Below are 48,624 nucleotides of genomic sequence, written 5' to 3' on the forward strand. Positions count from 1 at the left end.
CTCCAAGGAAAACACCACGATCATCGATGGCGCCGGCGAGAAGGCCAACATCGAATCGCGTGTCACCCAGATCAAGACCCAGATCGAAGACACCTCGTCGGATTACGACCGCGAGAAGCTGCAGGAGCGCGTTGCCAAGCTGGCCGGCGGCGTGGCGGTGATCAAGGTCGGTGCGTCGACCGAGATCGAGATGAAGGCAAAGAAGGCCCGCGTCGAAGACGCCCTGCACGCCACGCGTGCGGCGGTGGAAGAAGGCATCGTCCCGGGCGGCGGCGTCGCGCTGCTGCGCGCCAAGGCCGCGATTGCAGGCCTGAAGGGCGCCAACGAAGACCAGAACCACGGCATCCAGATCGCCCTGCGCGCGATGGAAGCACCGCTGCGCGAGATCGTCGCCAACGCCGGTGAAGAGCCATCGGTCGTGGTCAACAAAGTCAAGGAAGGCAGCGGCAATTTCGGCTACAACGCCCAGACCGGCGAATACGGCGACATGGTCGCGTTCGGCATCCTCGATCCGACCAAGGTCACCCGCTTGGCCTTGGAGAATGCGGCCGCTGCTGCCCGCATGTTCCTCAGCAGCGGCGTCGCGATTGCCGAAGCAGAACCGCCGGGCGCGGTGCAATCGGAAGACGGCTGATGTCCCGCCTCAACACGATCCTGCGCCTACCGGTCATCCATCGGGCTGATGCGACCGAGCTCGGCCCGTATTGCCTGGAACAGGTGCATCTCGAATTCGCGAACGGGGAGCGACGGCTCTACGAGCGGCTCCACACCCGCTCACCTGGAAGCGTCATCATCGCCGCGATGCCCGATCCGCACACGGTACTTTTGATTCGCGAGTACGCGGTGGGCACCCATCGATACGAACTTGGCCTGCCCAAGGGACGTATGGACCCCGGCGAGTCGATTCTCGAGGCCGCCAATCGCGAGCTGAAGGAAGAGGTCGGAATGGGCGCCAAGGTTATGCGCTATCTGCGGCCACTGACCTTGGCCCCCACCTACATGAGCAACGCCATCCATCTGGTACTGGCGGAGGACCTGTACCCGGAGCGCTTGCCGGGGGACGAACCCGAAGAGCTCGAGGTGGTCCCTTGGCAGCTCGATCGCCTCCACGAATTGGCCCTGCGCGAGGACTGCTCTGAAGCGTGCTCGATCGCGTCGCTGTTCATCGTGCGCGAGGTGATGCGGGAGCGTGGGGGTTAGACGTCCGGCATCAATGCCTATCGAGCACGCGGTCGACGTCCGCGCCGATCAATTGCCGATTCGACCGGAGGTGAGGGGTTCATGAACGTGATGGTTTCCCCTGCGCTGCACGCGACCCACGGCTTGGGAGTGTCGCAGTGCTCGCAGTACATCGTCCGCGCCGATGGCTTGAGGTAGATCGTGACGGTCCGGCTGTCATCCTCAGGCCACGCCACGCGCTCTACCCGATAGCCTTCCCGGCCATCCAGCTTTTCGATCGTCTTCCGGTCCAGCATGGCTGCATCCTCGAATCTAGGAAATCAGGCCTCAAGGGCACCGTTGGTCAGCCGAGGCTCCACGGTAATCCGCAAAGAACCATTTTTACACGGACAACCCCTAGTCCGCGCGACCCACGGCTTGGGAGTGCTCGCGTGTGGCTGTGAAGCAAATCTTCGGTGCACGTTCCTGCGCCATCTGCAGGTTGACGCGACTGGGTGCCAGGTAGACCAGGGCTCCGGAAGCATCGAGCGCAAGATGGGTTGCCGCCTTCTCACGGAACTCTTCGAGATCGGAATCGCTCTCAGCCTGGATCCAGCGCGCAGTGTGGATCTGGACCGGTTCGAAACTCGCTTCCACGCCGTACTCGTCCTTTAACCGATAGGCCACCACCTCGAACTGCAGGGTTCCGATTGCCCCGAGGATCAGGTCGTTGGACAACAGTGGCCGGAAAAACTGCGTGGCTCCCTCTTCAGACAACTGGGTCAGACCCTTTTGCAAATGCTTGAGACGCAACGGGTCCCGCAGGCGGATGCGCCGGAACAGCTCGGGGGCAAAGCTCGGTATGCCGGTGAACTGCAACGGATCGCCGACGGTGAACGTGTCGGCGATGGCGATCGTGCCGTGGTTATGAATGCCAATGACGTCGCCCGGGTAGGCGTGCTCGGCCAACTCACGCTCGGACGCCATGAACGTCAAGGCATCGCCAAGCCGCATCTCCTTGCCCGTGCGGACATGGAGTGCCTTGATGCCGTGCTGATAGCTGCCGGAGCACACGCGCAGGAAGGCGACGCGGTCGCGATGCAATGGATCCATATTGGCCTGGATCTTGAACACGAAGCCACTGAAAGCCGGCTCCTCTGGCGAAACCTTCCTCAGGGATGCGTCGCGTGGCTTGGGTGCCGGCGCATGCGTGACGAAGAAGTCGAGCAGCAACTGGACACCAAAGTTGTTCACCGCCGAGCCGAAGAATACCGGAGTCTGCAGACCTGCCAAATACAGTTCGCGATCGAAGGGATGAGACGCGCCCTGAACCAGGGCCAGCTCCTCCCGGACCTCATCGAGGAGCTGCGCTCCGACGCGCTTGACCAGTGCAGGATCCTCTATGGATGGGAAGATCGTCGAATCCTGTCGCGTGAAGTTCTTGCCAGTTTCGAACAGGTGGACCTCGCCGGTCATCAGATGGATCACGCCCTTGAGCCTCGATCCCATGCCGATCGGCCAGGTGATCGGTGCGCAGGGGATGTCGAGGACGCGCTCGACCTCGTCCAGCAGTTCGACCGGCGACTTGCCTTCGCGGTCGAGCTTGTTGATGAAGGTCATGATCGGCGTGTCCCGCAGCCGACAGACCTCCATCAGCTTGATCGTGCGCTCTTCCACGCCCTTGGCGCAGTCGATGACCATCAGCGCCGAATCGACCGCGGTCAGCACACGGTAGGTGTCCTCGGAGAAGTCGGCATGCCCCGGCGTATCGAGCAGGTTGACGATGCGGCCATCGTAGGGGAACTGCATCACCGACGAGGTGACCGAAATGCCGCGTTCCTTCTCCAGCGTCATCCAGTCGGACGTGGCGTGCTTGGCTGACTTCCGGGACTTGACGCTACCGGCCTGGCGAATGGCGCCGCCAAACAACAGAAACTTCTCGGTCAGGGTGGTTTTCCCGGCATCCGGGTGCGAAATGATGGCAAACGTGCGGCGGCGCGCGGCCTCCGCGGTATGGGTCGGCATAAGACTCCCTCAAGCGCTGTGCGCTGTAACCACGTCTTGACGATCTAGGCCCAGGCTGGGTCTAGGGCGGCATTGGCGTGGTCGTGGGAGAAGAATGGGCCATTCGCGCTCAATTTTAACCCAGCACGAGGCCCCTCTGGATGGCCTGGTCGATAGAGGTGCCATAGGCGTCTGCAGGGGCGTCTCCTCTCGGACCGTTTCGTACGTGCCACCGGTGAAATCTGGAGCAAAAAGACGATCAGGCGGGATAATTCAATATTATCCCGCTTGATGTTTGGGTCGCTGGCTCGGCCTTCTTTGGCGTTGAGTAGTACGTAATTACATGGTATGTAATACATTACGAAATAACCGGAGAGGACGCATGGCTCGGTCTGGCTTGTACAAAAGCGATGTGCAACGTGCCCGGGACAGCCTCCGGGCCGAAGGCAAGAACCCCTCGGTAGACGCCGTCCGCGTGGCGCTGGGCAACACGGGGTCCAAAACCACCATCCACCGCTACCTGAAGGAGCTGGAAGAGGAGGACGGGCAAGGCGTAGGCGCCAAGATTGCCGTCAGCGACGCCCTGCAGGACCTGGTGGCTCGTCTGGCCGAGCGGCTGCACGCCGAGGCCGAAACCGTGGTCGCTCAAGCGCAAGAGCGGTTCCAGGCCGAGCTGCACGAGCGCACCCAAGCCTTGGAGCAGGCCCGGCAGGACACCGGCAATCTCAGCGCGCAGCTTCAGCGCACCGAGACGCTGCTACAGACAGAACGCCAGGCGAGTGAAGTGGCCAGGGGCGAAGTGGCCAGCCGCACCACCGAACTGGCCCAGCTGGAGGAGCGCATTGCCGGCCTCACGGCGCGGCTGGCAGAGCACGAAAGCCACGCGCGCTCCCTGGAGCAGAAGCATGAGCATGCCAGGGAAGCCCTTGAGCACTACCGCACATCGGTCAAAGACCAGCGCGAGCAGGAGCAACGCCGGCACGAGCACCAAGTGCAGGAACTACAGGTCGGCCTGCGCCAGGCCAACGAGGCATTGACCGCCAAGAACCATGATCTTGTGCAGCTCAACCGGGAAAACGGCCAGTGGCTGGAGCGTCATACTCGACTGGAAAAGGAGGTGGCGCAGCTGCGTCAGACCATCCAGACGCAACAGGGCGAGCTCGATACGCTGCGCCTGACGGCGGCCGAACACCAGGCGGTGCAGGTGCGCTGGGGCCAAGACGCTCAGAGTTTGGACACCGCTCGGCAAGACCTCGCACAAGCCAGAACCGAGCTGGCCCAGGAGCGCGAACGACGCGAGCAGGCCGAGGCGGAAACGCTGCGCGCAACCGTGCGCCTGAGCACCTTGGAGCCGCTGTTGGCCCAGCTACAGCCGGCCAGTGCCGGCGGCAAAGGCGCCAAGCGGATCTCATCGGAAGAGACGCCGGCGCCATAGCCTGCGAAGAGAACACCCGGCGCAACGATCACAAGGAGCTTTGGCATGAGCGGAATAACCACCACACCCCCGGAAATCACCCGTGCCGTGCGGCGCCTGACCGAATCCGTCGTGCGCGGCGCAGAGCCGGTCTATCTTGATGTACAGCCGGAAGCCGACGCGATCGTGCACGAGTGCTTTCCCAACGTGCAGGCCAAGGTCGCGCGCGACGGTGGTCAGATGCTGTGCGGGTGGCAGCTGTGGGAATGGCCGCACGTGCTGGTTGAGGCGGAATTCCATGCCGTGTGGGTCAGTCCCGCAGGGGAAATGGTCGACATCACGCCAAAGCCTGAAGGTGAGACACGCATTCTCTTTGTGCCGGATCCGCGAAGACGCTACGAGGGCCTGGCCATCGACAACGTCCGCATGCCATTACGCGATGACCTGCTGATCAAGCACTTCATCCAGATGTCCGAAGCGATTGTCCAGGTGATGAACCGCGGCGAGCGATCATCCCAGTATGGCGAGGTCAGCGTGCCCGCCAATGAAATCCAGCCTCTTCTGCAGGCCAGAGACTTTCTGGGCCAGTCACTCGGTGCGGGATTGCGCGAGCATGCACCGTGCCTGTGCGGCAGCGGCAGCAAGTACAAGCGCTGTCATGGCGCGCAAGTAGAAGCATTCTTCCGTCGTTGACGGTGGTGCCCCTGGTCGGAATCGAACCGACGTGTACGCGCTTATCTGGCGCGTGCTCTCACCGGGGTATAAGGCCGGCGCTCTGACCAACATGAGCAACAGGGGCGTGATCGATCGATGCGATCACGCCGGTATTCGAGGGTCGAGCTGGCACAGGCGGTTCATGGGGCAAGCATACCGGGGATGGACGCCATGCCGCTATCCCCGGGCGCGGCGATAGGAGTGGGCCCACGCCGGAGCAGGGATGCGGTCGGTGGCCACCAGCCAAGCCATCCGCAAGGCCTGCGCGTCCACCAAGGCATGGTGGCGCCTGGCCCTATGTTCCGGATGGGCCGCGAACCAATCTTCCACCAGCAATCCCGGAAGGCCTTCCTTGGACATGCGCGTCATGACCGGGGCCGGCCGGGGGCCGCACGCAGCAACCTGGGCATCAGGGAGCTCAAACCCATCCAAGGCATACCGCAGCAGCTGAAGGTCGTTCGGGAAATCCGCCATCACCGCCGGCGCGTCGGCCTCGCTGAGGAAGGCGCGCAGCTCGGTCGTCAGGGCGGCATCCGGCAGGGCTGCGTCGCCGCGGTCTAGCAGCGGGTAGACGCTTTGACGAACGAAGTCGGTGGGAGCCTCGGGCAGGCTGGCTCGCTCAGCGTAGAAAAGGCGGTCTCCACCTTCGTTCACCAGCGCCAGACTCACCAGCTCGCTGCCCGTTACATCGGCCCACTCGGTGTCCAAGAAGTAGTACGTGGTGGCCATGATTGAATGGTGCCACAGCTTCCCGGGGAGGGCCGAGCCTGGACGTGCGGCCGAGGGTAGAATTCAGCGATCCATCAATCGGTTAGCGAAGATCTGGCCGTGTTCGTAACGATTCCCTGCCAACCCTCATCAGGCGCAATCGACCATCAACGGGTTGATGAACGCGGTCAACACGCTGGATTACTACAAGACCCAACTCGGCAGCCTGGACAGCTACATCGGCAAGTTCCAGGACGTGAACTACTACAAGAACTCGCCGTGCTTTACGGCGGCAGGGTGCTCCGACGCGGAACGCGCAGCACTTCGGAATGTGGCCCAGCTCGCGAGCGAGTCGCAGAAGAAGGCCAACGATGCCTTGTTCAAGGGCCTCGATAGGCAGCAAACGAATCTCACGGCCGATGCAGCGACGTTGCAGCGTCTTCAATCGGCAGCGCAGGGCGCGCAGGGCCAAATGCAGGCCATCGGCTACGCCAACCAGCTCGCCAGCCAGCAGGCCAACCAGCTCTTGCAGATTCGTGGCCTGCTGATCGCGCAGCAGAACGCGATGGCAACCAAGATGCAGGCCGACGCCGACAAGGAAGCCCAGCAGGCGGCAGCGGCCGCACAACTGCGCCAGGGCAGCTACCGGGCCAGCCCGGCGCGCACCTGGTAAGGGGGATTCATGAAAGCAATCAAGGCTCTGTCCTTGGCCTCGGCCGCCCTCGTGGCGGCCTTGGTCGCCGGCTGCGACAACAAGCCGGCCACGGCCCCCATGCCGGAAGTGAACGACGAGAACTGCAAGCCCGAGAACATCGCCAAGATCGAGGACAAGGGCGTCCAGCAGGCTTTTTCGTCGCTGTGCTTGCGTCGTGGTGGGGATTTCAAGCCCAGCCCGAAACGCGAATGGTGAGGTGCTGACGATGAGAATGCCAGCCAATCTAAAAACCCTCGCCCTGCCGCTGTTCGTCTGGCTGGCGTTCTTCGCGGTCGATGCCCACGCGGCCATCGACAACGCCGGCGTGTTCGATAGCGTGCTGGATCGCTACCAGGCCGCCGCGAGCGGCTGGGCCGGTGTCATCACCACGGCCGCAACCTGGCTCTTCTGGACGCTGGTTGTGATCTCGATGGTCTGGACGTTCGGCATGATGGCCTTGCGCAAGGCCGACATTGGCGAGTTCTTCGCGGAGTTCGTCCGCTTCACGATCTTTACCGGCTTCTTCTGGTGGGCGCTGACCAACGGCCCTAACTTCGCCTCGTCCATCTATGCGTCGTTGCGGCAGCTCGCCGGCAACGCGACGGGCCTGGGCAATGCTCTGTCGCCCTCGGGCATCGTGGACGTGGGCTTTGCGATCTTCGACAAGGTGATGGATCAGTCCTCGGTGTGGTCGCCGGTGGACAGCATGGCCGGCATCCTCATGGCCGTGGCGATCCTGGTCATCCTGGCCCTGGTCGGTGTGAATATGCTTCTGCTGCTCGCGTCGGGCTGGGTGCTCGCCTACGGCGGCGTGTTCTTCCTCGGCTTCGGTGGTTCGCGCTGGACTTCCGACATGGCGATCAACTACTACAAGGTCGTCCTGGGCGTGGCCGCGCAGCTCTTCGCAATGGTGCTCCTGGTGGGCATCGGCAAGACCTTCCTCGATGACTACTACTCGCGCATGAGCGCCGGCATCAGCCTCAAGGAAATGGGCGTGATGCTGATCGTCGTCATCATCCTCTTGGCGTTGGTCAACAAGATTCCGCCGCTCATCGCCGGGATCATCACCGGCGCGAGCGTGGGCGGTGCCGGCATCGGCCAGTTCGGTGCAGGCGCTGCGTTGGGTGCCGCAGGCATGGCAGCAGCAGCGGCCGCGACCGGCGGCGCCGCTCTGGCCGCCGGCGCAGCCTCGGCCGCCGGTGGTGCCTCTGCCGTCATGGCCGCCTTCTCGAAGGCCAATGAGAACGTGTCGGCAGGCACGGACGTTATGTCGGCCTTCTCGGGCGGCGGCAGCTCGGGCGGCGGTGCGGGCGGCGGCGGCGACGCCGGCACCGGCAGCACGCCCTTCGCTCAGGCTGCGGGCTTTAGCGGCAGCTCCGGCGGTGGCTCTTCGTCGGGTGGCGGCAGCCCCTCGACCGGCAGCAGCTCGGGCAGCTCGAAGGGCGGCGATAAGGGCGGCGGCAAAGCCGACGCCGGCGGCCAGGGCAGCAGCTCGACGGCCAGCACCGGCAGCAGTGCCGACAAGGCCGCCAAGAACGAACCCAAGCCCGCCGGCGGGGCAGGGCAAGGGCAGCAGGCCGCACCGGGCAGCACCGGCCCCGGCTTGCTCGCATCGGCCGCATCGGCCCTCGGCACGGCCGGCCGCATCGCCGCCGACGCCGGCGCGAACTTGGCGAAGGGAACCGCCGATGTTGCCAAGGCCAAAGCCGCGAGCCTGCGCGAAGCCGCAGCCGAGCGGATCGCCGACACCACTGGCGGAAAGATCGCCGCCGCGATCAAGGCGCAAGGAAGCGGCACGGCCGAGAACATCGACGTGCCCGACCAGCAGCCCGCGCCGAGCTTCGGCGACAACAGCCTGGCAGGCGGCCCCGCCGATGCCGATCCCGAGTCCGAAGTAGCTGCGTTCGCCAACCGCGAGCAAGGCCGCGACGGCACAACTGCGTAACCAAGGAGAGTCCAACCATGAAGAAGAAACTGTTTGCCCTGGCCGCCCTCGTGGCAGCCCTCGGATCGACCGCCGGCACGGCCAGCGCGCAAGACGTGCTGACCGGCGACACGCGCCTGGCCTGCGAGGCGATCCTGTGCCTGTCGTCGGGCACGCGCCCGAGCGAATGCACGCCGTCGCTGTCGCGGTACTTCAACATCACGAAGCGCAAGCTGTCGGACACGATCCGCGCCCGCCTGAACTTCCTCCAGCTTTGCCCGGTGGCGAGCCAGACGCCGGAAATGCAGTCGCTCGTGTCGGCGATCTCGCGCGGCGCTGGCCGTTGCGACGCGCAGTCGCTGAACTCGACGTTGGTGATGTGGACGGGCGGCTACGACGATGGGCGCACGTACATCAGCAACCAGTTGCCTGACTACTGCGGGGCCTACACCGGCCACGCCTACACCGACTTCGCCAGCAGCGGCACGCTGCCGCGCTATGTCGGGACGCCAGAGCGGGGCGGGTATTGGGTCGAAGCGCGCGACTATGACCGCGCCTTGGCCGAGTACAACGAACGCATCCGGCGCGAGGACGAAGAGCGCCGCCGTCAGTCCTGGCTGAACTGAGGGAGGGGAGGGCATGCCGTTCTTCGCCGATCTGCCGCCGCAGCTCCAGGAGCGCGTCGTCTGCTCGATCTCGGCCGCCGTCAAGTACGAGGTGCCGGTCAACATCGTGTTGGCCGTCGCCGAGAAAGAGGGCGGCAAGCCGGGCCAGTGGGTGCGCAACTCGAATGGCACGCATGACGTTGGCCCGATGCAGTTCAACACCGCGTACCTGGGCGACCTGGCCCGATACGGCATCACGGCGAACGATGTGGCGGCTGCCGGCTGCTACTCGTTCGACCTGGCCGCCTGGCGGCTGCGGATGCACATCCGCAACGACAAGGGCGACCTCTGGACGAAGGCGGCGAACTACCACTCGCGCACGCCGCAGTACAACGCGGTGTACCGGGCCGACTTGATGCGCAAGGCGTCGAAGTGGGCCGATTGGCTCGAAGCTCGGTTCGTCACGCTTGACGTGACGAAGGCCGGGGCCACGCCCTCGACGCCCAGCCAGCCCGCGACGGTGGCCCAGCGGGCGACGCCGGCGGCCAGGCCGGCACCAGCACCCCAGCAGGCCGCCCCAGCGGCCGCAGCAGCTCGCAGCGTGTCGGTGGCCGGCTACGTGCCCCGCACGGTGTCTTTCAACACTTCACGCGAGGGGTCGGCCGAGTAGGCCGGCTCTTCCGATTTAGCGGCTAAACATGGACAAATTCCACGCCTTCATGATGCGGTACACGCTGGGCGTCGGCCGGTTGCTTCAAGCCTATTGCAAGTGGGCGGAAGGACAGGCCAAGAACCAGCTCGATTTGCTTCTGCTGGGCCTCGGCCCGATCTTCGCCTTGGGCCTTCTGCTGTGGGCGCTGCCGGCGTGGATCGGCAAGCCCATCGCCTTCGTGCTCTCACTGCCAGCGCTCTACATCATCTTCCTGGTGCTGCGCGCCTACGCGATTCGCGGGGGCCGGCGCTGATGAAGGCCCTGCGGATTCCTGATGGAACCGTCGAAGCGTTGAAGTGGCTCGCACTGGTTCTCATGACCGGCGATCACGTCAACAAGTACCTGTTCAACGCGACGCTGCCGGTGCTGTTCGAGGCCGGCCGCGTGGCGCTCCCCCTTTTCGTGTTCGTCCTGGCCTACAACCTGGCCCGGCCGGGCACGCTCGAACGCGGCGTGTACGGCCGCACCATGTCGCGCCTGGCGATGTTCGGCGCGCTGGCCTCCGTGCCCTTCGTGGCCCTCGGCGGCCTGTACGCCGGTTGGTGGCCGCTCAACGTGATGTTCACGCTGCTGGTCGTCACGGCCACGGCTTACCTGGTCGAACGTGGCGGCAAGCTGCACCTGGCGGCCGCCGGCGTGGTGTTCCTGGTCGGCGGCAGCTCGGTCGAATATTGGTGGCCGGCCGTGGCTTTCGGCCTGGCGGTGTGGTCGTACACGCGCCGGCCGAGCTGGGCCGCCGCGGCGGTCGCGGTGCTGGCCTGCGCGGCCCTGTGGTTCGTCAATCGCAACCTGTGGGCCTTGGCAGCCCTGCCGGTGCTCTTCCTGGCCTCGCGGGTGGATGTGCGCGTGCCGCGCCTGCGCTGGGCCTTCTACGCCTATTACCCGCTGCACCTGGCCTCGCTCTGGTTGATCCGCATCCCCATGAGCAAGGCCGGCTACCTGTTCTTCTGATTGGAGTCCTGCCCCATGCGAAAACCCGTTCTTCTGGCCCTCTCTCTGGCGTTCCTGGTCAGCGCGCAAAGCGCACTGGCCGCCGGCGACGCCGGCAACTTCGGCACGCCGATCAAGTCCGGCGTATCGGTGTCCTTCCCCGACAGCAGCGCGACATTCCAGCCGACGCCAGAGGCCCTGGAGCTGCTGGCCGACGCTAGGAATGCGGCGATCATCTACATCAGCGGGCGCACCAGCACACTACGGCCCAGCGCGGCCGATGAGGCCCTTGCACTACGCCGTGCGCTCTCGGCCAGGTCGTACTTGGTGGCGCGCGGCGTCTCGCCGCTCAAGATCATGGTGAACTTCGCATCGGCCGCCGATTTCGTGGCAGACAACTCGACGGCCGAGGGCCGGCGCGAGAACCAGCGCGTGGACATTGAGGTGGTCTACATCCCCACCTACTGAGCGATCCGGCATCGCCATTCCTGGCGGTGCTGCAGGACGCTCCAGCAGCTTCGCATCGTCGGCTCTGACGATGCAGGCCCGGCCGGCTTCCCTTGACAGCATCGCCATTTCTGACGATGCTGGCCAAGTCCCGATTTACTCCAGGAAGAAGGCCATGAGATACCCCGGCGGCAAGGGCGGTGCCGGCGTCTACCAGACGATCATCAACAACATCCCGCCTCACGACACGTACATCGAAACGCACCTGGGCGGCGGCAACATCCTGGAGCGCAAGCGGCCCGCTGCCCGCAGCGTCGGCATCGACGTTGATCCCGAGGTGATCGAGGTCTGGCAGCAGCTCGACGTGCCCGGCCTGGAGCTGCACCACGGCGACGCCGTGGCCTGGCTGGAGTCCCACCAGTTCACCGGCTCCGAGTTCGTCTACGCCGATCCGCCCTACGTGATGGACAGCCGGCGCGGCGGCAAGCTATACCGCCACGAATACGACGACAAGGGTGCGGTCAGCGTCAAAGTGCGCGGTGAAGCGCCGATCGTCTATCTGACGGGTCAAACGTTCTATCAGCCCAAGAGCGCACCCGACACGCAGGTCGTCAACGCTTCCAAGACGGACGCTGCCAAGGTGATCAGCTTCCGCCTGAGCAACAGCAAGTGATCCCGGTGCTGCCGGCGTGACGAGCGTCGGCAGCGTCCGTCCCCGCGGCCTATTCATCAGGCCAACACCAACCTAGGAGTGCATCATGTCCAAGCCCCTCAGCATCGGCGCTTTCGCCGCCGTGCAATACCTGCCGCATATCGAAACCTTCCTGGCCACCGGCGACGGTGACTTCGACGGCCCGATCTGGGCCAAGGCCACCAGTGAAATCAAGTTCGTCGACGGCCGCGCGAGCTTCACGATGGTTCATGAATTCATGAGCCGCGACGGCAGCCGCATCTCGACGGTCGACACCGCCACAGGCATCCAGGTGCCGGGCATCGACGAGGTCTCGCTCACCGTCATGCACAAGGTGGTCGATTCCACCGGCAAGTTCGAAGGCCTGCGCGGCACCTTCCCGAGCTTCGGACTGCACAACTTTGCCACCGGCAAGGGCGTGCAGCGCTTCGGCGGCGAACTGAGCTGAAGTCAGCGCTAAGCAGCAGGTGCACCCGCTGATCGTGGGTGCGCCGGACGACCTCTCAAGGCGGCGCCGCCGGCACAGACCGACGGCGCCGCTTCTTCAAGGAGCACAGACGTGACACCCGAAGTTGAGGCAGCACTGCCGCGCCGCCTTCTGCTGCGGAATCATGCGCGCGCATTCGACCGCAGTCAGACTGGTGCCGTGGGCCATGATGCCGGCATAGACCATCAGCAGCTCGTCGGTAGAGCGCGGCTCACGTCCGAGCATGATCCAGCTAAAGCGCACCTGGGCGTCAACGGCCAGAATCACTTCCGGCAATTGAACCTCACCGATGCGGTGATCCAAAGCCGCGCGCAGCTTGGTCACTTCTGGGTCTTCGTCCTCTGCGGGCAATGGCGACAAATGGAGTTCATCATCCACGCGCAGTACGCCACTGCGGGCTGCAGCGGCCACCGCATCGACACCGGCAGTTACTCTGGCCAGCAAAGGCTTCAAGAAAGTGGCAGCCTTGCTGGGTAACGATAGACGGGCATAGTGTTTCTTGGACTCTGCCTGCCAACGCTCGTCCGTGAAGAACAAGCGCGCACGACCCCGAAAGCTCAGGCTGTGCTCAATCCAGACCGAGCCATTGCGCACCGCGCGGCGCAGGGCAAACAGGGTGGCCACCTCCAACGCCTGAAACGCCCGTTCCCGGTCTGGGCTGGAGATCGAAACCTGCCAGATCATTCCCAGACTTGGTGCCACCACTTCAACTGGCAGCTTTCTGGATCCTTTGAGATATAAAGCTTGCAGCTTGGCAAGGTACTCGATGGCAGGATGCTCGCCGGTGGCCTGCCAGGGCAGCTTTGCAATGGCGACGAGCAACGACCGCACGGGGCGAATTCCATCAATCAATCCCTCGCGGACCAGGGAGGCCCTGCTCGGTGGTTTGCGTTTCTGGGTTTCGGTGATCAAGGCTTCAAGACGGGCACGCAACTCAGCATCTGGCACCGCACCTTGCGCGCTCAAGGCAACAAGTTCGCCGAGCAGCGTTTTGTACATTGCGGCCCAATTGACGGTAGCGGGGACATCGGCGGCAGCCTGACGCCACAGATCGGCGATCCGGCGCTGCACCATAAGGATCAACTGGTCTGTGGTGGTGAACAGGCAATACCGAAGAAAGCATGCGACCTCCACGGTGCGCGCTGGCTCTTTGATCTTGGCTCCGGCTGAGGGCGGCCTGGAGACAAGTCGGCGCGCGTAGCGGCGCAAGATGAGATCGGGGATGTCTGCCAGGTGCTTATGAACGTCCAGCGTGTAAAGCAGGTCGATGCGCTCCAGTACCTCGCTGATTTGGCGGGTTGAGTGTTTCGCCGGTGCAGCCCATAGCCAACTCTGCTGGGTTTGTCCATCTGGGCGCAGCTCTGAAACTGAGGCTCGCCAGCGATCAAGTGTTGCTGGATCAACGCTGGCGGCGATGGCGGTGCCTGTTTCAACTTCAAGCTGGGCAAGTGCCGCCGCAATCAGTGTCCGAATTGCCCGCTCGTGCACGATCACCAGCTTGTTCTTGTACAGCCATTGACGCGCCCGCACGAGTAGCTGATCGCGGTCGGCGCAGCGCGCCACTTCGTCGCGCAGTTCACGTACCAGTGAGCGGCGCTGGTGCTCGCTCATCCACTGGAATCCAAGGACCGTGCAGGCTACTTGGGGTCGTTTGCGGGAGAGGGCGAAATCCTACGCTAAGGCTTTGGCCAACGATATTCTCCGGTAAGATTGATGTGTTCCCAGGGGATAGGAGAAGTCGCTTGATATCTAGTATGACGTCTGTCGCACCTGCTTGATCGCGGCCGCGATAGCTAGATCGCGTTGCTCCTCTTCTCCATCCGCGTTCCAAGCTGCGGAAAGGCACCCATAAGCGTACGCCTGGTCGAGCAGGCGACGCGGATCGACGTCCAGCGCACGAGAGAATGCGTCCGCCATCTGTGCAATGCGTCTAGGATCGAGACAAAGGTCGTCTCTGTCAGCCGGATCGTAGAACATATTGGCGGCGCCAAAGCCCACTTCACCGACCAGACCGACGGGATCTATCACCAGCCAGCCGCGACTGGAGAACATGATGTTTTCATGATGCAGATCGCCATGTAGCCCACGCAGTTCCGAGGCATTGCTCATCATTTGATCGGCTATAATCGCCGCGTGGACGTAGTCAGTTTGACAACCTGCGTTTTGATCATCGCGCGCCCGCTGAAACAAAGCTGCAAAGCGATCCCGGATCGGGAGAAGGGCAGAAGGCAGGGGTTCCTCAGATGCGGCATACAGCTTCGCCATTAGTTCCGCTGCAATTTCGGTCGCCTGGTAGTCGCCGTGCTCGGCAACGATGTGAGAGAGCATTCGCTCCCCGGCATATTCGAGCAACATCAGATTGTTCTCACGACCGAGCAACCGGACTGCTCCCCTCCCATTGCGCCATACCAGATAGTCGGCCCCGCGCAGTTCATCAGCAATGTCTTCTATAGGTTTCAATCCCTTGACGATTGCAGGAGTCCCGTCTGGCAATGAAACTTTCCAAACGAGGCTGGAAAAGGTGTCCGCAATGAGAACAGGTTGCGAAACGTGCCAATGAGCAGGAAAAACAGGCGGCATGAACATCAACCCCAAGTCAGAGGGTCCAATCGCAGATAGAAGGCAAGGCGTTCGCGGTCGGGGGCTTCGATCCCCAATACATTGAATAGGACAGCGAAGGCGCGCTCTGCTTCATCTGGCGCTGCCCAGTTCTCTTCGGCGTTAGCAATCATGAGTGCCAAATCGGCATAGCGATCTGCTGTTCCGAGCCGCCCAAGGTCGATCAGACCCGTGCATTGAAGAGTTTTAGGGTCCACCATGAAGTTCGGCATGCAGGGATCACCATGGCAAACAACCATATCGGTGCGCTCTTGGTCGAGCCGCACCGGTAGCTCTCGTTCGACACGAGCCAAAAGATCGAGCTGCGGCGTACTCTTGTCCTCGTCCGGTAAGAAGTCGGGATTGACGGCATTGCGGGACACCACATCAACGGCGCGTCCGAACATTCGCGACAGCCTGCGCTCAAACGGACATTGATCAACCGATAGGCTGTGAACAGCGCCAAGTTGCTGCCCCATTGACGGCCACGCTTTGAGCAAATCCGCTCCAGACAGATCAGCCGCCGGTACTCCCGGAATTGCCGTTATCACCAAGCATGCACCCTCCTGTTCCTCCTGCCAGTTGATCACCTCGGGGCAAGCCACACCTCGACCTTTGAGCCAAATGAGGCGGTCACGCTCTCCAGCGAGCTCACCGCGGCGGGAAGCAGGTGCGATTTTCGCGAAGGCATGCCCGTCACCACGTCGAAAAACAAAATCACCAGATTCTCCGCCTCTGACAGGCAACCAGTCAGAATGCGATTCACCAAAAAAAATATTAGTTCGATTCAATGGAGGTTCCTTCAGTTTTCTGATGAAGCGCGGAGGTGGCTCAACCTGCGAAAAGAAACGAGTTGCTACGTAAGTCCGAGAACATGCTTTCCATGGTCTCTGAGCTCGCCTTTGGGACCGACATATCGGTAGAGAGTGACGCGCTCGATGCCGAGTTCCTTGCAGAGATCGGAAACTGAAGTATCGCGCTGGGCCATGGCGGCTTGCGCGAGACGCACCTGAGCTTTGGTGAGCGCGAATTTTCGTCCGCCCTTGCGACCGCGCGCTCTCGCGGAGGCGAGACCCGCCATGGTGCGCTCTCGGATCAGATCCCGCTCGAACTCGGCCAAGGTGGCGAAGATTCCGAACACCATGCGACCGGACGCAGTCGTGGTGTCGATCTGAGCGCCCTTTCCAGTCAGAACCCGCAGGCCGATCTTGCGGTCTGACAGCTCCTTCACCGTGTTGACCAGATGGGCAAGCGATCGTCCGAGGCGATCGAGCTTCCAGACCACCAGCACATCGCCGTCACGCAATGACTTGAGGCAGGCAGTCAAGCCAGGGCGATCATCACGACCGCCGGAAGCAAGATCATCATAGATATTGTCCCGTTCGACACCTGCGGCGCGCAAGGCGTCGTGCTGCAGGTCGAGAGACTGCGAGCCATCGGCTTTGGAGACGCGGGCATATCCGATCAGCATGTATCACAAACGTTGGTTTGAGGCGGCGCTTCGGCCACGATTGCATTGACCTCTGGAAATGTATCTCAACCAGCTTCATAAACAAAGCGTCTTGAACGCTATCAGATTTTGAAAAAGGAACATGTATGCCGCGTCGCGTCACTCTAACCGATCGGCAGAAAGACGCGCTGTTGCGCTTGCCGACTTCACAGACGGATTTGCTCAAGCACTATACGCTGAGTGATGAAGACCTTGGGCATATCAGGCTGCGTCGGCGCGCTCACAACAGGTTCGGCTTCGCCCTGCAATTGTGTGTCCTGCGCTATCCCGGCCGGGTGCTGGCTCCAGGCGAACTGATCCCTGCAGAGGTCATCGAATTTATCGGAGCGCAGCTTGGCCTGGGTGCCGACGATCTCGTAGACTATGCTGCCCGCGAGGAAACACGGCACGAGCATCTTGCCGAGTTACGGGGGCTCTACGGCTTCCGCACCTTCTCCGGACGTGGTGCGAGCGAGCTGAAGGAATGGTTGTTCCGAGAAGCCGAGATGGCGGTGTCGAACGAGGATATCGCCCGTCGCTTCGTAGCCGAGTGCCGACGCACCCGCACTGTCCTTCCCGCGACATCCACGATCGAGCGGCTTTGTGCCGCGGCTCTCGTCGATGCCGAGCGACGCATCGAGACGAGGATCGCCAGTCGGCTGCCTATGTCGATCCGAGAACAGTTGCTGGCATTGCTCGAGGAGACGGCTGATGATCGGGTGACCCGTTTTGTGTGGCTGCGCCAGTTCGAGCCTGGCTCGAACTCTTCGTCGGCCAACCGGCTGCTCGACCGGCTCGAATATCTGCAACGCATCGATCTCCCCGAGGATCTGCTTGCCGGCGTTCCTGCCCATCGGGTGACTCGTCTGCGCAGGCAGGGTGAACGGTATTATGCCGACGGCATGCGCGATCTCCCGGAGGACAGGCGGCTTGCGATCTTGGCTGTTTGCGTCTCGGAATGGCAGGCGATGTTGGCCGACGCAGTGGTCGAAACCCACGACCGGATCGTCGGCCGTCTCTACCGTGCTTCGGAGCGTATTTGCCATGCAAAGGTCGCAGACGAAGCGGGGGTGGTGCGTGACACCCTGAAATCCTTCGCCGAGATCGGGGGCGCCCTGGTCGATGCACAGGATGATGGCCAGCCGCTGGGCGATGTCATCGCGAGTGGGTCAGGGTGGGACGGCTTAAAGACCCTTGTTGCAATGGCAACCAGGCTGACCGCCACCATGGCCGACGATCCGCTCAATCATGTGCTCGACGGTTATCACCGCTTCCGCCGATACGCTCCACGCATGTTGCGCCTGCTCGATCTGCGAGCTGCGCCCGTTGCACTGCCGCTTCTGGAAGCGGTGACGGCCCTTCGTACCGGTTTGAACGATGCCGCGATGACCAGCTTCTTGCGGCCCAGCTCGAAATGGCATCGCCACCTTCGGGCCCAGAGGGCTGGCGACGCTCGCCTATGGGAGATCGCGGTGCTGTTCCATCTGCGCGATGCGTTCCGCTCCGGAGATGTCTGGCTTACTAGGTCCCGGCGCTATGGCGATCTGAAACACGCACTCGTTCCGGCACAATCCATCGCGGAAGGCGGTCGTCTCGCTGTGCCATTGCGGCCGGAGGAATGGCTGGCAGACCGGCAAGCTCGCCTCGACATGCGGTTGCGCGAGCTTGGCCGTGCCGCTCGCGCAGGCACGATCCCGGGCGGGTCGATTGAAAACGGCGTTCTGCATATCGAGAAACTCGAAGCCGCCGCGCCGACAGGCGCCGAAGATCTGGTGCTCGATCTCTACAAGCAGATCCCGCCCACGCGCATCACCGATCTCCTGCTGGAGGTGGATGCGGCGACCGGCTTCACCGAAGCGTTCACCCATCTGCGCACAGGAGCACCCTGCGCTGACCGGATCGGGCTAATGAACGTTATCTTGGCGGAAGGGATCAACCTCGGCTTGCGCAAAATGGCGGATGCGACAAACACCCACACCTTCTGGGAATTGATCCGCATTGGACGGTGGCATGTCGAGGGCGAAGCCTATGACCGGGCGCTGGCCATGGTGGTCGAGGCACAGGCAGCGTTACCCATGGCCCGGTTCTGGGGCATGGGCACGTCGGCTTCGAGCGACGGACAGTTCTTCGTCGCTACAGAGCAAGGTGAGGCCATGAACCTGGTCAACGCGAAATATGGCAATACCCCGGGCCTGAAAGCCTATAGCCACGTCTCCGACCAATATGCGCCGTTCGCAACCCAGGTGATTCCTGCAACGGCAAGCGAAGCGCCTTACATCCTCGATGGCCTGCTGATGAACGATGCTGGACGCCATATCCGCGAGCAGTTCACCGACACGGGCGGCTTCACCGATCACGTCTTTGCCGCATGTGCCATTCTCGGCTACCGGTTCGCTCCGCGCATCCGCGACCTGCCATCCAAACGGCTCTACGCGTTCAATCCGTCGGCCGCCCCGGCGCACCTGCGAGCGTTGATCGGCGGAAAGGTCAACCAAGCCATGATCGAGCGCAATTGGCCCGACATCCTGCGCATCGCCGCCACCATTGCTGCCGGGACCGTCGCGCCAAGCCAGATTCTGCGGAAACTCGCCTCCTATCCGCGGCAGAACGAGCTCGCGACAGCCCTGCGGGAAGTCGGTCGCGTCGAGCGCACCCTGTTCATGATCGACTGGATTCTGGATGCCGAACTCCAACGGCGTGCCCAGATCGGGCTCAACAAAGGCGAAGCTCATCATGCGCTGAAGCGGGCAATCAGCTTCCACCGCCGCGGTGAAATCCGCGACCGTTCCGCCGAAGGCCAGCATTACCGCATCGCCGGCATGAATCTGCTCGCCGCCATCATCATCTTCTGGAACACCATGAAGCTCGGCGAGGTCGTTGCAAACCAGAAACGCGATGGAAAGCTGCTATCGCCCGATCTCTTGGCCCATGTTTCGCCGCTCGGATGGGAACACATCAATCTCACCGGAGAATATCGCTGGCCAAAGCCTTAGCGTAGGATTCCGCCCCCTCCCGCAAACGACCCCCAGTTGAACGAGCGCATCGCTGGCATGACGGTGCGGCTGGCTGATCATGAGGCGCATACGCGTTCTCTGGAGGACAAGCATGCCCATGCCCGGGAAGCGCTTGAGCACTACCGCACTTCAACCAAAGAGCAGCGTGAGCAAGAGCTTCGCCGTCACGAGCATCAGGTCCAAGAGCTGCAAGTAGCCTTACGTCAGGCCAATGAAGCCTTGGGCGCGAAGAATCAGGAGCTGTTGGTGCTGAACCGCGACAATGGTCAATGGCTGGAGCGCCACGGGCGGATTGAGCGTGAGCTTGCCCAGCTACGACAGGCCCACGAAGGCCAACACAGCGAGGTCGTGGCGTTGCGCCAGACCGCGACGGACTATTTGGCACTGCAGGAGCGCTGGAAGACTGACGCCAAGACCTTGGATACCATGCGCAACGAGCTAGCTCAAGTTCAAGACACCCTTGCGCGGGAGCGTGAGCGCCGCGAGAGCGCTGAAGCCGATGCGTTGCGTGCCAATGCACGTCTTGAAGCGCTAGAGCCTCTACTGAATCAACTGACGCCAGCACAAAATGCGGTGAAGAAAACTAGGCGCGGCCATGCGCAAGATGGGGGAGCCGACTGACGAGGCTGCTCGTTTGTCTGCTAGCGGCTGGGGTGGCGCTCACCTGTCCAGTACGCCCATTCCATAGGGACGACCCAATCTACAAACAGTTTGGCTACTGAGGACTCCGGTGCCAAATGATAGGGATTGAACATGCCTTGCTCGGGCGAACTGGTCATCAGGTAGCGCAGGCGCTTCTGGACCTCCTGAAAGATGGCTTCCCGCACATGGGCGCTGTCGTGCACGCCAAGACGCATCGCCACCGAGGCACCTTGGCGTACCGCCGCCCAGCAGCAGTAACGCCACCGCGCGATCGGCAAGCCCCGCGGTCCGGATTGAAAGACGAACCCCACATCACGTGCCCAGCCTGGGTCGAAGTGATGTTTGAGCAATTGCTGCTCCAGAAACTGCTCGGTCTCCCAGAGTGCAAGTTCATCCCACAGCTCCAGTTTCGCGTCCGCCAAGTCTACATCGTGTGCCATATCGCCGAGTTGGTCTTCCAGCACCGGGAGCAGGTGCCTGCGCTCGTGGGTAGACCAGGCGAAAGCCCATTGCAGATCTTCGATGGGCGTGACCTCGGCATCGGGGCGGATCTGCCATCGATCGGCTGGCCAGGGAACTTGGATCAAGGCCAAGTCTCGCAGCGTGTCCAGCACCAGCAAGGTGGAGCGGCGTGTGGGCGCCACCGGTAGGCGTCGTAGCTGCGCGGCTAACAGTGCGGCTAGGAAAAGGGTGCCACGAAGGCCCAACTCCTCGATGCTGGCGACCCCAGATGGCGTCATTGACGAGGTTCCGGGCATGCGGTTTCCGGGGATGAGGGAGCGGCGTGGCTCCTGGGGGGGGGGGGCGGCGCTACCGGTGTCGCCGGTTGCCTCAAAGCTAAGAATATCTTAGTATGCAAGGCTGGGTACATCCGCCATCCTTATGGGGTCTCCATGGGGTGCGCGCGTGACTTTGTCCGTCGACTCAACACCGACCTTCGCTCGACGCCTCAAACAAGCCCGCCTGCACACGGGTTTGTCGCAGAAGGAGTTGGGCATCCGGGCCGGTCTGGATCCTCACGTGGCCAGCCCCCGAATCAACCAGTACGAGCGTGGCAAGCACGAGCCCATGCTGGAGATTGCTGAGTGGTTGGCCCAAGCGTTGGGGATCCCCGCCGCCTTCCTTTACACCGACGATGATCTGCTGGCCAAGTTGCTCCTGCGCTGGGGCTCGCTAAGCAAGCAGCAGAAGCGCGAGTTGGTGAAGCTGATCGAGGCCACGCCCGAGAAGTAAACCGAACAAGCGCTCGCCCTATGGGCAACTCTTCGCCTCAACCCGCCCTTTGGGCGCTTCTGGAGGGAGCTGCAGTGTCCGCGGCTAGTGCGACTGACAAGTCGCGACATCTCAGGCTTACTTGAGATTTTGTTCACGACCGATACACACGCGCCTTGTCTAAAGTGATATACCATGTCGCCCGTGTCAGCCTCCTCACTTCTACTGCGACTGTTCCTGATCGCCATGCTCGTGCTTAACGGCGCGTGGTCGGCGTTTGCGTCCGTCAGTATGAACCCGGTCATGGAAGAGCAGGCCAGCGAAGTGGCTGCCGCGGTGCAAGTCGACGAAGACTGCTTCGCCCATCACAGTGCTGAGCATCATCCCGATGCCACATCGATTGAAAAGGCTGGCACTGGGCATGGCGACCATGCCGGTCCCGACTGTTGCAAGTCTTCTGCGTGCCGGTGCGCCTGCGTACACGCTTGCGCGAGCGCACTTCCTGCGCGCCTGCATGTTTCGGTGCAACTGGCCTTGGGCCTGGATGTCATGCCGCTGCCCCTAGGGCATGCGGCACCTGCCTTGCCTCATCTGATCCGACCACCGATCGGCTAAGCGTCCCTAGGCGCCGCAATGGCGCCGTTGGTGTGGCTTGCATGCCTGTTTAGGCCAGCCGCCCGCTCTGTACCACCGCCCGCCGGTGGCAACACGACGCTTGGAGCATTTTCATGTCGCATGATGATTTTCGTGGTCCACGCGGTGGACCGCTGCTGCCTTCGCGGCGGCGATTTGTCCAAGGCTTGGCCTTGGGAGGCGCAGTCGCAGGATTAGGTTTCTGGCCCAAAGCCAGTTGGGCGCTCAAGGGGCCGGGACAACCCAACGTACTATCGGGCACTGAGTTTGACCTGACCATTGGCGAGACGCCGATGAACTTCACCGGCAAGACCCGCACCGCGATCACGGTCAACGGGTCCGTTCCGGCGCCGTTGCTGCGGTGGCGGGAAGGCACCACGGTCAACTTGCGCGTCTCTAATGCATTGCCCGCTAACTCCATCCATGGCGCGGACACCTCCATCCATTGGCACGGCATCATTTTGCCGGCCAACATGGACGGCGTGCCGGGTCTGAGCTTTGACGGTATCGGACGTGGTGAGACCTACCACTACCGGTTCACCCTGCATCAGGGCGGAACCTACTGGTACCACAGCCACTCAGGGTTCCAGGAACAAGCCGGGCTCTATGGCCCGATCGTCATCGACCCATTGGAGCCGGAGCCCTTCAGTTTCGATCGCGACTACGTCGTGATGCTGAGCGATTGGACAGACCTGGACCCGACGGCCCTGTTCGATCGTTTGAAGAAGATGCCGGGCCATGACAATTACTACAAGCGCACGGTCGGCGATTTTGCGCGCGATGTGAAGCGCAACGGCCTGTCGGCCACGTTGGAAGATCGCAAGATGTGGGGCGTGATGCGGATGACGCCCACGGACCTGTCCGACGTCAACGCCAACACCTACACCTACCTGATGAACGGCACGACCTCACTGGGCAACTGGACCGGTTTGTTCCGCAGTGGCGAGAAGGTGCGCCTGCGTTTCATCAATGGCTCTGCCATGACGTACTTCGATGTGCGTATTCCGGGGCTGAAGATGACCGTGGTGGCGGCAGATGGCTTGTATGTCCATCCGGTTTCCGTCGACGAGTTCCGCATCGCGGTAGCAGAAACCTTCGATGTGATCGTGGAGCCCTCCGGGCAGGACGCATTCACCATCTTTGCCCAAGACTCCGGTCGCACCGGCTACATCAGCGGCACGCTCGCTGTGCGCGAAGGATTACGCGCGCCCGTTCCGTCTGTGGATCCCCGGCCGCTGCTGACGATGGCAGACATGGGCATGGATCATGGGTCGATGGATATGTCTGGCGGCAGCAAGGGCATGGAAGGCGGCTGTGGTGCGGCCATGGGCATGCCTGGCATGACCCCACCTGTCAGCGGTAACGCGACCTCGGCCCATGCAGGCCATGCGATGCCCGCCGCCGGCGATGGTGCCATGGCAGGCATGCAGCACGGGGGCATGCAATCACACCCTGCTAGCGAGACCAACAATCCCCTGTTGGACAACCAAGCCATGAGTGTGAGTTCGCGCTTGGATGATCCGGGCAATGGCCTGCGCGATAACGGCCGTCATGTGCTGACGTATTCCATGCTCAAGAGCACCTTTGAAGACCCTGACGGACGCGACCCCGGTCGCGAGATCGAGCTGCATCTGACCGGACACATGGAGAAATTCTCCTGGGGCTTCAACGGTCAGAAGTTTTCCGATGTCGAGCCGCTGCGGCTGAACTACGGCGAGCGTATGCGCATCGTATTGGTTAACGACACGATGATGACCCATCCCATCCATTTGCACGGCATGTGGAGTGACGTGGAGGACGACAACGGCAACTTCATGGTGCGCAAGCACACGGTGGATATGCCGCCAGGTAGCCGACGCACGTATCGCGTGCGTGCCGATGCGTTGGGCAGCTGGGCGTTCCATTGCCACCTGCTTTATCACATGGAAGCCGGAATGATGCGCACGGTGAGGGTCGACGAATGAACATCAATAGACGCGATACCACCCTGACTGCGCTGACGGCTATCTCGCTGGCCCTGGCCAATGCGGCCAGCGCCCAATCTATGCAGCACGGCTCCATGCAGATGGAGCAGGGCGCGCAGACCCAGACTCAGGATCACTCTGCACATCAGGCACCGACATCAAAACCTGCGCCAGCCCAAAAGCCTGCAACACCGGCCAAGACGAGCGAAGCGACGATCGATCATGCGGCGATGGGCCACGCCGAGCCGCAGGCTAACGCAGCCGAGCCTGCCATGCAGGGCATGGACCATTCGCAGATGGGGCACGGCTCGCCCGCGAGCACACCTGCGGCGCCCACAGCGCAGGCGCAGTCGATGCAGGGCATGGATCACAGTCAGATGGCACAGCCCGCTGCAGCCGACACCTCCGGCACGGCCACGCCTGCGATGCAGGGGATGGACCATTCGCAGATGGGCCATGATTCGCCCGCGCCCGCTACACCAGAAGCGGGAATGCAATCGATGGAGGGCATGGACCACAGTCAGATGGGACACGGGCCTGCAGCGCCAACGCAGCCGCGCACCCCGATTCCCGCGGTGACGGACGCGGATCGCAAGGCGGCCATCGCGCCGGAACACGCGCATCCGGTGCATGACAACTCGATCAAGAGCTACGTGCTGCTCAATCGCCTGGAAACCTGGGATGCCGATCCGGGCACCGGGCTGGGCTGGGAGGGCCAGGGCTGGATCGGTACGGACCTCAATCGCGTCTGGCTCCGCAGTGAAGGCGAACGCACGGATGGTCAGACCGAGTCGGCTGATCTGGAAGTGCTTTACGGCCGCAGTATCTCCACGTGGTGGGATGTGGTGGCCGGTGTGCGTCATGACTTCAAGCCTGGGGCATCGCAGAACTTCGCCGCTATCGGTGTACAGGGCTTGGCGCCGATGAAGTTCGAAGTGTCCGCCACAGCCTATCTCGGCGAAGGGGGCCAGACTGCCGCCAATGTCGAGGCCGAGTACGAATTGCTGCTAACCAACCGGCTGATCTTGCAGCCGCTGGTGGAAGTCACCGCCTATGGCAAGAACGATCCATTGCGCGGGATAGGTTCGGGTCTGAGTGCCGCTGAGGCGGGGCTACGACTTCGCTATGAGTTCACCCGAAAGTTCGCTCCCTACATCGGCGTGGTGTACGAGCGCGCGTTTGGCAATACCGCAGACATGCGACGCGAGCATGGCGAGTCCTTTGAAGACACGCGCTTGGTCATCGGCCTTCGTACCTGGTTCTAAGGGGAACTGACAATGAAATCCAACAAAAAGATGTGGGTATGGCTCGGTGCCGGCGTGGCATTGGTTGCGGTGGTCGCAACCGCCACGCTCTCTCTGGGCGTGTACAACGTGGCCGCCGACGATCCGCATAGTCGCCCGGTGTATGCGCTACTTGAAACGGCGCGCGAGCGTTCCATTGAGGTGCGCGCCGCCAAGCTTCAGCTACCCACGAACCTTGATGATCCTGAGCGTATCCGCCAGGGTGCGGGCAACTACAACGCCATGTGCGTGACCTGCCATCTTTCACCAGACGCGGCGGCCACCGAGATGAGCAAGGGCCTGTACCCCGCGCCACCGAACCTAAGCAAACAGCCGGTCGCTCCAGCTGAGGCGTTCTGGGTGATCAAGCACGGCATCAAGGCCAGCGGCATGCCCGCTTGGGGCGGCAGCATGGACGATGAGTTCATATGGAACATGTCGGCCTTCCTGCAGAAGTTGCCCACGCTGGACGCGACTGCGTACAAGGAACTTGTCGACAGCAGCGAGGGCCATTCGCATGGCGGCGGCGAGACGCAAGGCCACCATGACGACGAAAAGGCCGAGGATCACCCTGCCTTATTCGAGCCGGGCAACAACTCCATGCCGCATGCGCACCCGCCGGGCGTGGACGACGATCACCACGGCCCGACACCCAGCGACACGGAAGTCGGGTTGGTGAGCCACGGCCATCCCGACGGCAAGGTGGAGTCGCACCCTGCACCACACACGCCCGTGGCCGATGACGGCCATGCGCACCCCCATTGATCTTCTTGGAGCCCACGCAATGAACGCAACAGCAATCTCGTTCACCCTCGCACTGGCACTGGCCGTCGTGTCCCCCGCAATGGCGCAGGCGACACAGCCGCACGCACATCACCCCGCTGCCGCGGCATCTGCGGACGTCGACGTCCCAGTCACTGCAGAGGCCGCGGTCGCCGTAGCGGAGCGTTTCAACAGGGCCCTGTCTAGCGGCGATCTGGCCACGGTCGAAGCCCTGCTCGCTGCCGACGTTCTCATCCTCGAGTCCGGGGGCGCCGAACGCAGCCGCGAGGAATACATGGGCCATCACGCAGTCAGCGATGCGGCGTTCCTCAAGGGCGCCCATCGCCAGCTGCTCCGTCAGCGCGCACGAGCCGCTGGCGAGTTCGCGTGGGTCGGAACCGAAAGCGAGTTGCATGCCCAGAAGGACGGCCAGCCACTGACCGTCCAGAGCGACGAGACGATGGTGCTGAAGGAGACCGCGGACGGCTGGCGGATCGTCCACATCCACTGGTCCTCGCGGACCAAGCGCTGAGTCGAGAGATTGAAATGACTACGCTCACATTGCACCGTCTGACTTTTGTGGTCCTTGCCGTGGCTGGTCTGGGTGCTTGCACCCAGGATGCTTCATCCGCGCAACCCACAACCTCGCCCTCCGCACAGGTTGTCGTCCAATCAGCCGACGCGACTCCAGCAGCCCTGCCACGCATGACCGTCCACAAGACCCCGACCTGCGGGTGCTGCGGTGTCTGGATCGACCACGTGCAGAAGGCGGGATTCACCGTGGATGTGCACGACATGGATGACCTGGGTCTGGTCAAGGAGCGGTTGGGTGTCCCCTATGCAAAGGGCTCCTGCCACACGGCCGAGATCGGCGGATACGTCATCGAAGGCCACGTTCCGGCCGCGGACATCAAGCGTCTCCTCGAAGAAAAGCCGAACGCACGCGGCCTGGTCCTCCCAGGGATGCCGCTTGGTTCTCCGGGCATGGAGGTCCCGGAGGGACGCCAGCAGCCGTTCACGGTCGAGCTGATACATCGCGACGGAACCACTGAACCGTTCGCACAGCACTGATCCGTCGCAGCAACAGGGGACGGTGTTGCGGGCGCGCCGATTCTCGCCCGCGAGGAAGAAGGAGAACTACATGACTCACCATTCCGCAGCACACCGGCCCCAGGCCATGAACGAGTGCATCGACAACTGCACGCAATGCCATGCGATCTGCCTGGAGACCATCAACTACTGCCTGACCAAAGGAGGTGTTCACGCGGCCCCGGAGCACATCGCCCTGTTGGCGACGTGTGCCGATACCTGCGCAACCAGTGCCGACGCGATGCTGTGCGGTGCCAGCGTTCACGACGTGGTTTGCGGTGCCTGCGCGGAGATCTGCCGCCAGTGCGCCGATGCATGCGACGCCATGAACGACCCTGAGATGACGCGCTGCGCCGAAGTTTGTCGCCGCTGCGCGGAAAGCTGCAGCGCCATGGCAGCGTAATGCGTCGAGGATCCCGCCTGAGCCGGTGGGATCCTCGTCTCGCGAAAGCGGAAGTATCAAGAAAATCCGACAAATCGTGGTTTCAGTGACAGTCCGACATCTAACGCTTGTCGCATCGAACACAGCGCGGCCCCTCCCGAACGGGCTTTGCATCACATTCCAATGAGGATTTATCCATATGAAGTCGTCCAACGTCATTCGCTCCTTCGCGCTCGTCCTCGCAATCGCGGCCGGGCAGTTTTCGCTGCAGGTCGCGCACGCCCACGCCGCGCTGCAGCAGTCCACACCGGCGGCAAATGCGGTGGTGGCCTCGCCAGGCCAGATCGATCTCGTGTTCAACGAGACATTGATTCCGCGGGCGTCGCGTCTCAAGTTGCTCATGAAGCACGGCAGTTCCACCATGCCGATCGAGAATTTCACGACCGAGATCGTCAACAACGGCAAGACCCTGCGTGCCAAGTTGCCTGGACCGCTGGCTCCGGGCGTCTATACCGTGGAATACCGCGCCGTCGGTGGTGACAACCACCCCATGCCGGGCAGCTTCAGCTTCACGGTGCGCTGAGGAGTCGCGAATGTTCGACCTGTCGGCTTATGCACTGAGATTCTTGGAATACCTTGTCATCATGGTTCTTTTCGGGGTTCCACTCTTCGGTTGGTACGGGTCGCGTCGATCGGCACTCGCCGACGCCTTGGCCGGGTGGTCACTCATGGGCGTTCTATTGGCGGGTGCCGTAGCCGGTCTCGTGCTCACCGGGCTCGATGTCGTCTTCAAGACCGCGGGCATCATGGGAATGCCGCTTGCCGAGGTTGATCGCGCATCGCTTGGCTGGTATCTGCTCGAGACGTCCGCGGGCCGGGCAGCCATGGCGAGAGGCGCGCTGCTGGTCGCCCTGATGTTCGTGCTCGGATGGCATCGTCGCCGCGGGAAGGTGGAGACCGCCTTCCCGCTGGGGGCGATGCTGGCGGGCGGCGCACTCGCTTCGCTGGCATGGAACGGCCACGCCGCCGCTGGCGAGGGCTTGGCAGGCGCGGTCCGGCTTGCTGCAGGCATCGTCCATCTTCTCGCGGCAGGCGGCTGGATCGCAGCGGTCCTGATGTTCCTTGCCATGCTGCTGCGCGGCAAAGAGACGAACGGCAGCGGGCGTCTGCGATCAACGCATGACTTTCTGCATGGTTTTTCGACGCTGGGAACGATCTTCGTTGGTGCGCTCATCGTGTCCGGCATCGCGCACTACGGGGATCTCACCGCGTGGTCGTTTTCGGCCCTGTTCCAGAGCACCTACGGGAAGTTGCTGCTTTTCAAACTGGCCCTGTTCGCTGGAATGCTGGGTTTGGGAGCGCTGCACCGATGGACGCTGGTGCCGCGCTTGGAACGAGCGCTGACCAGCGGAGATCCCGCGCAGGAGGTGCGGGCTTTGCGGCAGAGTGTTACGGCTGAGGCCGCGCTGGCCATCTTGATCCTGATTGTTGTTTCAGTGCTCGGGACGCTCAGCCCCGAATAGCTGTGTAACCCGCAATGGCACACTGCCTTGGCAGTCCATCCCCACTAAAGCGAGCATCGGCATGAACTCACCGTCGTCCCATGACCATCACCATTCTGCAGGCGCAGCCCCTGTCGAGGCTGCGGATGGACGGGTCATCACCAATCCCGTCCGCTATACGGACGATGCTCCCCAGCAAGTTGAAGTGACCGCCCCAGCAGCGGTGGCCCAACCCAGCGGTACCCACGCCACGGTCTACACCTGCCCGATGCATCCGCAGATTCGTCAGCCAGGTCCCGGCACCTGTCCGATCTGCGGCATGGCGCTGGAGCCGGAGATGCCCTCGCTGGAGGAGGACGACAATCCAGAGTTACGCGATTTCACCCGAAGGTTCTGGTGGACGTTGCCTTTGACGTTGATCGTCCTGGTCTTGGCCATGCTGGGACACCGTCTGCCCGGCTTGTCCACGCAGGCGCGCACCTGGATTGAGCTCGTGCTGAGCGCCCCGGTGGTGCTCTGGGCGGGGTGGCCTTTCTTTGAGCGCTGCCTACAGTCCATCGGCAATCGCAGCCCCAACATGTGGACGCTGATCGGCATCGGCGTGGCCGCCGCGTTTGGCTACAGCGTGGTGGCCACCGTGGCACCGGACCTGTTTCCGGACTCTTTCCGCGAGCATGGACGGGTAGGGGTCTACTTCGAGGCGGCAGCGGTCATCGTCTCGCTCACCCTGCTCGGACAGCTGCTGGAACTGCGGGCGCGTTCCAAAACCTCGGCGGCCATCAAGTCCCTGCTGGGATTGGCGCCCAAGACGGCTCGCCGCGTCAAACCCGATGGGGGCGAAGAGGACGTTGCGCTGGATCACGTGCACGTGGGTGATCTGCTTCGCGTACGACCGGGCGAGAAGGTGCCGGTCGATGGGGAAGTCATCGAAGGCCGCGCCAGTGTCGATGAGTCGATGCTGACCGGTGAACCCATTCCGGTGGAGAAGGCTGTCGGTGATCACGTTATAGGCGCCACGCTCAACGGGACGGGCGCCTTAGTCATCCGGGCGGACAAAGTCGGATCCGGGACGGTACTGGCGCAGATTGTGCAGTTGGTAGCCCAAGCCCAGCGCTCCCGCGCGCCGATGCAGCGTATGGCGGACAAGGTGGCGTACTGGTTTGTCCTGGCCGTGCTGGCCACGGCGGTGCTCACGTTCTTCGGATGGGGTCTGTTTGGACCCGAACCGTCCTGGACCTTTGCCGTCCTCAATGCCGTATCGGTTCTGATCATTGCTTGCCCGTGTGCCTTGGGTTTGGCTACCCCCATGTCGATCATGGTCGCCACTGGCCGCGCTGCGCAGGTCGGGGTCCTGTTCCGCGATGCTCAGGCGATCGAGCAGCTACGTCTGATCGACACGTTGATCGTGGACAAGACCGGTACGTTGACCGAGGGGCGTCCAGCCTTTCGCGACACGCTCTCCAACGCCGGCTTCGACGCCGATCAGATCCTTTGTTTGGCCGGCAGCTTGGAGCAGGGCAGTGAGCACCCCTTGGCCGAGGCCATCGTGGCTGAAGCCCAGCGACGTGGCTTGAACCTGGTGGCCGCCCAAGATTTTGATTCGCTCACCGGCCAAGGCGTCCGCGGGCGCGTGTCCGATCAGGATGTCGTGCTCGGCAACCAAAGCCTGATGGCGTCGGTTGGCGCCGATGTAGCACCTTTGCAAAGCAGCGCCGAGCGTCTTCGGAAAGAAGGCGCTAGCGTGATGTTCCTGGCGGTCAATGGTCGGTTGGCCGGCGCCATTGCGGTGGCTGATCCCATCAAAGCCACGACCTTGCCTGCCTTGAACCTGCTACGTGCCGATGGCCTGCACGTGGTGATGGCCTCCGGTGACGCACAGGCGACGGCCGAGGCCGTGGGGCGCACGCTGGGCATCGAGGATGTGCGTGGTGGCGTCAAGCCGCAGGACAAGGCCGACCTGGTCCAGCAACTCAAAGCCCAGGGTCGTCGCGTGGCCATGGCTGGCGATGGCATCAACGATGCGCCGGCCCTGGCGGCAGCCGATGTGGGCATCGCGATGGGGACGGGCACGGATGTGGCCATGTCCAGCGCCCAGCTCACCCTGGTCAAGGGTGATTTGAGGCGCATCGTGCAAGCCCGTGCCATCTCGTCTTTGACGGTGGCCAATATGAAGCAGAACCTGGGCTTCGCCTTCGTCTACAACGCCATCGGCGTGCCTATCGCCGCCGGCTTGCTGTATCCCAGCTTCGGCCTTTTGCTCAGTCCGATGATGGCGGCCCTGGCCATGAGCCTGAGCTCGGTTTCGGTGGTCACCAATGCCCTGCGTTTGTCCGGCTCCACCGTTGTTGCCACCCCCCACCCTGACCGCGCCGATGAGCCTGCGCGCGGCCATTCCTGTCACTGATGGCTCATATCCCACAAGGAGTACTGCAATGAAGCGTTATGCCTCCCTCTCGATGATGGCCTTATTCCTGATGGCGGGCGCGGCCTTCGCCGGCGGCCAGACCACCACGCCCACCACCGACCACGGTCAGCACAAGCCGGCGGCGGCCGATGCCGATTTCACCAAGCTCGATGCCAACAAGGACGGCTCGCTGTCCAAGGAAGAACTGGCCAAGCACAAGCTGGCGCCGCACTTTGGCATGCTCGATAGCAACAAAGATGGCAAGCTGAGCCCGCAGGAATTCGCTGCCGGCAAGGGTATGTAAGTGTTCTCAGCCCGGGAGCTGTTCCAACAGTTCGCGGGTTCTTCCGCCGTTCTGCCATTCCCACGGAGATTGTTATGTCCTCTTCGCACGGTACGCACGAAAACGCGCAAGACCCGCAGTCCCAGCACGCAAAACCGCACGCCTCACACCAACCTGCCCACCAGGCACAACAAGGGCATCAAGGCCATTACGGCCGCCTGTTGTTGATGATGGGCCTGTCTTTCGTGGCCATGTACGCATTGATGTACGCAATGGTCGATCAGTGGGCTAACGTCTATAACAACGTGAACCAGTTCTACATGGCGGGCCTGATGGCCGCTCCCATGCTGCTGATCGAGCTGTGGCTAATGTCCAGCATGTACCCCGATCGCCGACGCAATCTGATTCTGGCTGGTCTGACGGTGGCGTTCATGCTGTTCTGCTGGTGGGGCATTCGCACTCAAGCAGCGGTCACTGACAAACAGTTCATCCGTTCGATGATTCCCCACCACGCTGGCGCCATCCTGATGTGTGAGGAGAATCGTCTGAAGGATCCTGAGTTGGTGAAGCTCTGCCAGGACATTATTACCTCGCAGACACAGGAGATCGCGCAAATGAAGCAGTTGCTGGCTGAGCGTTCCCATTAGCTCACTGCCTTTTGCCAGCCGATATCACTTCACTGAGCCTGCGCACTGACCATTCGGTGGATCAAACGCGCGGCCACACGTGCGGTGGCTTGATCCGGATCCAGGGGCGGACACAGTTCCGCCACGTCGACCACACGTACCTTGCCCGAGGCCATGACCAGATCCAGCAGGGCTTCCAGGACCTCCAGACTCACCCCGCGTGGGTTGGGGGCGCTCACGCCCGGGGCCACCACCATTGAGTACGCCGGCAAGATCACCAGCGGCTTGGGTAGCTACACCCAGTGGCGTGGCTTGGGCTCACTGCGTATGGGCAAGAACCGTTGGACCGGCGTCTATTCGGCGCAGTACATCGGCAGCGCGGACGACATCATCGCCGTGCCCGACACGATCGGCTCGCATGTGTCCAGCGTGGTGTACCACAGCCTGCAACTGAGCTACGGCATCAAGAAGAAGTGGGATATCTCCGCCGGCGTTGAAAAAGTGCTCGATAAGAAGGCGCCGTTCGTGAAGAACAACCCCAACACCGACACCGACACCATGACGTACGACTTGCTGGGTCGTCGCTGGAATGTCCGCTTTGGTTACCACTGGTAAGCCACGATCACGAGGAGCTACACATCATGAGAAACACGCAACTATCCGCCACACTACTGCTGTTCGCTGTGGCCGGCAGTGCCGGTGCGCACGACCTGTTTGTCGCTTTCTCCAAGCCTGGCACCGCAGCGGGCGAGGCGAACACAGCGTTGGTGAACAATGGCACCTTCGATGAAAGTGCAGGTGCAGTCACCCGAGCGCGTCTACAGGACGTTTCGCTGAGTCAGGGCGGCGCTAAGGCTGCACCGGACTTGGCCAGTTGGAAAGAGGTCGGCAAGCAGAGCCAGCTCACCGTGCATCCGGCGGGCGAGGGCACCTATCTGCTGGGGGTCTCGACGATGGCCTCCACCAGCACGCGTACGGCCAGCGAGTTCGGCAAGTACCTGGAGTTGGAAGACTTGCCCGATACCCTGGCCACCTATGATGCGAGCAAGTTTCCCAAAGGGGTCACCTATAGCTATACCAAGCATGCTCGTACCATTGGACAGGTGGGCACAAAACTGACCGACGATTTCGCTGCCTCGCTGGGCTATCCGCTGGAGATCCGCTTGGCCCGCAATCCTGGAAGCGTGAAGGTCGGCGAACAGCTGTCGTTCCAGGTGCTGCAGCAGGGCACGCCAGTGCCCAACCTACGCGTGTACGTCGGTCATCGTGCTGACGCACCGGTCAAGGGTGGGCACGGTAGCGCTACGCTCCTGCGCACCGATGCCCAAGGCCAAGCCAGTTTCCAGGTGACCACCGCCAAGACCTGGTACATCCACACCAATCACATTGTGCCCTCTACACAAAAGGGTTTGGATTTTGTGTCGGATCGGGCGTCGCTGAGCTTTGAGATTTCCCCGCACGCCGGGCACTGATAAGTAAGCATGTAGGCGGTACTCTCCCCTTTGACGCCAGTCATGACTTCTTCCATGACTGGCGTCTTTTTGTGGGGACTTACCTCAAGTGCTCAGTCTGTCTCTCATTGGTCGCCCCGCGCCGCGCGCAATCCACGTCGCCGCACTAGATAGAACGCTGCGGGAATCACCACCATAGAGAGCACCGGTGCGGTGAGCATGCCACCCAGCATCGGCGCGGCGATACGTTGCATGACCTCCGAGCCGGCACCGGCACCGACGAAAAGCGGAAACAACCCGGCTAGGATGACGGCTACCGTCATCGCCTTCGGGCGCACCCGTTGCACGGCGCCTTCGTAGATAGCCTCTTGCAGGGTAGACACATCTTCCGGCGCACCGCTGGCCAAGCGCTGCTCCCAGGCATGACGCAGGTACAGCAGCATGATGACGCCGAACTCAGCCGCTACGCCGCCCAAGGCGATGAATCCGATCATGCTGGCCACCGAGATCGCATGGCCCAACCCCCAGATCAACCAGAAACCGCCGACCAATGCCAAGGGCAAGCTGAGCAGGATGATGGATACATCGCTGAGCCGGCGAAACACCATCCATATGACCAGGAAGATGATCGCCAAGGCCGCGGGCACGACCCATTGCAGGCGCGCCAATGCCCGTTGCAGGTACTCGTACTGCCCTGACCAAGCCACCCCGTGGCCGGCAGGCAAGCTCACCTGGGACTGCACTGCGGCTTGCAGGGCCTGGACCACCGATCCCAGGTCGCGATCGGCCACATCCACATAGATATAGCCCACCAACCGGCCGTTATCGCTCTTGAGCATTGGCGGGCCTGGACTGACCGAAAGCTCCGCCACCTGGCTCAAGGTCAGTTGCACGCCGCCTGGCGCGATCAGCGGCAGATCCTGCAAAGCCTGCAACGAGTCACGCTGGCCACGGGGGTAGCGCAAGATGATGGGATAGCGCTCGCGCCCCTCGATCGTTTCCCCTATTGGATCGCCGCCAACGACCGTGGCAATCAGTTGCTGGAGTTGGCCTTGAGTGAACCCATAACGTGCAGCGATTTCCGGGCGCACCCGAACATCGACATAGCGCCCGCCGGTGACGCGTTCGGCCAGTGCCGAACTCACGCCGGGCACGGTCTTGGCCACCTGCTCGATCTGCTGGCTCAGGCGCTCGATCTGCTCCACATCCGGCCCGGAGACCTTGATCCCAATCGGGCTTTTGATGCCGGTGGCCAACATGTCGATGCGATTGCGAATGGGCGGGACCCATAGGTTGGTCAGACCGGGAATCTTGACCGCTGCGTCCAACTCCTGGCGTAGCTTTTGAGGGGTCATGCCCGGGCGCCATTGATCCCGCGGCTTGAAGGTCACGGTGGTCTCGAACATCTCGATAGGTGCCGGATCGGTCGCACTTTCGGCACGGCCGGCCTTGCCGAACACGTGCTCGACCTCCGGTACGGTCTTGATCATCCGGCCCGAGAGCTGAAGCAACTGGCGCGCCTTGTCAGCGGACAGGCCTGGCAGGGCCGTGGGCATGTACAACAGGCTGCCTTCTTCCAAGGGCGGCATGAACTCACTGCCCAGCCGGCTGAAGGGGATCAACGTGAGCACCAGCAGCATGCCACTGAGCAGCAAGGTGACACCGGGATGTTTGAGGACCCAGAGCAGGATGGGCCGGTAGCCGGCGATCAGGATGCGATTGATGGGGTTCTGCTGTTCCGGGCGGATGCGGCCGCGGATCAGGTAGCCCATCAGGACGGGGATCAAGGTCACCGACAACCCTGCTGCGGCCGCCATCGCATAGGTCTTGGTGTAGGCCAGGGGCGAGAACAATCGCCCTTCCTGCGCCTGCAGGGCAAAGACCGGTACGAAGGACAGGGTGATGACCAACAAGCTGGCGAACAGGGCCGGTCCAACCTCGGCCGCCGAGCGGGCCATCAACTGCCAGCGCTCCTCACCTTGGGGTTCCCGGCCGTGCGCCTCGCGCCAGTGCTCCAGGTGCTTGTGTGCATTTTCGATCATCACCACCGCTGCATCGACCATCGCACCAATGGCGATGGCGATGCCACCTAGCGATAGCAAGTTGGCGGAGATGCCCTGGGCGTGCATCACGATGAAGGCCGCCAGGATGCCCAAGGGCAGGGTGATGACGGCCACCAGCGCCGAGCGTAGATGCCACAGAAACAGCAGGCACACCAGCGCTACGACCAGGAACTCCTCGCCTAGCTTGTGAGTGAGATTGCGCACTGCGTCCTGGATGAGCTCGGAGCGGTCGTACACCGGAACCACTTCCACGCCCTCGGGCAAGCTGGACTGCAACGCCTGTAGTCGCGCCTTGACGTTCTGAATAGCTCCCAAGGCATCCTTGCCGGTGCGCAGGACGATCACGCCGCCGGCCACCTCACCTTGACCATCCAACTCGGCGATACCACGGCGGAAAGTCGGGCCGCGACTGATCGTGGCCACCTCGCCGAGCAAGACGGGGATGCCGTCGTTGCCGTTCACCGGCACCTGCTCGAATGCCTCCTGTGTGCGCAGGTAGCCTTCGCTGCGCACCATCAGTTCGGCTTCGCCTTGTTCGATCACCGAGCCCCCGGTAGCGCCGTTAGCCGCATCCACCGCCTCGATGAGCTCGGCCACCGTCAGTCCGCGGGCCGCCAACGCCTGCGGATCGGGCTGGATCTGCCAGGCGCGCACCGCACCGCCCACACTGGCTACTTCAGCCACGTCCGGCACGGTCTTGAGCTCATAACGAAGAAACCAGTCCTGCAACGCACGCAGTTGCCCCACATCGCGTTGACCGGTCCGATCCACCAGGGCGTACTGATAGATCCAGCCCAGTCCTGTCGCATCAGGACCCAGCGCTGGATTCACGTTCGGCGGAAGTCGATCGCGCACCTGGCTCAAATACTCCAGTACCCGAGAGCGAGCCCAGTACAGATCAGTGGCATCGTCAAACAAGATGTAGACGAACGAATCACCAAAGAAGGAAAAGCCGCGCACCGCCTTCACGCCGGGCACGGACAGCATTGTGGTGGCCAGCGGGTAGGTGACCTGGTCTTCGATGATGCGCGGGGTTTGCCCGGCCCATTGCGTGCGGATGATGACTTGGGTATCCGACAGGTCCGGCAGCGCATCCAACGGCGTGTTCTTTACCGACCAGATGCCGACCACCGCCAGCAGCGCAGCGGCAACCAGCACCAGCACACGGTTGGCGATGCAAGCATGGATAAGGCGCGCAATCATGGCGTGCCCTCCATCGCTTCGGGCATGACCTCGCTTGCCTGGCAATCTGCGGCTGCGGCCGAGCCGAACTTGGGTACCAGTTGCATATCCATGAACGGTGACTTGCCCGGCTTGTCGAAATGCTTCTCCGGCACCATCGGGTCATACCAGTACTGCACCGGGCAGCGCGGCGGCGTGGAGTTGGAGGCCTCTGGCGCGACAGGCGCAGGCTGCCTGGGCGGTGTTGGGACGACCGTGCGCGCATCGTGACCAGCGTCATGGCGCTCGTGTTCACCTGATGCGCTGGCAGGGCCGGTGGGTTGTGCAGCGCCCAGGCGCTCCAACGCACCGGAGAGACTGGCTTCGGAGTCGAGCAGGAACTGACCGGAGACCACCACGCGTTCACCACCGGCCAAGCCGGTCACGATCTGCGTGCGCCCTTGCACGCTACGTCCGGCACTCACCCGTACTGGCCGGAAGCTCCCATCCGGATCCTGCACGATGACTCGGCTGTCCCGCCCGGTGGCAATCAGCGCCTCCGTGGGAACGACCGGCAAGGCCTGCTCGGTATCGGGCTGCACCAGCACCTCGGCGAACATGCCCGGCACCAGCCGACGCTGTGGATTGCGCAGCACGATACGCGCTCGCTGCGTGCGACTGGCCATGTCGACCTGGGGAAGCAACGCCTGGATCTGTCCGGCAAAGCGCTCTGCCGGCCACGCACTGACCGTGGCCTGCACTGAGGTCCCCGGCCGCAAGGTGCCCAGCGCTGCCTGGGGCACCGAGGCCTCCAGCCACAGCGTGTCCAGTCCATTGATCTTAAACAGTGGCGTACCAGGCATCACCGTCTGCCCTTCGCGTACCAGGATCTCGGTCACCACACCACTGTGGTCTGCGCCAAGCACGACGCCGTTGCGGGCCGAGGCGCCAGAAGGAACGCCCAACGAACGCAACCGTTGTTGCGCGGCACCCTGTAGCTCACGCGCGCTCGCGGACTGAGCTTGGCTCAAGGCATGGGCTTCGGCGATGGCGGCGTTCCATGCCGGGGCTTGCACGGTGGCCAGCGCTTGACCACGACGAACCTCGGTAAAGGGCGCCTTTACCTGCACGTGGGTGATCAAGCCCTCCATGCGCGCACTGACCACAGTTTCCTGGGTCAGATCCCATGTCAGCGTGCCGGGCACGCGTACAGCAGTCCCTAGTGACTCTACCGTCACTTCTTGCGTACGGATGCCGACGTTCTGCTGCAGGCGCGGATCGATCTGCGTTCCGTCCCCCATGGCCTCATCTTCGTATTTGGGCAGCAACTCCATATCCATGAAAGGAGATTTGCCCGGCTTGTCGAATCGCTGCTCCGGCGCCATGGGGTCGTACCAGTACAGCACCTTGCGCGCTTGACCCGCGCCGTTCGTGCCGGTGGACGGGGGCGTATCAGAGCTTCGGGTCATCCAGGCGTACCCGCCGGCAAAGCCGAGCGCCAGCAACCCGAGGGCCACGGCGAGCTGTGTGAGACGCGTCTTGGTCGGGTTCATGGCGTGTTCTCCTCATGGGGCAGCAGATAGGCCAATGCCGCCCAGGCACGGCCCTGTTCGCCCAGCAGACGGGCGTTTTCCAGTTGCAGTTCGATCTCATCGCGCCGCGCTTCCAGCCACGGCTGCAGGTCGGCACCGGCGCTGTAGGCGGCCAACGCCGTGCGTGCGCGATCGCGCGCCAATGGCAGGCTCTGCGCGTTCTGGCGCTCCAACTGGCCGGCTAGCCCGCGCCATCGCGCCATCGCGCGGTGTACCGACTCGGCTTGGATGCGTCGGGCCTCATCGCGCTCTGCGGACACCGCCTCCAGCTCGGCCCGTCGTGCCGCGATGCCTCGTGCTTGGCGGTTCTTCTGGAACAGCGGCAAGCCCACGCCCACTTCCACCATGAGCATGTCGCTGCGCGGCATGCCGTCGGGCGCGCGCTCGCGACGTCCGTAGGTGAGCTCCACACTCCAATCCGGACGGGTCTGGGCCACGGCGGCATCCACCTTGGCCTGGGCAACGTCCTGACGCGCCTCCCAGCCCAGTAGGGGCGCATGTTGGTCCAGCTTGGCCAGCAATTGGGTGGGCTCAAGTGGCAACCGCGAAAAATCCGGGGCCGGACCGCTGGCCCGTACCGTTTCAGGTGAGATACCCAACCATCGCGCCAGACCGGCCTGTGCCGCGGCGTGCTCCGCATGTATCTGTTCGAGGCGATCATCCAACTGCAGTAGCGCGGCCTGGGCGGCAAGCACGTCGCTGGCCCCGGCCGTGCCGCCTGCCAAGCGCGCACGCGCCGCACGCTCGGCGATGCGTGCCGGCTCGCGCAAACCTTCCAACGCATCTACGGCTTGCTGCGTACTCCACAGCTCGATCCAGGCCTGCGCGGCTGCTTGGGCCACCATCTGCTGTTCGGCCAACGACAGCGAGCGCGCTTGTGCCAGCGTCGCTTGCGCCAGCGCTTGCTCGGCACGTCGTTTCGCACGCGCAGGAAACTCCTGCATCAGCCCGACTTGCTGGGTGGTCATCTCATCGGCCCGCAGGCTGAAGGCATCCGGTCCGCTGACGGGCCAGTTGGCCAGCCCCACGATCAGACGTGGATCGGGCAGCGTGCCGGCACGGGCGGCTTCCTCGGTACTGGCATCGATCTGTGATCGGCGTACCTGCAGGGTAGGGGCGTTAGCAACCGCCCGCTGTAGGGCTTCGGTGTAGCTGATCGGCATGGCGGGCGTTGCCGCCACCACAGGACCAGTGAGCGCTAGGGCGAACACCAACCCACACGCAATCCTGCGCTTTGCACGCAAGAAGAAAGACATCTCCATAAGACCTCCGGACAAACGACAACGAGCGCGCTGCAACGCATGCAGCACGAGCACGGGTCAATCCAGGAGGGGGGCTTAAATCAGCAGGCTACAGAAGCGCTGCAGGGGAGGCGGATCGGACACGCACACCGGAACGTCCCGATAGAACTGCGCGTGTACCGGTGGCAACAGAGCCTGTACCAGCGCGAAGGCGGCCAGCGCCGGCTGGTAAGGCACTTGAGGGGCCTTCGCATCGGCCGTGGCGATGTGATCGCGCTGGCAATGCTGGTCGCACAACGCCGGAGCATCGGGATCCGGCGCAGACATCTCTTCGCAACCGGCCATCAGAGTCGCCTGTCCGGCTTCCACCGATTCCAGCGGACAGGCGTAGGCCACCAGCGCCAGCTGCTGCAAAAGAAGCGCCCACAATCCCAGCCATGCCAGTCGGGCACGAGGACGGGGACGCCGCCATCGCCTGAGCAGCTTCACCATGACAGCTCCCGCACGCCCGAAGCAGCGCCTGCGGACGCTGGGCGGATCAGGGCAGGGGACGTGCGAGCTCTCATGATGGCCAGTCTAGCCCTCTTGGGGCCGACTGGCATTGATCAGGATCAAGCCCTCCCACGGCCTCAGCGGTGGCATCCGCCGCAGCAAGAGGATGCGGCCGGGGCGGCCGGCGTATCGGCCTCGGAAGGGAGCACGGCGGCGATGACATAGCCTTGCCGCTGGATGGCCTCCACCGCCTGTTCTACGGCAAGCAGGCCCACGATCTTGACCACGCCGCTGCCCAGATCGACGTCCACCTGGGCGTGGGGGTCAACGGCCTGAATGGCTTGGGTGACCGTCCGGACACAGTGACCACAGGTCATACCTTCAACAACGAGATTCATGGACAACCCTCCAAAAAGCATCGGCGGTTTGCCGACAGCGTCACGATGAGCCTTCCCACGGTGGGAAGGTCAAACGGCAGGCCAGTTAAGTGCTGGTCCGCCGTGCGCTGTTGACCTTCCCATCATGGGAAGGCCCAGGCTACCTGCTCGCTCCTACTGGCCCTTACTCCATGGACATAACGCTCACCTCGCCGCGGCCGGCGCCTGCGGACACCCATCGCTTCAGTGTCGCCGGCATGACATGCGCCTCGTGTGTTGGCCGGGTAGAGCGCAGCTTGCGCTCCGTTGCCGGCGTGAGTGATGCGTAGATCAATCTGGCAACCGAAGTGGCCGAGGTAACCGCACCGGCGGCCGCGTTGCCCGCCTTGATCGCTGCGGTGAAGCAGGCCGGTTATGAGGTTGCCAGCCAGGAGCGGGATCTGATCATCGAAGGGATGACCTGCGCTTCCTGTGTGGCACGGGTAGAGCGTGCGCTGCGCGCTGTGCCGGGCGTAATGGAGGTGTCGGTCAATCTGGCCACCGAGCGCGCGCGCATAACGACCACGTCACTGGTGGAGGTCGCATCCCTGGTTGCCGCGGTCAGCGCAGCGGGCTACCGCGCGATCGAACCGCAGACCCCGGCAGGCAACGCCGATACAGCGCCGGCGCGCCAGGCGCTCAGTGGTGACACCCTCAAACTGCTGATCGCTGCAGCCCTGTCCCTGCCATTGGTCGTCCCGATGCTGGGATGGGTCGCAGGTCAGCACTGGATGCTACCGGGCTGGCTGCAGTTTTTGCTCGCAACGCCGGTGCAGTTCTGGATCGGTGCGCGCTTTTATCGCGCCGGATGGCACGCCCTGCGCGCCGGCACGGGCAACATGGATCTGCTGGTCGCTTTGGGGACCAGTGCCGGTTATGGACTGAGTGTCTATCACTTGTTCAATGATGCCGGACACCACGGCGATGCCCCGCTGTACTTCGAGACCTCGGCGGTCATCATTACCCTGATCCTGCTGGGCAAGTGGTTAGAGGCCCGCGCCAAGCAACAAACCACGCAAGCGATCCGGGCCTTGCAAGCACTGCGGCCAGCCACCGCACGCGTGTATCAGGACGGGCAAGAGCGCGAGGTTGCCATTCACGAGGTTGCCGTTTCGGACATCGTCAGTGTGCGGCCAGGCGAGCGCATCCCTGTGGATGGCGTGATCGCGGAGGGCCGCACGCACGTGGATGAGTCCCTGATCACGGGAGAGTCCATGCCCGTGGCGCGCGGGGAGGGCGATCGCGTTACCGGTGGGGCCATCAATGGCGAAGGCCGCATCCTGGTGCGCACACTGGCCATCGGCGCCGAGACCGCCTTGTCTCGGATCATTCGCCTCGTGGAGGATGCACAGGCCAAGAAGGCACCTATCCAGCGAACCGTGGATCGGGTGAGCGCAATCTTCGTGCCGGTGGTGATTGGCCTGGCTTTGCTCACGCTGCTCGGCTGGGGTCTGGGAACGGGAGATTGGAACCAGGCGATCCTGAGCGCGGTAGCGGTGCTGGTGATCGCATGCCCGTGTGCGCTGGGGTTGGCGACCCCAACGGCGATCATGGCTGGCACCGGCGTGGCTGCCCGAGCGGGCATTCTGGTCAAGGATGCCGAGGCGCTGGAAGTGGCACGTACCGTCAAGGTGGTGGCCTTCGACAAAACAGGCACGTTGACCCAAGGACGTCCGGTACTGGCCGAAGAAATTGCCACCCGTGGCCACGCGGCCGATCTGTTGCCGTTGGCGGCGGCCCTGCAGCAAGGCAGCGAGCATCCCTTGGCCAAGGCCGTACTGAGCGTGATGGGCCAGCGCGCCATTCCGCTCGCACGCGACGTGCAGGCGGTGCCTGGCCGCGGCATCACCGGCACGGTGGATGGCAGGAACCTGTTGCTGGGCAGCACCCGCATGATGCTTGAGCATGGCGTGGCGCTCACGGCATTGCAGACCCGGGCCGACCTACTCAGCCAGACCGGCCACACGGTGTCCTGGCTGGCAGAGCAGGGCACCGATCATCCGCAGTTGCTCGGCATTCTGGCCTTTGAGGATCCGCCGCGTCTGGGTGCAGCCGCAGCTGTGCAACGGCTGCACACGCTGGGTCTACGCACCGTCATGATTTCTGGCGACAACCCCGGCGCGGCCGCCTCGGTGGCCAAGGTACTAGGCATCCACGAGGTGCGCGCCAATGTATTGCCTGAGCAGAAGGCTGCCTTGGTCGCAGAATTGGCTCAGTCGGCACCGGTGGCCATGGTCGGCGACGGGGTCAACGATGCGCCAGCACTGGCTGCCGCCAACCTGGGGGTGGCCATGGGAACCGGTACCGATGTGGCGATGCATGCCGCTGGAGTTACCCTAATGCGCGCTGAGCCGGGCCTGATCGCCGATGCCATCGACATTTCCCGCCGCACGACCCGCAAGATCCATCAGAACCTGTTCTGGGCTTTCGGTTACAACGTGGTCGGGATCCCTCTGGCGGCCCTGGGCTTGCTTGATCCGGTCATCGCCGGCGCAGCGATGGCCTTGTCCAGTGTGAGCGTGATTGCCAACACGCTGCTGTTGCGCCGTTGGCAGCCAACCAAGATCGATGTGGGAGAGGCATGATGGCAACCAGACGCAGTTCCAAGGTACTGCGGCCCGAACTGGCCGATGCGCGCGAAGCCGGATTGCATAACATCGGCGAGGCCGCCGCGCTCAGCGAGGTCAGCGCCAAGATGATTCGCCACTATGAAGGGATCGATCTGATCCCTCCGGCCAGTCGCACCTTTGCTGGCTATCGCCTTTACACCGATGCCGATGTGCACAGGCTTCGGTTTATTCGTCGTGCCCGCAACCTGGGATTCTCCATCAAACAGATCCAGTCGCTCTTGGGCTTGTGGAGCGATGACCGGCGAGCCAGCGCCCAGGTCAAGAAACTGGCCCAGGGCCACATCGACGATCTGCAGGTCAAGATTACCGAGATGCAGGCCATGCAGCGAACGCTGCGCGATCTGGCCAGTCGATGCCATGGCGACAACCGTCCGGAATGTCCGATTCTGGACGATTTGGCGAGTCCGACGAACGGGCATTGACGTTCCCACAGTAGGAAGCCTGACGCTGGCTATCCCTGCTGGTTGGAGCAGCAACGCATGCATCGACTACATATCCCGGCCATGGTTTGCAGCGCATGTGTGGCACCCATTCGACGTGCGTTGATGAGCGTAGATCCTTCGATGCGGGCGCAGTTCATGCTGGACCAACGCCGTATCAGCCTCGAAACCCGCCGTCCGCTTGAGCTGATAAAGCAAGCACTCAGCGCGATCGGCTATCCGGCCCACATTCATCATTAGTAGCGCTAAAGATGCGTTGTGCCCTTGCGTCATCTCGATCGCCCCCTATCACCTGACTCGCCGAATGAGCCTCATGCACGCCTACCGTGTCACCCGTGGACAGGGTCCACAAAGTCTCCACAGAATCGAGGTTCCGCCCTCGTCCTTGGGTGAGAACCAGGTGTTACTGGCCGTCAAGGCCGCCTCGCTCAACTACCGTGACTTACTCGTTGCTCACGGTCAGATGGGTGCCGGTGAAGCCCGGATCCCACTGTCGGACGCCGCCGGACAAGTAGTAGCTGTCGGTCCTGCAGTCACCGACTTCTCTATCGGTGATGCCGCACTTCCCATCTTCTTCCCGCTGTGGATTGATGGATCTCCCAGTGACCAAACGCTGTCCCTGTCGCTGGGTGGCAACATCGACGGTGTGCTGACGACACATTTGGTGGTCGACCAAAGCGCATTGGTGCACGCGCCACGCACTCTGTCATGGGAGCAAGCTTCTACGATCGCGTGCGCAGGGGTCACGGCCTGGCACGCGTTGTTTGAGCTGGGTGCGTTGCCCGACGATGCTCATGTGCTGATTCAGGGCACCGGCGGCGTGTCTACATGGGCGGTCCAGTTGGCGTTGGCAGCCGGCTTGCGCGTCACGGTGCTCTCTGGGAGGGAGGAGGGCATCGAGCACATGGTGGCATTGGGGGCACAAGCTGCCATCAACTACAACACCGATCCCAACTGGGACGAAACGGTGCTCCGCACGACCGGCGGCGTAGATCTGGTGATGGACATCGGTGGCGCCGGCACGATTGCTCGCTCGCTGCGAAGTCTGCGCCCCGGCGGCCAAGTCGTGACCATCGGTGGCGTCGCTGGCGGATTTGCATTGAGCATCGATCCATTCTCACTGATCGGCGGAAAGTCGCTCACCGGAGTGGTAGTGGGTTCCAAGAAAATGACCCAAGCGCTTATCCGCTTCATCGACGAGCACGCCATCGTGCCAGTTATCGACACCATCTTTCCTTTCGCTAAAGCTGCTGACGCGTTTGCGCGCATGGAACATGGAAGGCCCATCGGCAAAGTGGTCATCGCCATCAACTAGCCTCTCGGCTTAACACGAGCCCCTTCATGCCTCTGATCAACATCAAAGTCTCTGCATCTAGTTCTCCGGCGCTGACCGCGGAGATATCTGCCCTGGTAAGCGATCTGACCAGCCGGATTTTAGGAAAGAAGGCGGACCTGATCGCGACAATCATCACGTATGTCCGGCCTGAAGATTGGCTGATCGGAGGAAAGACGCTGAGCGAGATTGGCGTCTCAAGCTTCTCGCTGGAGATCATCGTGACGGATGAGACCAACACCAAAGCAGAGAAGGCAGAGTATCTTGCCGAGGTATTCGCTTGCTTTGAGCGCCTGTTAGGCCCCGTGCACCCGACAAGCTATGTCCATGTCCACGATGCGCGCGCCTCGGCCTATGGCTACGGTGGGCGGACACAAGAAGCGCGGCTCCATCAGTCCTGACATTCCCGTTACGCGCATATCTCGCTTGAAAGGGCACTGTCCAGACAAGTTCTCAGGAACTTCCATACCTAGGAGCTTTCGCCGGGTACTGAAAAGATCTGTCTGATGTCCATGGGGGTCGTGCGGCCATCCTTTGCTACGAGCTCATGAAAAGCTTCTTGAACTTTGGAGAGATGGGCCATCGGCAAAGTGATTTCATCCGATCTGGCCGGATCGCACCAGTACGCCGTGTTGGTCAACGCAACATGCTGGCGGCAGACCATTGGACGGTCCTCGTAAATCGAGCATTGTTCCTGGATAAGGAAGGGGCAGGGCGAACCATGGAAGTCGGCACTAGGAAGCGGCTTCGGCAACCGAGAATGCGAGGAGCGCTTCTCAATAAGCTCGGCCTCAACGGGATAAAGGTGCACCGGGTAGTGGCAACATGCCGAGCAGCCCGCACTGCATGCGACATAAGGAGCCATCGCCGCTGACAGGATCTCCATTTCCTTGTGCAAGGTGCGCAGCTTTTTTATCGGACTTCCAGGCAAGGCGGCCAGCCGACTGGCCAAGCTGGCTTCTCTGTCTTGGATTTCCATCGGAATGCCAGTAAGCATTCGATCGAAATTCGCCTGGGCATTCTTCTTGGCCTGAGTAGGATCGCGCTCTGAGTCATCCGTTTGCTGCGTCATCGGTGCCCCCAAGTGTGCCGCGTTGATGCTCAAGACCTACCAAGCCTGCGTACATCATGCTCGCGGAGGTGAAGGCTATCAGGGCTGGAGCGGCCGGTGCGGGCTAGCCGCAACGCGAGCAAGACACCAATCGAGGACGCAGCCATTCAGACGCCAGGCTCACCGCACCGGCCACGCCGCGGTTTTACATAAGCGACGTTATGCGAAGTAACGCATTGATCTTAAAAGCGTTTCCCTGCCTTGGCCGATCCTACTCCAGCAAAGAGACGTCATCAAGGCATCCGCGATGAAAGGTCTTCGCAGCCAGGCCTGAAGAAGCAGGGTTATCCTCGAACCCTCAGCTGCTTTCTCCATATGCATGGGGGAAACGTCGCGATTCCGGGTTAGCTGGCAGTTGAGTTCCCGCGAGCCTACCAGCGTGCGTCATCGCTCCAGGAGGAAAAATCTTGCTTCGCCGCCTCCAGCACGAGCGCTGGATGTAGGGCAAGAGCCTCTGCTGGACTGCCTCCGCACAATCGAGCATGCGGAGCGATCAGCCATTCGATTTCCTCCCAACCTGACGTCGGGCCGCCGGCTGAAACGCCATATGGGCCACGCAGTAGCGACAGTACCTCCGAGAGCACTGGCAAAGGCATCCCAGTAGAGTCCAGCTGCCATGGAGGAAAGAGAAACAGCTTCAGTTCCCCAATCCACACGCCCAGAACGCTCCCAGATTGCAGGCACTGCGTCAGGGTGCGGCCCTGGACGGCACTCGGGCTCAGTATCGCTTCGAACGCCGCCATATCGAGCCAATCCCGCGCGGCGTTCGATCTGGCCTGAGCGAAGGCAGATGTTTCCGAAGGTATATGCCCGCGCATAGAATGCCTGCCTGGTAAATGAACAGCTCCCACAAGGATGCCACACGCTCTACTAAGGCAACCTGTGGGGGAAACGTCGCTTGAACGTCAGGCATCCAGCGGTTTGCCGCAACAAGGGCATTTCCCTCCTGCCAGTTCTCGATCGTATGCTGCGTTTTGGCGGTTGGCCAGCCAGACTGCTGCCACGGTAATGGAAACAACAAGCGCCACCAAGACGCCTGCGACGATGCTCATCTGTTGCAAGGTAGACAGGGAATTCATTGCATTGCCCACTAGGAAGACCAAGACGATGTCGCACTACAATTTTAGCCCCCAAATCGGAAGAACTTGCAGGAAATTTATCCGGAAAGGCACCCGATCTAACGTAGGCTGAGGGCTCTATGGCTGAACTCTGCGGGCGATATGGCTGCATCTGAAAGCTGGCCCACAGCAAGGCAGCTACTTGGAGGTCCTGCGACCAACGAGCTCCAGAAGAATTCGGGGCAAGTAATGCGTAGTTCCGCCAAATTAGGGGCGGTGAATCGCCCAGGATTTTGTAGACAGTCGTCAGCCGTTTAGTGCGTACTGCTTCTCGAACTCTACCGGGGACAGCCCGTCGTTGGAACTGTGCCGCCGTTTTGGGTTGTAGAACATCTCGATGTACTGGAAGACGTCGGCCCGTGCCTCGTCGTGATTGCTGTAGATCCTCCGCTTAATACGCTCCCGCTTCAGTAGCTGGAAGAAGCTCTCCATCGCTGCGTTGTCATGGCAGTTTCCTCGTCGACTCATGCTGCACACGATGTCGTGCTCGCGCAGGAAGCTCTGCCAGTCTTCGCTGGTGAACTGGGTTCCCTGGCCGGAGTGAAGCAGAAGCCCGGGGCTTGGCTTGCGCCGCCACACTGCGGCCAATAGCGCCTGCAAAACCAGGTCCGTATGTTGAGTTGGTCGGGTTGCCCATCCAACGACCTGACGCGAAAACAGATCAAGCACCACCGCCAAGTACAGGAAGCCGTCGTACGTGCGGATGTAGGTGATGTCCGTGACCCACGCGCGATTTGGCTCACTGACTTTGAAGCCGCGAGCCAGAACGTTCTTGGCGACTGATCCAACAGGGCCGCTCAATGGGCGTGGTCGCCGACCGTAGCCGACCATTGCCCGCAGCCCCTCGCTCTTCATCAAGCGTGCCACGCGATGACGACTACACGTCTCGCCAAGCTCGCGCAGATCTGTGGTCACTTTGCGGTGGCCATACACAGAGCCGCTTTCCAGCCAGCTGTGCTTGATTAGGCCGAGCAACCGCTGATCGTCCTTGTCGCGAGCGCTTGCCGGCTCTTTTAGCCAGGCGTAGTAGCCACTGCGATGGACGCCAAGCATCCGACACATCGCCGCGAGGCCGAACTCATCTGCGTGTTGCTTCATGAAGGCGTACTTTGCTCTTACCCCTTTGCAAAGTACGCGGCGGCTTTTTTTAGGTTCTTCTCCCATCTGAGGGGAGAAGGCGCACGGCCGACCAGCTAGATTTGTAG

Annotated in this window: 50 protein-coding genes, 1 tRNA gene and 4 pseudogenes; 37 read left to right on the forward strand and 18 right to left on the reverse strand. The window is 62.5% G+C overall.

The genetic code is table 11. The features are described 5' to 3' along the window. Together OC373_RS17630 and nudE are read left to right on the forward strand one after the other, a co-directional pair. Window positions 1-634 (forward strand): TCP-1/cpn60 chaperonin family protein (locus tag OC373_RS17630; RefSeq protein WP_315985476.1); only part of this gene is annotated, 634 nt, incomplete at its 5' end. Beyond that, window positions 634-1,200, forward strand: coding sequence for an ADP compounds hydrolase NudE (nudE, locus tag OC373_RS17635; RefSeq protein ID WP_032966771.1), 567 nt, complete (start codon window positions 634-636; stop codon window positions 1,198-1,200). The genes OC373_RS17630 and nudE, both read left to right, overlap by 1 nt. A 134-nt stretch (window positions 1,201-1,334) precedes the next feature. Here the strand turns inward: nudE and OC373_RS17640 are convergent. Beyond that, window positions 1,335-1,475: pseudogene (locus OC373_RS17640) on the reverse strand (ISL3 family transposase); the annotation flags it as partial. A gap of 100 nt (window positions 1,476-1,575) precedes the next feature. Then, window positions 1,576-3,183 (reverse strand): peptide chain release factor 3, encoded by a 1,608-nt coding sequence (locus OC373_RS17645; RefSeq protein ID WP_005413425.1) that lies wholly within the window; start codon window positions 3,181-3,183, stop codon window positions 1,576-1,578. Between the two features lie 361 nt (window positions 3,184-3,544). On the opposite strand from OC373_RS17645, the gene OC373_RS17650 reads away from it, so the two are divergent. Beyond that, entirely contained in the window at window positions 3,545-4,597 is a 1,053-nt protein-coding gene (locus tag OC373_RS17650; protein ID WP_057681750.1) for a DNA-binding protein, read from the forward strand. 45 nt (window positions 4,598-4,642) lie between these two features. Next, window positions 4,643-5,269 carry an SEC-C domain-containing protein gene (locus tag OC373_RS17655; protein ID WP_081029745.1) on the forward strand — a complete coding sequence of 209 codons (627 nt, stop codon included), beginning with the start codon at window positions 4,643-4,645 and terminating at the stop codon, window positions 5,267-5,269. A 3-nt stretch (window positions 5,270-5,272) separates the two neighbouring features. Here the strand turns inward: OC373_RS17655 and OC373_RS17660 are convergent. Together OC373_RS17660 and OC373_RS17665 are read right to left on the reverse strand one after the other, a co-directional pair. Beyond that, window positions 5,273-5,375: transfer RNA gene (locus OC373_RS17660), tRNA-Ile, on the reverse strand. A gap of 92 nt (window positions 5,376-5,467) precedes the next feature. Then, window positions 5,468-6,019: a 3'-5' exoribonuclease gene (locus OC373_RS17665; RefSeq protein ID WP_057681749.1), complete on the reverse strand. Its 552-nt coding sequence runs from the start codon at window positions 6,017-6,019 to the stop codon at window positions 5,468-5,470. Between the two features lie 130 nt (window positions 6,020-6,149). On the opposite strand from OC373_RS17665, the pseudogene trbJ reads away from it, so the two are divergent. The 10 genes and pseudogenes from trbJ to OC373_RS17715 all read left to right on the forward strand — a co-directional run. Next, window positions 6,150-6,671 (forward strand): annotated as a pseudogene (gene trbJ, locus OC373_RS17670) (P-type conjugative transfer protein TrbJ); the annotation flags it as partial. A gap of 9 nt (window positions 6,672-6,680) precedes the next feature. Further along, entirely contained in the window at window positions 6,681-6,908 is a 228-nt protein-coding gene (trbK, locus tag OC373_RS17675) for an entry exclusion lipoprotein TrbK (protein WP_000644148.1), read from the forward strand. A 10-nt stretch (window positions 6,909-6,918) separates the two neighbouring features. Beyond that, window positions 6,919-8,637 (forward strand): P-type conjugative transfer protein TrbL, encoded by a 1,719-nt coding sequence (trbL, locus tag OC373_RS17680; RefSeq protein WP_011114051.1) that lies wholly within the window; start codon window positions 6,919-6,921, stop codon window positions 8,635-8,637. 17 nt (window positions 8,638-8,654) lie between these two features. Further along, entirely contained in the window at window positions 8,655-9,242 is a 588-nt protein-coding gene (locus OC373_RS17685; protein WP_010890138.1) for a TrbM/KikA/MpfK family conjugal transfer protein, read from the forward strand. Between the two features lie 13 nt (window positions 9,243-9,255). Next, entirely contained in the window at window positions 9,256-9,891 is a 636-nt protein-coding gene (locus OC373_RS17690; protein ID WP_011114052.1) for a transglycosylase SLT domain-containing protein, read from the forward strand. A gap of 28 nt (window positions 9,892-9,919) precedes the next feature. Further along, entirely contained in the window at window positions 9,920-10,186 is a 267-nt protein-coding gene (locus OC373_RS17695; RefSeq protein WP_010890140.1) for a hypothetical protein, read from the forward strand. Continuing rightward, window positions 10,186-10,884: a TraX family protein gene (locus OC373_RS17700; protein WP_011114053.1), complete on the forward strand. Its 699-nt coding sequence runs from the start codon at window positions 10,186-10,188 to the stop codon at window positions 10,882-10,884. The genes OC373_RS17695 and OC373_RS17700 overlap by 1 nt, the downstream gene beginning before the upstream one ends. Window positions 10,885-10,899: 15 nt before the next feature. Next, complete coding sequence (locus tag OC373_RS17705) at window positions 10,900-11,331, forward strand: OmpA family protein (RefSeq protein WP_001665065.1); 432 nt, start codon at window positions 10,900-10,902, stop codon at window positions 11,329-11,331. 154 nt (window positions 11,332-11,485) lie between these two features. Continuing rightward, window positions 11,486-11,983 (forward strand): SAM-dependent methyltransferase, encoded by a 498-nt coding sequence (locus OC373_RS17710; RefSeq protein WP_011655360.1) that lies wholly within the window; start codon window positions 11,486-11,488, stop codon window positions 11,981-11,983. Between the two features lie 85 nt (window positions 11,984-12,068). Then, window positions 12,069-12,449 carry a hypothetical protein gene (locus tag OC373_RS17715; protein WP_011655359.1) on the forward strand — a complete coding sequence of 127 codons (381 nt, stop codon included), beginning with the start codon at window positions 12,069-12,071 and terminating at the stop codon, window positions 12,447-12,449. Window positions 12,450-12,602: 153 nt separating this feature from the next. Here OC373_RS17715 and OC373_RS17720 read toward each other — a convergent pair. The 4 genes and pseudogenes from OC373_RS17720 to OC373_RS17735 all read right to left on the reverse strand — a co-directional run. Beyond that, window positions 12,603-14,132 (reverse strand): annotated as a pseudogene (locus OC373_RS17720) (Tn3-like element IS1071 family transposase); the annotation flags it as partial. A gap of 105 nt (window positions 14,133-14,237) precedes the next feature. Beyond that, window positions 14,238-15,074: an aminoglycoside O-phosphotransferase APH(6)-Id gene (locus OC373_RS17725; protein WP_000480968.1), complete on the reverse strand. Its 837-nt coding sequence runs from the start codon at window positions 15,072-15,074 to the stop codon at window positions 14,238-14,240. Then, entirely contained in the window at window positions 15,074-15,877 is an 804-nt protein-coding gene (aph(3'')-Ib, locus tag OC373_RS17730) for an aminoglycoside O-phosphotransferase APH(3'')-Ib (protein WP_001082319.1), read from the reverse strand. The genes OC373_RS17725 and aph(3'')-Ib overlap by 1 nt, the downstream gene beginning before the upstream one ends. Window positions 15,878-15,942: 65 nt before the next feature. Beyond that, window positions 15,943-16,557, reverse strand: coding sequence for a recombinase family protein (locus OC373_RS17735; protein WP_000904906.1), 615 nt, complete (start codon window positions 16,555-16,557; stop codon window positions 15,943-15,945). A gap of 125 nt (window positions 16,558-16,682) precedes the next feature. Between OC373_RS17735 and OC373_RS17740 the strand changes: the two genes are divergently transcribed. Then, window positions 16,683-19,568 (forward strand): Tn3 family transposase, encoded by a 2,886-nt coding sequence (locus tag OC373_RS17740; protein WP_001138082.1) that lies wholly within the window; start codon window positions 16,683-16,685, stop codon window positions 19,566-19,568. A 33-nt stretch (window positions 19,569-19,601) separates the two neighbouring features. Beyond that, window positions 19,602-20,210 (forward strand): annotated as a pseudogene (locus OC373_RS17745) (transposase); the annotation flags it as partial. A gap of 20 nt (window positions 20,211-20,230) precedes the next feature. Here OC373_RS17745 and OC373_RS17750 read toward each other — a convergent pair. Beyond that, window positions 20,231-20,989 (reverse strand): hypothetical protein, encoded by a 759-nt coding sequence (locus tag OC373_RS17750; RefSeq protein WP_234026164.1) that lies wholly within the window; start codon window positions 20,987-20,989, stop codon window positions 20,231-20,233. Between the two features lie 124 nt (window positions 20,990-21,113). On the opposite strand from OC373_RS17750, the gene OC373_RS17755 reads away from it, so the two are divergent. The 13 genes from OC373_RS17755 (at window position 21,114) to OC373_RS17815 (ending at window position 32,392) form a co-directional block, all read left to right on the forward strand. Beyond that, on the forward strand, window positions 21,114-21,464 hold the full coding sequence (locus OC373_RS17755; protein WP_049432857.1) for a helix-turn-helix transcriptional regulator: 351 nt from the start codon (window positions 21,114-21,116) through the stop codon (window positions 21,462-21,464). A 174-nt stretch (window positions 21,465-21,638) separates the two neighbouring features. Beyond that, the gene (gene copL, locus OC373_RS17760; RefSeq protein WP_012480218.1) at window positions 21,639-22,058 is read left to right on the forward strand and encodes a transcriptional regulator CopL; all 420 of its coding nucleotides are present in this window, start codon (window positions 21,639-21,641) and stop codon (window positions 22,056-22,058) included. 113 nt (window positions 22,059-22,171) lie between these two features. After that, a complete protein-coding gene (locus OC373_RS17765) occupies window positions 22,172-24,040 on the forward strand; it encodes a copper resistance system multicopper oxidase (protein WP_012480217.1) in 1,869 nt (622 codons plus the stop codon). After that, on the forward strand, window positions 24,037-25,305 hold the full coding sequence (locus OC373_RS17770; protein ID WP_005413421.1) for a copper-binding protein CopB: 1,269 nt from the start codon (window positions 24,037-24,039) through the stop codon (window positions 25,303-25,305). The genes OC373_RS17765 and OC373_RS17770 overlap by 4 nt, the downstream gene beginning before the upstream one ends. A 12-nt stretch (window positions 25,306-25,317) precedes the next feature. After that, window positions 25,318-26,088 carry a cytochrome c gene (locus OC373_RS17775; protein WP_005413420.1) on the forward strand — a complete coding sequence of 257 codons (771 nt, stop codon included), beginning with the start codon at window positions 25,318-25,320 and terminating at the stop codon, window positions 26,086-26,088. After that, window positions 26,072-26,617: a nuclear transport factor 2 family protein gene (locus tag OC373_RS17780; RefSeq protein ID WP_223224792.1), complete on the forward strand. Its 546-nt coding sequence runs from the start codon at window positions 26,072-26,074 to the stop codon at window positions 26,615-26,617. The genes OC373_RS17775 and OC373_RS17780 overlap by 17 nt, the downstream gene beginning before the upstream one ends. A gap of 173 nt (window positions 26,618-26,790) precedes the next feature. Further along, the gene (locus OC373_RS17785; RefSeq protein WP_019184727.1) at window positions 26,791-27,156 is read left to right on the forward strand and encodes a DUF411 domain-containing protein; all 366 of its coding nucleotides are present in this window, start codon (window positions 26,791-26,793) and stop codon (window positions 27,154-27,156) included. A gap of 70 nt (window positions 27,157-27,226) precedes the next feature. Continuing rightward, the gene (locus OC373_RS17790; RefSeq protein ID WP_180847676.1) at window positions 27,227-27,577 is read left to right on the forward strand and encodes a four-helix bundle copper-binding protein; all 351 of its coding nucleotides are present in this window, start codon (window positions 27,227-27,229) and stop codon (window positions 27,575-27,577) included. A 178-nt stretch (window positions 27,578-27,755) separates the two neighbouring features. Continuing rightward, a complete protein-coding gene (gene copC / locus OC373_RS17795) occupies window positions 27,756-28,139 on the forward strand; it encodes a copper homeostasis periplasmic binding protein CopC (RefSeq protein WP_005413416.1) in 384 nt (127 codons plus the stop codon). A gap of 10 nt (window positions 28,140-28,149) precedes the next feature. Further along, complete coding sequence (gene copD, locus OC373_RS17800; protein ID WP_017354978.1) at window positions 28,150-29,079, forward strand: copper homeostasis membrane protein CopD; 930 nt, start codon at window positions 28,150-28,152, stop codon at window positions 29,077-29,079. Window positions 29,080-29,140: 61 nt separating this feature from the next. After that, the gene (locus OC373_RS17805) at window positions 29,141-31,462 is read left to right on the forward strand and encodes a copper-translocating P-type ATPase (RefSeq protein ID WP_219625521.1); all 2,322 of its coding nucleotides are present in this window, start codon (window positions 29,141-29,143) and stop codon (window positions 31,460-31,462) included. 28 nt (window positions 31,463-31,490) lie between these two features. Next, window positions 31,491-31,766 carry a hypothetical protein gene (locus OC373_RS17810; protein WP_005413412.1) on the forward strand — a complete coding sequence of 92 codons (276 nt, stop codon included), beginning with the start codon at window positions 31,491-31,493 and terminating at the stop codon, window positions 31,764-31,766. 74 nt (window positions 31,767-31,840) lie between these two features. Beyond that, on the forward strand, window positions 31,841-32,392 hold the full coding sequence (locus OC373_RS17815) for a DUF305 domain-containing protein (protein ID WP_031269107.1): 552 nt from the start codon (window positions 31,841-31,843) through the stop codon (window positions 32,390-32,392). 29 nt (window positions 32,393-32,421) lie between these two features. Here the strand turns inward: OC373_RS17815 and OC373_RS17820 are convergent, their stop codons facing one another. Further along, on the reverse strand, window positions 32,422-32,610 hold the full coding sequence (locus OC373_RS17820; protein ID WP_187756563.1) for an arginase family protein: 189 nt from the start codon (window positions 32,608-32,610) through the stop codon (window positions 32,422-32,424). 73 nt (window positions 32,611-32,683) lie between these two features. Here OC373_RS17820 and OC373_RS17825 point away from each other — a divergent pair, with 73 nt between their 5' ends. Further along, window positions 32,684-32,986 (forward strand): TonB-dependent receptor, encoded by a 303-nt coding sequence (locus OC373_RS17825; RefSeq protein WP_223224793.1) that lies wholly within the window; start codon window positions 32,684-32,686, stop codon window positions 32,984-32,986. 26 nt (window positions 32,987-33,012) lie between these two features. Next, window positions 33,013-33,843, forward strand: coding sequence for a DUF4198 domain-containing protein (locus tag OC373_RS17830; protein ID WP_005413408.1), 831 nt, complete (start codon window positions 33,013-33,015; stop codon window positions 33,841-33,843). Window positions 33,844-33,947: 104 nt separating this feature from the next. Here the strand turns inward: OC373_RS17830 and OC373_RS17835 are convergent, their stop codons facing one another. The 5 genes from OC373_RS17835 to OC373_RS17860 all read right to left on the reverse strand — a co-directional run bounded on the left by OC373_RS17835 (window position 33,948) and on the right by OC373_RS17860 (window position 40,769). Further along, on the reverse strand, window positions 33,948-37,088 hold the full coding sequence (locus OC373_RS17835) for a CusA/CzcA family heavy metal efflux RND transporter (protein WP_261998204.1): 3,141 nt from the start codon (window positions 37,086-37,088) through the stop codon (window positions 33,948-33,950). Continuing rightward, window positions 37,085-38,599 carry an efflux RND transporter periplasmic adaptor subunit gene (locus OC373_RS17845; protein ID WP_046933520.1) on the reverse strand — a complete coding sequence of 505 codons (1,515 nt, stop codon included), beginning with the start codon at window positions 38,597-38,599 and terminating at the stop codon, window positions 37,085-37,087. Before OC373_RS17845 ends, OC373_RS17835 begins: the two co-directional genes overlap by 4 nt. Further along, the gene (locus OC373_RS17850; RefSeq protein WP_173426936.1) at window positions 38,596-39,900 is read right to left on the reverse strand and encodes a TolC family protein; all 1,305 of its coding nucleotides are present in this window, start codon (window positions 39,898-39,900) and stop codon (window positions 38,596-38,598) included. Before OC373_RS17850 ends, OC373_RS17845 begins: the two co-directional genes overlap by 4 nt. Window positions 39,901-39,975: 75 nt before the next feature. Next, the gene (locus OC373_RS17855; protein WP_046932609.1) at window positions 39,976-40,371 is read right to left on the reverse strand and encodes a hypothetical protein; all 396 of its coding nucleotides are present in this window, start codon (window positions 40,369-40,371) and stop codon (window positions 39,976-39,978) included. 137 nt (window positions 40,372-40,508) lie between these two features. Then, entirely contained in the window at window positions 40,509-40,769 is a 261-nt protein-coding gene (locus OC373_RS17860) for a heavy-metal-associated domain-containing protein (protein ID WP_046935270.1), read from the reverse strand. 170 nt (window positions 40,770-40,939) lie between these two features. Between OC373_RS17860 and OC373_RS18890 the strand changes: the two genes are divergently transcribed. From OC373_RS18890 to OC373_RS17885, 6 genes are all read left to right on the forward strand, one after another. Beyond that, window positions 40,940-41,077 (forward strand): heavy metal-associated domain-containing protein, encoded by a 138-nt coding sequence (locus tag OC373_RS18890; RefSeq protein ID WP_315985477.1) that lies wholly within the window; start codon window positions 40,940-40,942, stop codon window positions 41,075-41,077. A gap of 18 nt (window positions 41,078-41,095) precedes the next feature. Next, a complete protein-coding gene (locus OC373_RS17865) occupies window positions 41,096-43,372 on the forward strand; it encodes a heavy metal translocating P-type ATPase (RefSeq protein WP_315985478.1) in 2,277 nt (758 codons plus the stop codon). Then, window positions 43,372-43,839, forward strand: coding sequence for a Cu(I)-responsive transcriptional regulator (cueR, locus tag OC373_RS17870; protein ID WP_080952949.1), 468 nt, complete (start codon window positions 43,372-43,374; stop codon window positions 43,837-43,839). The genes OC373_RS17865 and cueR overlap by 1 nt, the downstream gene beginning before the upstream one ends. A gap of 123 nt (window positions 43,840-43,962) precedes the next feature. Beyond that, window positions 43,963-44,097, forward strand: coding sequence for a hypothetical protein (locus tag OC373_RS17875; protein WP_255419551.1), 135 nt, complete (start codon window positions 43,963-43,965; stop codon window positions 44,095-44,097). 64 nt (window positions 44,098-44,161) lie between these two features. Next, entirely contained in the window at window positions 44,162-45,172 is a 1,011-nt protein-coding gene (locus tag OC373_RS17880; protein ID WP_052756064.1) for an NAD(P)-dependent alcohol dehydrogenase, read from the forward strand. 26 nt (window positions 45,173-45,198) lie between these two features. After that, a complete protein-coding gene (locus tag OC373_RS17885; RefSeq protein ID WP_046932613.1) occupies window positions 45,199-45,591 on the forward strand; it encodes a 4-oxalocrotonate tautomerase family protein in 393 nt (130 codons plus the stop codon). Between the two features lie 68 nt (window positions 45,592-45,659). On the opposite strand, the gene OC373_RS17890 is transcribed toward OC373_RS17885, so the two are convergent. The 3 genes from OC373_RS17890 to OC373_RS17900 all read right to left on the reverse strand — a co-directional run. Beyond that, complete coding sequence (locus OC373_RS17890) at window positions 45,660-46,295, reverse strand: YkgJ family cysteine cluster protein (protein WP_127170486.1); 636 nt, start codon at window positions 46,293-46,295, stop codon at window positions 45,660-45,662. Window positions 46,296-47,206: 911 nt separating this feature from the next. Further along, entirely contained in the window at window positions 47,207-47,380 is a 174-nt protein-coding gene (locus tag OC373_RS17895; protein ID WP_167390418.1) for a hypothetical protein, read from the reverse strand. 285 nt (window positions 47,381-47,665) lie between these two features. Next, window positions 47,666-48,624, reverse strand: a 959-nt coding sequence (locus tag OC373_RS17900; RefSeq protein ID WP_261998205.1) for an IS3 family transposase, incomplete at its 5' end; no start/stop codon positions are given.

It is taken from the genome of Stenotrophomonas sp. Ste96 (assembly GCF_024519495.1).
GTDB lineage: Bacteria > Pseudomonadota > Gammaproteobacteria > Xanthomonadales > Xanthomonadaceae > Stenotrophomonas > Stenotrophomonas bentonitica_A.

Coding starts and splice junctions, on each gene's coding strand:
- OC373_RS17810 (WP_005413412.1), top strand. CDS start 31,491: ATGAAGCGTTATGCCTCCCTCTCGATGATGGCCTTATTCCTGATGGCG.
- OC373_RS17835 (WP_261998204.1), bottom strand. CDS start 37,088: ATGATTGCGCGCCTTATCCATGCTTGCATCGCCAACCGTGTGCTGGTG.
- OC373_RS17830 (WP_005413408.1), top strand. CDS start 33,013: ATGAGAAACACGCAACTATCCGCCACACTACTGCTGTTCGCTGTGGCC.
- OC373_RS17725 (WP_000480968.1), bottom strand. CDS start 15,074: ATGTTCATGCCGCCTGTTTTTCCTGCTCATTGGCACGTTTCGCAACCT.
- OC373_RS17815 (WP_031269107.1), top strand. CDS start 31,841: ATGTCCTCTTCGCACGGTACGCACGAAAACGCGCAAGACCCGCAGTCC.
- trbK (WP_000644148.1), top strand. CDS start 6,681: ATGAAAGCAATCAAGGCTCTGTCCTTGGCCTCGGCCGCCCTCGTGGCG.
- OC373_RS17735 (WP_000904906.1), bottom strand. CDS start 16,557: ATGCTGATCGGATATGCCCGCGTCTCCAAAGCCGATGGCTCGCAGTCT.
- copD (WP_017354978.1), top strand. CDS start 28,150: ATGTTCGACCTGTCGGCTTATGCACTGAGATTCTTGGAATACCTTGTC.
- copL (WP_012480218.1), top strand. CDS start 21,639: ATGTCGCCCGTGTCAGCCTCCTCACTTCTACTGCGACTGTTCCTGATC.
- trbL (WP_011114051.1), top strand. CDS start 6,919: ATGAGAATGCCAGCCAATCTAAAAACCCTCGCCCTGCCGCTGTTCGTC.
- OC373_RS17655 (WP_081029745.1), top strand. CDS start 4,643: ATGAGCGGAATAACCACCACACCCCCGGAAATCACCCGTGCCGTGCGG.
- copC (WP_005413416.1), top strand. CDS start 27,756: ATGAAGTCGTCCAACGTCATTCGCTCCTTCGCGCTCGTCCTCGCAATC.
- OC373_RS17855 (WP_046932609.1), bottom strand. CDS start 40,371: ATGGTGAAGCTGCTCAGGCGATGGCGGCGTCCCCGTCCTCGTGCCCGA.
- OC373_RS17715 (WP_011655359.1), top strand. CDS start 12,069: ATGTCCAAGCCCCTCAGCATCGGCGCTTTCGCCGCCGTGCAATACCTG.
- OC373_RS17775 (WP_005413420.1), top strand. CDS start 25,318: ATGAAATCCAACAAAAAGATGTGGGTATGGCTCGGTGCCGGCGTGGCA.
- OC373_RS17710 (WP_011655360.1), top strand. CDS start 11,486: ATGAGATACCCCGGCGGCAAGGGCGGTGCCGGCGTCTACCAGACGATC.
- OC373_RS17750 (WP_234026164.1), bottom strand. CDS start 20,989: ATGCCCGGAACCTCGTCAATGACGCCATCTGGGGTCGCCAGCATCGAG.
- OC373_RS17805 (WP_219625521.1), top strand. CDS start 29,141: ATGAACTCACCGTCGTCCCATGACCATCACCATTCTGCAGGCGCAGCC.
- OC373_RS17780 (WP_223224792.1), top strand. CDS start 26,072: ATGCGCACCCCCATTGATCTTCTTGGAGCCCACGCAATGAACGCAACA.
- OC373_RS17885 (WP_046932613.1), top strand. CDS start 45,199: ATGCCTCTGATCAACATCAAAGTCTCTGCATCTAGTTCTCCGGCGCTG.
- OC373_RS17880 (WP_052756064.1), top strand. CDS start 44,162: ATGAGCCTCATGCACGCCTACCGTGTCACCCGTGGACAGGGTCCACAA.
- OC373_RS17690 (WP_011114052.1), top strand. CDS start 9,256: ATGCCGTTCTTCGCCGATCTGCCGCCGCAGCTCCAGGAGCGCGTCGTC.
- OC373_RS17650 (WP_057681750.1), top strand. CDS start 3,545: ATGGCTCGGTCTGGCTTGTACAAAAGCGATGTGCAACGTGCCCGGGAC.
- OC373_RS17895 (WP_167390418.1), bottom strand. CDS start 47,380: ATGAATTCCCTGTCTACCTTGCAACAGATGAGCATCGTCGCAGGCGTC.
- OC373_RS17770 (WP_005413421.1), top strand. CDS start 24,037: ATGAACATCAATAGACGCGATACCACCCTGACTGCGCTGACGGCTATC.
- OC373_RS17755 (WP_049432857.1), top strand. CDS start 21,114: ATGGGGTCTCCATGGGGTGCGCGCGTGACTTTGTCCGTCGACTCAACA.
- OC373_RS17685 (WP_010890138.1), top strand. CDS start 8,655: ATGAAGAAGAAACTGTTTGCCCTGGCCGCCCTCGTGGCAGCCCTCGGA.
- cueR (WP_080952949.1), top strand. CDS start 43,372: ATGGCAACCAGACGCAGTTCCAAGGTACTGCGGCCCGAACTGGCCGAT.
- OC373_RS17705 (WP_001665065.1), top strand. CDS start 10,900: ATGCGAAAACCCGTTCTTCTGGCCCTCTCTCTGGCGTTCCTGGTCAGC.
- OC373_RS18890 (WP_315985477.1), top strand. CDS start 40,940: ATGGACATAACGCTCACCTCGCCGCGGCCGGCGCCTGCGGACACCCAT.
- nudE (WP_032966771.1), top strand. CDS start 634: ATGTCCCGCCTCAACACGATCCTGCGCCTACCGGTCATCCATCGGGCT.
- OC373_RS17765 (WP_012480217.1), top strand. CDS start 22,172: ATGTCGCATGATGATTTTCGTGGTCCACGCGGTGGACCGCTGCTGCCT.
- OC373_RS17695 (WP_010890140.1), top strand. CDS start 9,920: ATGGACAAATTCCACGCCTTCATGATGCGGTACACGCTGGGCGTCGGC.
- OC373_RS17790 (WP_180847676.1), top strand. CDS start 27,227: ATGACTCACCATTCCGCAGCACACCGGCCCCAGGCCATGAACGAGTGC.
- OC373_RS17850 (WP_173426936.1), bottom strand. CDS start 39,900: ATGGAGATGTCTTTCTTCTTGCGTGCAAAGCGCAGGATTGCGTGTGGG.
- OC373_RS17845 (WP_046933520.1), bottom strand. CDS start 38,599: ATGAACCCGACCAAGACGCGTCTCACACAGCTCGCCGTGGCCCTCGGG.
- OC373_RS17645 (WP_005413425.1), bottom strand. CDS start 3,183: ATGCCGACCCATACCGCGGAGGCCGCGCGCCGCCGCACGTTTGCCATC.
- OC373_RS17785 (WP_019184727.1), top strand. CDS start 26,791: ATGACCGTCCACAAGACCCCGACCTGCGGGTGCTGCGGTGTCTGGATC.
- OC373_RS17860 (WP_046935270.1), bottom strand. CDS start 40,769: ATGAATCTCGTTGTTGAAGGTATGACCTGTGGTCACTGTGTCCGGACG.
- OC373_RS17700 (WP_011114053.1), top strand. CDS start 10,186: ATGAAGGCCCTGCGGATTCCTGATGGAACCGTCGAAGCGTTGAAGTGG.
- OC373_RS17665 (WP_057681749.1), bottom strand. CDS start 6,019: ATGGCCACCACGTACTACTTCTTGGACACCGAGTGGGCCGATGTAACG.
- OC373_RS17740 (WP_001138082.1), top strand. CDS start 16,683: ATGCCGCGTCGCGTCACTCTAACCGATCGGCAGAAAGACGCGCTGTTG.
- OC373_RS17875 (WP_255419551.1), top strand. CDS start 43,963: ATGAGCGTAGATCCTTCGATGCGGGCGCAGTTCATGCTGGACCAACGC.